This window comes from Tenebrionibacter intestinalis, from assembly GCF_016632365.1.
Taxonomy (GTDB): Bacteria; Pseudomonadota; Gammaproteobacteria; order Enterobacterales; family Enterobacteriaceae; genus Tenebrionibacter; species Tenebrionibacter intestinalis.
Genome location: NZ_JAEPBH010000019.1, coordinates 1 through 57,671 on the forward strand (window position 1 = coordinate 1; position 57,671 = coordinate 57,671).

Consider the following 57,671-nt stretch of genomic DNA (forward strand, 5'->3'; position numbering starts at 1 on the left):
CCTGCACGAAATTGCAGGGCTTTTTGCTGTCCGGCGTCGAACGGCAGGGATGGGCGCTCGCTTAGCTTTTTACCGGCTAAATGGGCTACTAACCGTTAACTGCACATGATATGTGCCTTCCAGAGTATTAATCTTATCGCTCCCCTGCTTCCTGCCTGTTCATTGTTGCAGCAGACGACAGCAAATCATTATTGTTTCTGTTGCTGCTGCAACCACTCAGAAATAAAGAGCATAATCTGCTCTGGCTGATTAAGGTCCAGTACCGGTACGGTGGCTGCGATGGCAACATCGCTGGCAAGCGCGATAACATACTTATCTATTGTTAGCTCGCTAATATTACGCCCGCAGCGATCCCGAAAGAGTAATATTTTGGGTACAGTTTCATGCTTAAAGCCTTCCACCAGAATCAGATCTAACGTAGCTGCATTCATACGGCTTGCCAGCCAGAACAAGTCTGGCTCAGATGTATCCGGCGTTTCTGTCATGAGCGCCCAGCGCTTATTGCTGGCAACCAGCGTTTGTCTCGCGCCTGCTTTGCGTAATTCATAACTATCCTTGCCTGGTTTATCAACTTCCATATCATGGTGGGTATGTTTGATAAGCCCTGTACGAATGCCTTTCGTGTGCAATAGCGGGATAAGCCGCTTTAAAAGCGTGGTTTTACCTGTGCCGCTCCATGCGGCAAATGCGAGTAATGGCACCGCCGGATATTTTTGCCAGCGTTGTAAATCGTCTGGTGTATTTACGTTTACGAAACTGTTGGGATCGTTAACTGTCCAGGGTTTACCGCCATGTTGGCGTAAAAAAACCATTACCCGGCGTTCTCCCTTTGCCAGATACTTTTCCAGCGCCGGAATTAGCTGGCGATGCACGAGCGCAATTGTGGGATGGTCGCGCTCACCGTCATTAACCCATACGGCAGGCGAATTGCCGCGCGCTTGCCAGAGGAGCTCAGCAATGTTTTCAGGGATTTTGGGCGTATCGCAGGGACAGAACAGAAACCATTCGCTGTTTATTGCCTGCATAATGCTGAGCATACCTGCCAGCGGGCCGGGAAAATCCGCCAGATTGTCAGGAATAACAGGTATATCGTTGTACTTATAGGCATCCAGATTACGGTTAGCGCTGATCGCCATTTGCCCAACCTGTGGCGCAAGTAAGTGATATATATGTTTCCAGAGCGGCTGACCGTTAAGCATCAGCAGGCCTTTATCCCGGCCACCCATACGCGTAGCCCGCCCACCTGCCAGAATTACACCGCAAACCGGCATTAGCTTTGTCATGAGTATCGCCTCTTTTCATGTGGGTTTGAGCCTGCTAACGTGTCGCTTTCAGGATTTAAGGAGCACAATCATGAAATGCAAACGTCTTAATGAAGTGATCGAACTGCTTCAACCTGCCTGGCAGAAGGAGCCGGAACTTAATTTGATGCAATTTTTGCAGAAACTGGCAAAAGAGTCAGGTTTTACCGGTGAATTGACGGATCTCACCGACGATATACTGATCTATCACCTTAAAATGCGCGATGCCGCCAAAGATGAAGCGATTCCCGGCCTGAAAAAGGACTATGAAGAGGATTTCAAAACGGCATTGCTTAAGGCGCGTGGTGTCATTAAAGAGTAAAAGCTTGTAAGCGAATCAACCGAAAAGCGTATGAAATGTTATTCTGCCCGCTGGAAAAACTTTCGGACACTGGAATGACGGCCAGCGCTTTTCATTTTCAAACTCTAAACCCGGATACTATCCTTGATGCCCTGTTTGAACAGGGTATTCGTATTGATTCAGGTTTAACGGCGCTTAACAGCTATGAGAACCGCGTTTATCAGTTTACAGATGAAGAACGCCGGCGCTACGTTGTAAAATTTTATCGCCCCGGACGCTGGAACGCGGCACAAATTGAAGAAGAGCATCAGTTTGCTCAGGAGCTTGCTGCTGATGACGTTCCGCTTGCAGTCCCTGTTACGATCGGCGGTAAAACGTTATTTGAGCATCAGGGCTTTCTGTTTGCGTTATTTCCAAGCCTTGGCGGCCGACAGTATGAAACTGATAATCTCCAGCAAATGGAGTGGGTGGGGCGCTACCTTGGGCGTATTCATCAGACAGGTCGTCGGCGACACTTTATGCATCGTCCCTGCTTCGGATTGCAGGAATATCTGCTGGATCCCCGAGCGTTGTTTGAATCCTCCTTACTAATTCCGGCTGCGCTTAAGCCCGCATTTTTGCACAGCGTTGATGCGCTTATTGCCGCCGTGACGCCGCGCTGGGATGAAAACGTTACAATGCTTCGTCTGCACGGCGACTGCCATCCGGGCAACATTCTGTGGCGAGATGGACCACTCTTTGTCGATCTGGACGATGCACGAAATGGTCCGGCGGTTCAGGATGTGTGGATGTTGCTCAATGGTGACAGAAAGGAGCAACGTATCCAGCTTGAAACGATCGTTGAAGCCTATGAAGAGTTCTCCTCGTTTGAGGTTAAAGAACTTACCCTTATTGAACCCCTGCGTGCGATGCGAATGGTCTGGTATCTTGCCTGGATCGTGCGACGTTGGGATGATCCCGCTTTTCCAGGAAGCTTCCCCTGGCTACAGGATGAGGATTTCTGGCGAGGACAGACTGCCACTTTTAATGAGCAGGTCAGGGTTCTGAATGAACCCCCGTTACAACTCACGCCGATGTATTAAAAAGACGTTCAGGAGAAAAAGTAAGATGAAAAAGTTTTGGTTGGCACTGGCAGGCATGGTACTGGCGTTCAGCGCCTGCGCGGCCCAGATAACAGATGGTAAGCAATATACAACGCTGGCAAATCCTGTTCAGGGCGAGCCGCAGGTGCTGGAGTTCTTTTCCTTTTACTGCCCGCACTGCTACCAGTTTGAGCATGTGCTGCATGTTTCCGACAATGTGAAGAAAAAGCTGCCGGAAGGCGTCAAAATGACCAAATATCACGTTGAATTTCTGGGGCCGCTGGGCAAGCAGTTATCTCAGGCGTGGGCGGTGGCGATAGCGCTGGGCGTGGAAGAGAAAATTTCTTCGCCAATGTTTGATGCCGTTCAGAAAACTCAGACAATCAATAATGTTGACGATATTCGCAAAGTCTTTATTGATGCAGGCGTGAAGCCGGAAGAGTACGATGCGGCCTGGAATAGCTTTGTCGTAAAATCACTGGTTGCTCAGCAGGAAAAAGCCGCAGCCGATTTACAGCTACAGGGTGTGCCGGCAATGTTTGTTAATGGCAAATACCAACTGAATCCGCAGGGAATGGACACCAGTAATATGGATACCTTTATCCAGGAGTATGCCAATACGGTAAATTTCCTGGTTGAGAAAAAATAATACCGCCAGAAAAGCATGCAAAAAGCCGGTCAGTAACCGGCTTTTTTATAGCGTTTTTTTATTGCTTCAAGCCTGTCATCTTTCTGCGACCATAGCGTATTCAGCCATAGCTGGAAGCGACGCTTAAAGTTTTTGTCGTTGGTATAATCACCATGCAGATCTTCTGCAATCGGTATCAGGTTTACTTGCACGACGACATGCGTTAGCCGGCCGCACAGCATGTCGTAAAAGGGGCTATGCGTATTTTGCGGATAGCAGAGCGTTACATCGAGTAACTTATCAAACTGACTGCCCAGCACGTTGAGCGCCATAGCGATGCCCGCAGCCTTTGGCGCGAGCAGGTTGCGAAACGGCGAGCGGGTTTGCAGGCGTTTTTCCTCCGTAAGCCTTGAACCTTCAACAAAATTTACGATAGTGGTTGGCCAGGCGCGAAATTTTTCGCAGGAACGCCGCGTGGTTTCCACATCTTTACCGCGTTTTTCCGGATGGCGAATCAGATAACTGCGGGAATAGCGTTTCATGAACGGCATATCAAGCGCCCAGCATGCCAGGCCAATAAACGGTACCCAAGCCAGTTGCTGCTTGAGAAAATATTTGTTAACCGGGATATGTTTGCGAAACAGTACGCAGAGAATAACAATATCCGCCCAGCTTTGATGATTGCAGATAAGTAAATACCAATTCTTTTTGCTCAATCCCTCCAGGCCTTCTGTGTTCCACTTCAGACGGGGGTTCAGATATAGCAGCAGCGCCAGCCCTTCACACCAGCAGTACATCATAAAATTGCAGAAGCGGGAGATTGAACGCCAGATAACAGGTACTGGCAGCAAAAGCTTAAGTAAACCGGCCAGTATAATTGGCACTGAACAAGCAACCGTCACCAGAATGGTGAGCGGAATGCTCAAAAATAATGTGAGTGTGGCGAGCAATCTCGTCATAATATTTTTTCAGTTTTTTAACAAATAATGTGTGCTGGAAATCCCTTATCAGGGCGCAAATCTTAGCAGAAAACGTAAGTGGATGATGATACTTAGCGTCGCTGACGCCATCATGACAACGTGATGTTTTTGCCGACGTATCATAACGTCTTTTAATATCCACATGAACCTCTACTTGTTTAGGTAATATTTTTTTATCTATGATTTATTTAATTTCCTGAAAAACATGAATTAAATATGTGAACGGGTTGTTTTTTTCAATAGAGATGGACAACTGAGAATATTTTGTGCACAAAGTTATCCACAGCATAAGGGATTCCGGATCCGCCAGAAATGGTATAACTTTTGCCGTTTGCGGGTGGAGTATTTCATGTTTTTAGCCTGTCTGTGGCATTCTTTAGGGACAGACTGATAAACCAGGCGCGGAATACTATGGCCCAGATCGCACAAAACCCTCTTATCCTTGTTGATGGCTCCTCCTATCTTTATCGGGCATATCATGCCTTTCCGCCACTGACTAATAAAGCTGGTGAGCCGACAGGGGCGATGTATGGCGTGCTTAATATGCTTCGCAGCCTGCTGATGCAGTACCAGCCTACTCACGCCGCTGTGGTGTTTGATGCGAAGGGCAAAACATTCCGTGACGAATTGTTTGAAAGCTATAAATCGCATCGTCCGCCAATGCCGGACGATCTGCGCGCTCAGATTGATCCATTGCATAAAATGGTTAAAGCAATGGGGCTTTCGCTGCTGGCGATTTCCGGTGTGGAAGCCGATGATGTTATTGGTACGCTTGCGCAGGAAGCCGAACGCGCCGGGCGCCATGTGCTTATCAGTACTGGCGATAAAGATATGGCGCAACTTGTCACGCCGTCTATTACGCTCATCAATACGATGAATAACACCATTCTCGGCCCGGAGGAGGTGAAAACGAAATATGGCGTACCGCCTGAGTTGATTATTGATTTTCTGGCGCTGATGGGGGATTCCTCTGACAACATACCCGGCGTGCCGGGGGTGGGGGAAAAGACGGCGCTGGCGCTGCTTCAGGGGCTGGGCGGCCTGGATGCGCTGTATGCGCATCCTGAAAAAATTGCCGATCTCAACTTTCGTGGCGCTAAAACTATGGCGGCGAAGTTACAGCAGCATCAAGAGATGGCACGGCTTTCTTTCCAACTGGCAACCATCAAAACCGATGTTGAGCTGGCGTTGACCTGCGAGCAGTTGGAAATTCAGCCGCCTCATACTGAGGCGCTTGTGGATATGTTCCGCCATTATGATTTCAAACGCTGGACTGCCGATGTGGAAACCGGAACCTGGCTAAAGCCGAAGGGCGCAAAATCGGTTAGCGCGTCTAAAGCCACAATTCAGGTGGTGGAGGATGCACAAACGTCGGGCTGCGCGCTGTCCCGGGAGCATTACGTGACTATCCTTGACGAAGCTACGCTGAAATCATGGATTGAGCGCCTTAAAAAAGCGCCGGTTATTGCGTTTGATACAGAAACCGATAGCCTGGATAACCATACGGCGAATCTGGTTGGCCTTTCTTTTGCCATTGAGCCAGGTCAGGCGGCATATGTGCCGGTGGCGCATGATTACCTTGATGCGCCGGAACAACTTGATCTGAATACGGTTCTTGCATTGCTTAAGCCGCTGTTAGAAGACGAAAAAATACGTAAGGTTGGTCAAAACCTGAAATTTGATCGCGGTATACTTGATAATTATGGTATTGAATTGCGTGGTATTGCTTTTGATACCATGCTGGAGTCTTACATTCTGGATAGCGTGGCTGGCCGTCACGATATGGACAGCCTGGCGAACCGCTGGCTAAAACATAAAACCATTTCTTTTGAAGAGATTGCCGGGAAAGGCAAAAAACAGCTTACCTTTAATCAAATCGATCTGGAAACGGCTGGCTGCTATGCGGCTGAAGATGCGGACGTTACGTTACAGTTACACCTGAAAATGTGGCCGTTGCTGGAGAAAGAAAAAGGGCCGCGGCAAGTGTTTGAGCACATTGAAATGCCGCTGGTGCCGGTGCTGTCACGCATTGAGCGCAATGGCGTAAAAATCGATCCGGCGGTGCTTCATGCTCATTCTGATGAACTGGCGAAGCGGTTGATGGAACTGGAACAACAGGCGCATATGCTGGCAGACGAGCCGTTTAACCTTTCATCACCGAAGCAGTTGCAAACTATCTTGTTTGAAAAACAGGGCATTAAGCCGTTAAAGAAAACGCCGGGCGGCGCGCCATCCACTTCTGAAGAGGTGCTTGAAGAACTGGCGCTGGATTATCCGCTGGCGAAGGTCATCCTGGAGTATCGCGGGCTGGCAAAGCTAAAAACGACCTATACCGATAAGCTGCCGTTGATGATCAACCCAAAAACTGGTCGTGTGCACACTTCTTATCATCAGGCGATTACGGCAACCGGGCGTCTGTCATCAACCGATCCTAATCTACAAAATATCCCGGTGCGTAATGAAGAGGGGCGTCGTATTCGCCAGGCGTTCATCGCCCCGGAGGGGTATACTATTGTCGCTGCGGATTACTCTCAAATTGAATTGCGTATTATGGCGCATCTGTCGCGGGATAAAGGGTTGTTGCAGGCGTTTGCGCAGGGGAAAGATATTCACCGCGCAACGGCTGCTGAAGTGTTCGGTTTACCTCTGGAGAGCGTCAGTAATGAGCAACGCCGTAGCGCTAAGGCTATTAACTTCGGTCTTATTTATGGCATGAGCGCATTCGGATTGTCGCGCCAGCTTAATATTTCGCGTAAAGAATCGCAGCGTTATATGGATCTCTATTTCGAACGCTATCCGGGCGTGCTGGAATATATGGAGCGCACCCGCCTGCAGGCTAAAGAACAGGGATATGTTGAAACGCTGGATGGCCGCCGCCTGTGGCTTGCGGATATCAATGCCAGCAACGGCGCGCGGCGCGCGGCGGCAGAGCGTGCAGCGATCAACGCCCCGATGCAGGGGACTGCGGCAGATATCATTAAGCGGGCAATGATTGCCGTGGATGACTGGCTTGAGCAGGAAAAACCCAGAGTGAAAATGATAATGCAAGTACACGATGAACTGGTGTTTGAAGTGCATAAAGATGACGTGGAAGCTGCCTCAGAGAAAATTCATGAACTGATGGAAGGCAGTATGAAGCTTGACGTACCGCTGCTGGTGGAAGTGGGCAGCGGTAAAAACTGGGGGGAAGCGCATTAATGCAGCCCTCTGTTGTGAAAGCTTTTTTTCGTAATTAAGCAACATAAAAGCCGTTAATTTGTGATGTTCGTCCAATTTCATTCGTCAAAAAGTGAAAAAAAACTACGAAAGGGACTTTTTCTGTAGCAAAAAAAAAGGTAGAGTTAGCGGTGTAGGGTACAGAGGTAAGATGTTCTATCTTTCAGACCTTTTACTTCACGTAATCGGATTTGGCTGAATATTTAGCCGCCCCGGCCATCGCTGGTCGGGGCGTTTTTTTGTGTGGCTTTTACCGCAGTGGCACGTACAATTTGTACGTGTTCATCCCTTAAGGCTGTGAAGATGCCTGCTCATCCTCAATGGCGGGCAGGTCATTAAACCAGCTATCCAGCTTCTGGCGAAGTTTATCCACGCCTAATTTTTTCAGTGATGAAAACGCGTCTACCTGCACATCTCCGTTAAATGCCATTACGGCTTCACGCACCATATTAAGCTGCGCTTTGCGCGCGCCTGAAGCAAGCTTGTCGGCTTTTGTCAGTAGTACCAGTACCGGGATATTGCAGTCTACCGCCCATTCTATCATCTGTTGATCCAGATCTTTCAGAGGATGACGTATATCCATTAATACTACCAGGCCCTGTAGACAATGGCGCATCTGTAGGTATTCACCCAGCGCCCGCTGCCATTTGCGCTTCATTTCTTCCGGTACTTCGGCGTAACCGTAACCGGGTAAATCCACCAGACGTTTTCCATCGGCGACCTGAAACAGATTGATAAGCTGCGTTCGGCCTGGGGTTTTACTGGTGCGCGCCAGATTTTTTTGATTAGTCAGCGTATTTAGCGCGCTGGATTTTCCCGCATTTGAGCGCCCGGCAAACGCAATTTCAATTCCAGTGTCGGCAGGCAAATGGCGGATGTCCGGCGCACTGGTGACAAAGTGCGTAAGCTGATAGTTCCAGTTAGTCAAAATGGTTGTCTCCACAGGGATGAGGCGTTGACGAGGATTATACCTGAATGGCGCTAAAAGACGGCGTTTAGTGAAGTCTGCTTATGTAGGAAGTCTGCCCCGATAGTTTGTGAGACATTGGCTATAACATTGTGAGGAAATTGTAGCTTTGTGTAGTAACATAAAAAAATAAATCATTATGAAACATATTGTTATTTGTTACGGGTCTGTTTCATTGCCGCTTCGCTTACTGACAATGCCTTGTGAAGGAAAGGGATTAAGATAAAGTATATTCCAGAAGCAAGGGCGCTTCTGGTAGTAAGCTCAGGGATGACAGGATGTCATAAGAGCAGGGAGTAAAGCCAGGATGGCGAACGTCTGGAGACGTATAAAAAGGAAATGGACACAGACAGTGGACGTTAGCTGCTAAAGGAAAAACAGGGTTGTTGTTAGCAGACAAGGAATGTATGACTCCGTTATTTAGAGTCGAATGGGCGGCAGAGCAATCTGCCGCCTTTTTTCTTTGCTAACTTTCTGCCAGAATCCACGGCAATTCTATACTCATAATATCCGCTCAGGGCGTTAAATCATGAAGCAACCCACCACTTCACACGGCAAAAAGCCCGCAAAATCCCGTCGCGTAAACCGCGAAGAGCTTGATCAAAACGCGCGCGCGCGCAAACGCCAGAAAAAACGCCGTGGCAAAGCGCCAGGCAGTCGTTTTGGCGCAACGCAGCAGAATACTGCGGGGGATAAAAGCGCTGGCGTAAGAGATCCACGCACAGGCAGTAAAAAACCCGTGGCACTGGGCAGTAAAAGCGTACCGGTTGCTGCGCAGGCTGCATCGGTGAAAAAAGCGGCGCTGTCGCCGCGTGAAGAACTGGAAAAACTGGAGAGCGACGAACGCCTGGACGGGCTGCTTGAACGCGTGGAAAACGGCGAAACGCTCACTGTTGCTGAGCAAAACTGGGTGGATGCCCAGCTCGATCGTATTGACGAACTTATGCAGCAACTCGGCCTTTCTTATGATGACGAAGAAGAAGCTGAAGACGTGCAGGATGATATGATGCGTCTGCTACGTGGTGATAAGTAACGTTTTTACACTATGGGCCTGCCAGTTCTGCTCCTCATTCTGCCAGCAGTGTGTTATCTGGGGTGGTTATTCGCTAAACTACACCGGTTATCGCATCGCCAGCGCTGGCTTCGCAGCCGCCTTTCTTCCCGTTACTGCGGGAATACGGTGCAGACTGGGCGCGGGCGTTTGCGGCAACGTCGGAAGGAGTGAGTATGTCTGAGCAAACAATCGACTGGGATCTGGCCCTGATCCAGAAATATAACTATTCGGGGCCGCGTTACACCTCTTACCCCACTGCGCTCGAATTTTCAGAAACTTTCGGCGATGCGCAATTTGCACAGGCGGCTGCGCGCTACCCGTCGCGCCCGCTGTCGCTGTATATCCACATCCCGTTTTGCCATAAGCTGTGCTATTTTTGCGGTTGCAACAAAATTGTGACCCGCCAGCAGCACAAGGCCGATCAATACCTTGATGTGCTGGAACAGGAAATTATCCACCGTGCGCCGCTGTTCACGGGACGCCACGTTAGCCAGATGCACTGGGGCGGCGGTACGCCGACCTACCTGAGTCAGGCGCAAATCAGCCGTCTGATGACGCTACTGCGTACGCATTTCCACTTTGACGGCGATGCTGAGCTATCTATTGAAGTCGATCCGCGTGAAATTGAGCTGGATGTGTTGGATCATCTGCGCCATGAGGGTTTTACACGCCTGAGCATGGGCGTACAGGATTTCAATAAGGAAGTGCAGCGGTTGGTGAACCGCGAACAGGACGAAGAGTTCATCTTCGCTTTGATACGCCGCGCCCGCGAACTGGGCTTTACCTCAACCAATATCGACCTTATTTACGGCTTGCCGAAGCAGACGCCTGAAAGTTTTGCTTTTACGCTGGGTAAGGTTGCTGCGTTAAGCCCGGATCGCCTGAGCGTGTTTAACTATGCGCATCTGCCGACGCTTTTTGCCGCACAGCGTAAAATCAAAGACGCCGATTTGCCGACGCCGCAGCAAAAGCTTGATATTTTGCAGCAAACTATCGCTTCGTTGACCGGCGCCGGTTATCAGTTTATCGGTATGGATCACTTTGCTCGCCCGGATGACGAACTGGCGGTGGCGCAGCGTAACGGTGTGTTGCACCGTAATTTCCAGGGCTATACCACACAGGGCGATACCGATTTGCTGGGTATGGGCGTATCGGCTATTAGTATGCTTGGTGACTGTTATGCTCAAAACCAGAAGGATCTGAAGGCTTACTATCAGCAGGTGAATGCAAAAGGCGATGCGCTATGGCGAGGCCTGGCGCTAACGCGTGACGATTGTATCCGCCGCGATGTTATCAAAGCGCTTATTTGTAATTTCCGCCTTAATTTTGCCGATATCGAACGGGAATGGCAGCTTAGCTTCGGGGATTATTTTGCCGACGATTTGGCGTTGCTGTCGCCGCTGGCGCAGGATGGGCTGGTGGAGTTAAGCGATAAGGGAATTCAGGTAACGGCCAGAGGCAGGCTGCTTATTCGTAATATTTGTATGTGTTTTGATAGCTATTTGCGACAAAAAGCGAAGCTACAGAAATTTTCCCGGGTTATCTGACGGTAAGAAAAAGCGGGGTTTACCCGCTTTTTCTTAACTAAGGAAATTCATCAGCGCTGCGCACAGCAGTACTGACAACGCTGTCAGAGGTGACTGAGCGGCGCCAGCCTCCACGCCGTGAGTGACCAGTTGTATTAATGATTCCAGCATGACTGTTTCTCCTGCATAACGGGTCGGATCATACCAGGCGAGGGGCCGGAGTCAATGCGCATAAATACAACAATTTTCGCTTTGTGTTGAAAATTCCGGGAGCCTTACTCTATTCCCAACTCTTTTAACTTACGCGTCAGTGTATTACGTCCCCAGCCCAGCAGGCGCGCGGCGTCCTGTTTGTGTCCCTGGGTATAACGCAGCGCAGAGCAGAGCAGCGCGCGCTCCATTTCCGGTTGTGCCTCAGAAAGCAAATTTTGATGACCGGCGCGCAGCGCGCGGTCAGCCCATTGCGCCAGTAGTGTGGCCCAGTTGTCTGTTGGCATCGGTTGCCTGGGGTCGTCCGGCGTCGTTGCTTCAAACAATTCGCCGGGCAGATCCTGAATCAGCACCTCCTGCCCGGCGGCCATGACTGTGAGCCAGCGGCAGGTATTTTCCAGTTGGCGGACGTTCCCAGGCCAGGCCAGGCGCGTTAATGCGGCCTGGGTTTCCGGGTGTAACTGCTTGGTTTCCACACCCAGCTCATGCGCGGCGATTTGCAGAAAATGTTGCGCCAGTTTGGGAATATCTTCCCGGCGCTCACGCAGCGGCGGCAGATGAATGCGAATGACATTCAGACGATGGAACAGATCCTCGCGGAATTTTCCTTCCTGTACCCGCCTGTTCAGGTTCTGGTGTGTGGCGGCAATAATTCGCACATCAACCTTTACGGGGGCGTAACCGCCGACGCGGTAAAACTGCCCGTCGGCCAGTACGCGCAACAGCCGGGTCTGAACGTCCAGCGGCATATCACCGATTTCATCCAGGAATAACGTACCGCCATCGGCTTGTTCAAAGCGCCCCTGGCGAATCTGGTTGGCGCCGGTAAATGCCCCCTTTTCATGGCCGAACAGCTCGGATTCGATCAGCTCTTTTGGAATCGCCGCCATATTGAGCGCGATAAACGGCGCTCTGGCTCGCGGGCTGTGGCGGTGTAGCGCGTGGGCGACAAGCTCTTTACCGGTACCGGATTCGCCATTGATCAGAACACTCATTGATGAACGCGACAGGCGGCCAATAATGCGAAACACATCCTGCATAGATGGGGCTTCGCCGATAATATCGGCGGTTGGGCCGGCCGCCGGGATATTGCGCGGCAGTTGTTGTTCCTGATAATGGCTAATGGCGCGATCCACCAGCGCCACGGCTTCATCAATATCAAACGGTTTAGGGAGGTAGTCAAACGCGCCTTGCTGATAGGCGCTGACTGCGGCATCCAGATCTGAATGGGCCGTCATTATGATGACCGGTAGCATGGGATAGCGTTGCTTAACCTGGCGCAGTAATTTGAGGCCGTCCAGGCCAGGCATACGGATATCGCAAAGCAGCACGTCCGGGGTGCGGGCGGTGAGGGCATCTATTACCTCGCTCGCATTCTCAAATGTGGCGCAGGCCAGGCCTGCGCCGGTCAGCGCGCGCTCCAGTACCCAACGAATGGAACTGTCGTCATCGACTATCCAGGCTAGCCCTTGTTGCATAAAGACCTCGACTTGCAAATTGGCAGGTAGACCGAGAATTCGGTATGCCCTGGCCAGCTATTGAATTCAATTTTCCCGGCGTGGCGATCGATCAGACTACGGGCAATGGATAACCCCAGCCCGTTGCCGCCTTCCCGGCCGCTGACCATTGGATAAAAGAGCGTGTCCTGCAAATGTGCCGGTACGCCTGGCCCGTTGTCTTCTACGTCAATACGCGCGCACAGACGATGGCGCACGCCGTGCAGAGTAAGCTGAAATGCCGTACGGGTACGCAGCGTAATCCTACCGCCCTGGTGGCCGAGCGCCTGTAGCGCATTACGCACAATATTAAGCAGCGCCTGCTCAATCTGCTCGGGGTCGTGTTCCAGGTCTGGCAGGCTGGGATCGTAATCGCGAACCAGCGTCACGTTATCAGGCAACTCCAGAGAGACCAGGCTTACTACGCGCTCGGCTACTTTATGAATACTGTCAGTGACCTGCGTACCGGGTAATTGAGGGCCGAGCAGCCTGTCGACCAGATTGCGCAATCTGTCCGCCTGTTCAATGATGACGCGAGTATATTCCAGCAGCGCCGGATCGGGCAGTGCGCGGCTGAGTAGCTGTGCTGCCCCACGAAGGCCGCCAAGCGGATTTTTGATTTCATGCGCCAGCCCGCGTACCAGTTCGCGCGCGGCCGCCTGTTGCGCATGCTGTAATTGCTCCTGGCTGAGGCGACGCTGGTTATCCATTGGCGCTATTTCCAACAAAATAAGGCCATCGGACATGCGCTGTGCGGTTAGCGAAAGAATATGCGCACGGCCATCGATTACCAGCGTGACTTCATTGTCGGTGAAACCCTGGCCTGTACGCAGACTATCGTGCATCAGCGTTACATTCAGTGAAAAATAGCTCAGCAGTTCCGGCAGCGGCGTGCCGTAAAGTTTGCGTGAACTTTGCGCCAGTAATTGCTGTGCGGCAGGGTTTGCGTAGCGCACCGCCAGATTATCGTCCACCAGCAGAATGCTGCTAATTAGCGAGTTCAGAATTTGCCCGGTATCGGGCAGCACGCCGGTTGCCATGGGCAGCCTCCCGTGATTTGCACTAAATGAGTGCATTATAGGTTCTCAACGGATCAAGGCTATGTTTTACCTGAAGCATGCCGTTTGCGCGGTGGAGAAAAAAGCCCATCCTTGAGATTGGCTCAAATTGTTGACAAAGAAGGAAAAAACGAAGTTTTTCCTTCTTTGTGGTAAGCAGGCGAAAATCAACGGATTGATTTTCCTTATTTTTTATTGTGTTTTATCCATCCTGTCTGCGACAGGATGGGGTTTGTTAGCAGTCTCAGCCCATCCTTGAGATGGGCTAAATATGTCCACGACAACAAAACGGTTAAAATAGCGCTTCGCAGGTATTAAACGCTGTAGTACAGCTCAAACTCTACCGGATGCGGCGTCATACGCACGCGGTCGTCTTCTTCACGGCGTAGTGCGATATAAGCGTCGATAGCTTCATTAGTGAATACGCCGCCTGCGGTCAGGAATTCGCGATCCTGATCCAGCGCGTTGAGCGCTTCTTCCAGTGAGCCGGCCACCTGTGGAATTTCTTTTGCTTCTTCCGGCGGCAGGTCGTAGAGATTTTTGTCCATAGCTTCGCCTGGGTGGATACGGTTTTTAATACCGTCCAGACCGGCCATCAGCAGTGCGGCAAAGCACAGGTACGGGTTTGCCGCCGGGTCAGGGAAGCGCACTTCAATACGGCGGCCTTTCGGTGATGCCACAACGGGAATACGGATAGAGGCGGAGCGGTTAGCTGCGGAGTAGGCCAGCATAACCGGCGCTTCATAACCCGGAACCAGACGCTTATAGGAGTTGGTGGTTGGGTTCGCCAGGGCATTAATGGCTTTTGCGTGTTTGATAACGCCGCCGATATAAAACAGCGCCTGCTCTGACAGCCCGGCGTATTTGTCGCCCGCAAACAGGTTAGTGCCGTTTTTGGACAGCGACATATGGCAATGCATACCAGAGCCGTTATCACCAAACATCGGCTTTGGCATAAAGGTCGCGGTTTTACCGAAGCGGTGCGCTACGTTGTGAACCACGTATTTGTAGATCTGAATTTCGTCCGCTTTTTTGGTCATGGTGTTAAAGCGGGTGGCCACTTCGTTCTGGCCAGCGGTAGCGACTTCGTGGTGGTGCGCTTCAACCACCAGGCCCATCTCTTCCATCACCAGACACATGGTCGAACGCAGGTCCTGTGAGGAGTCTACCGGCGGCACCGGAAAATAGCCGCCTTTTACGGCCGGCCGGTGGCCTTTGTTGCCGCCTTCGTATTGGGTAGCGGTGTTCCATGCGCCTTCGATATCGTCAATGGCGACGTGGGAGCCGGAGATGGATGAACCGAAACGAATGTCGTCAAACAGGAAGAATTCAGGCTCCGGCCCGAACAGCACCGTATCGGCGATGCCGGTGGCGCGCAGGTAATCTTCAGCACGCTTGGCGATAGAGCGCGGATCGCGATCGTAGCCCTGCATGGTGCCCGGTTCGAGGATGTCGCAGCGGAGAATCAGCGTTGGTTCTTTATAAAACGGATCAATGACTGCGGTGGATGCGTCTGGCATCAGCACCATATCGGATTCGTTAATGCCCTTCCAGCCGCCGATAGAGGAACCGTCGAACATTTTGCCTTCCTCAAAGAAGTCGGCGTCAACCTGGTGAGACGGAATGGTAACGTGCTGCTCTTTACCTTTGGTATCGGTAAAGCGCAGGTCAATAAACTTAACGTTATGTTCATTTATCAGCGTCAGTACATGCTCAGCGGACATAGGTAACTCTCCCGAATGTGTCATTATCGTCGTGGTACAAAGGTGGCTGGAACGCTTTTTTAATGGCTGTTTGCCTGACGGAGTAAAAGCGAAAAATATGCCAACTTTTAAATAGCCCTAAAAAAGCGCTATTATGCGCGCCATAGTGCAAGCGGGCTGCACCACAATAGCAAAAATGCACCGTTATAGTGCATTTAAGCGTTCGAAAGGCACTATGGTAGTGCATTTTTTGTCAGCGCCCCCTTTATCTACTCCGTGAAACCGATCACAAACGCCGCCACTTCAACTTGTTGGTAAAGGTTTCTTGTGATCTGTTCAGTCCTTCGATTAATACGTGTACAATAGCGCGCTATTTCTAATGCCTGAGGCAAAGTTGTGATCGAAAATCTGCGTAACATCGCCATCATTGCGCACGTTGACCATGGTAAAACGACCCTGGTTGATAAGCTGCTGCAACAGTCTGGCACCTTCGGTGAGCGTAATGAGCTGACCGAACGCGTCATGGACTCTAACGACCTGGAAAAAGAGCGTGGGATTACCATCCTCGCCAAAAATACGGCCATTAACTGGCGTGACTATCGCATCAATATCGTTGATACCCCAGGGCACGCCGACTTCGGTGGCGAAGTGGAACGCGTGATGTCAATGGTTGACTCCGTTTTGCTGCTTGTCGATGCAATGGACGGCCCGATGCCGCAGACTCGCTTTGTTACGCAGAAGGCCTTTGCTAACGGGCTGAAACCCATTGTCGTCATTAACAAAGTTGACCGTCCTGGCGCGCGCCCGGACTGGGTTGTGGATCAAGTGTTCGATCTGTTCGTGAACCTGGGCGCAACCGATGAACAACTGGACTTCCCGATTGTTTACGCTTCCGCGCTCAACGGTATCGCCGGTCTTGATCATGAAGACATGGCTGAAGATATGACTCCGCTGTTCGAAACCATCGTCAAACAGGTGGAAGCGCCGAATGTGGATCTCAACGGCCCGTTCCAGATGCAAATCTCCCAGTTGGACTACAACAACTACGTTGGCGTTATCGGAATCGGGCGTATCAAGCGCGGTGTGGTGAAACCGAACCAGCAAATCACCATTATTGATGCCGAAGGTAAGCGCCGTAACGGTAAAGTCAGCCAGGTGCTGGGCCATATGGGCCTGCAGCGTATCGAAACCGCTTCTGCAGAAGCGGGCGATATCATCGCTATTACCGGCCTGGGCGAACTGAATATCTCTGATACGCTATGCGATCCGGCAACGGTAGAAGCGCTGCCGCCGCTATCGGTGGATGAGCCGACCGTTTCTATGTACTTCTGCGTTAACACTTCGCCGTTCTGCGGTAAAGAAGGTAAGTACGTCACCTCGCGCCAGATTCTGGAGCGCCTGAACAAAGAGCTGGTTCACAACGTGGCGCTGCGTGTGGAAGAAACGGAAGATCCGGACGCGTTCCGCGTCTCAGGCCGTGGCGAGCTGCATCTGTCGGTATTGATTGAAAATATGCGTCGTGAAGGTTTCGAACTGGCTGTTTCACGCCCGAAAGTTATCTTCCGTGAAATCGACGGGCGCCGCCAGGAGCCGTTTGAGCAGGTCACGCTGGACATTGAAGAGCAGCATCAGGGTTCCGTAATGGAAGCGTTGGGCCTGCGTAAAGGCGATATGCGCGATATGATGCCGGACGGCAAAGGCCGCGTGCGTCTTGATTACATCATCCCAAGCCGTGGTCTGATTGGCTTTCGTACCGAATTTATGACCATGACCTCCGGCACCGGACTGCTGTACTCTACCTTCAGCCATTACGACGATGTGCGCGCGGGCGAAATCGGCCAGCGTCAGAACGGCGTGCTTATCTCTAACGGCCAGGGCAAAGCGGTAGCCTATGCGCTTTACAGCCTTCAGGATCGCGGTAAGCTGTTCCTGGGCCACGGCGCGGAAGTGTATGAGGGGCAGATTATCGGTATTCACAGCCGTTCAAACGATCTGACCGTTAACTGCCTGACCGGTAAAAAGCTGACTAACATGCGTGCTTCCGGTACAGATGAAGCCACCACGCTGTCTCCGCCGATCAAAATGACGCTGGAGCAGGCGCTGGAATTCATCGACGATGATGAACTGGTTGAAGTGACGCCGAACTCTGTTCGTCTGCGTAAGCGCCATCTGACGGAAAACGACCGTCGTCGCGCTAACCGTGGTCCAAAAGAGTAATTGCGCGTTTATTCGCCTGTTAACCCCCGCTTGCGATTAAGGTAAAGCGGCTGTTCCGTTCACCTGAAGTCCGGTTATCGGTGAACGGACAAAGAGGGCCGCCCTGGCCCTCTTTGCAAACGCCCGCGGATCCGTAAACAATCATCGCTTCGCGGGGGGCTTGCTTACGGCCATCCTGCGGCCGGTTCGACGCCCTGTTTCGTTTCGCCTCAGCCCGCCATCCCGGGGATCTGTCCTTGCCTTCGCCTGCGCTTTCACCACGCTAAAACATTAGTTCGCCGTTTAAATCGAAAGTTAATGGCCGCAAATCTCGCTTTAGAATATCTTCACCGAAGAAACAGTGGGGGAATGGTTATTCAGATTCTGGCCGGCGCAATTCTGGTTACCGATGGTGCGAACGGCATAAGCAAAGCAATTACGCGCTACGCAATAGATAGCAAAACCCGAAAGTTTTGGTCTGTACCCCAAAAGTTGGCTACCCCGCTGGCCGGCATTACCGCTTGCGCGGGGTTGGTTTATCCTTCAGGCGGGGAACTGGCCTTCAGCGCCGTTGGCGCGTAGCCGAACTTTTGTTTAAAGGCTTTGCTGAAGTGGAAGGTATCGAAGAAGTTGAGCATGTCTGCAACCTGGCTTACGCCGTGGCGCTCCTGGCGCAGCAGAGACTGCGCCAGCGTAAGCCGTGCGTCGAGATGATACTCCTTCGGCGTTTTGCCTGTGTGGCGCAGAAACAGGCGGCGCAGATACTGTTCGCTGCACTGCATCCACTGCGCCATTTCACGCACTGTCCAGCGCTTTCGCAAATCGGCATGCAGCGCCGAGAGCAGGCTTTCTAAACGAATAAGCCGTCGCTCGCGGGTGCCGTTGCGGGCTATCAGGCATATCCACTGGTAAATCATGCGGGTAAGTGAGGCCACCGCCAGGTTGTTCTCCACGGGGAGCGCGCTTTGTATTAGCTGCTCAACCTGCTTCAGTTCTTGATTAAATTGCGCGCCGTTGTAAATAACCACCGGCTGCGATAGCGGTATTTCCATAAACCCGGTAGGCACAAATTCCATCCAGTATTGTTCCCACAGCAGGCCATCACAATAATAGGAGGCTATTTCCGTGGGCTTCAAAAAAATAGCGCAGTTGCCGTTAAGCGTTATTACCGATCCCTCTTTAAGTATGATTTTTCCTCCGCCCTGAACGGTATAAATCGCCACCCAGGAATTTGCTATTAATGGTTTCTTTTTATCACGAGGCCAGATGACGTGATAGCGATCGTCAGCGCGGGTGTGCCAGAGTGAAATAAGCGCAATGCCGCTTGAGATCACACTTTCATCAAGAACCAGCGGAATATTGTAGGTGGTTTCGTTTTTTACATCCAAAAATACGGTTTTTCCATTCATTTCATACACCGTCCGAAGAATGATGCAGCTAACCCAAAAGTACCCTCAGAACGAATCGGTATTCTTATGGGGATACAGAATTGCGTTATCAGATTTATACAGCCTGTTGCCCGATACCTCTGCTATTTACCTCGGGTCATAACGATAAATAAAGGCAAATCCGATGAATACTCTACAAATAGTGAGCTTTATTGCATTTACGCTGCTGGTGGCGGTAGTGACATGGTGGAAATTGCGTAAAACAGATACCCAGTCACAGCAGTCTTACTTTCTTGCCGGCCGGTCGCTTAAGGCGCCCGTTATTGCCGCGTCGCTGATGTTGACCAACCTCTCTACGGAGCAGTTGGTGGGGCTGAGCGGCCAGGCCTACCAGAGCGGCATGTCGGTGATGGCCTGGGAGGTTATCTCTGCTATTCCTCTGATTTTCCTGGCGTTAATCTTTTTACCGAAATATTTACAACGCGGCATCGCCACCATTCCCGATTTTATTGAGGAACGTTACGATAAAACCACGCGTATTGCAGTGGATTGCTGCTTTCTCATCGCTACTGGTATCTGTTTTCTGCCTATCGTGCTGTATTCCGGCGCGCTGGCGCTTAACAGCCTGTTTAGCGTAGGAGATTCGCTGGGCATTAGCGAGGGCGCCGCTATCTGGCTGATGGTTATCCTGCTGGGCTTTGCCGGGTTAATGTATGCGGTCATAGGCGGGTTGCGGGCTATTGCTGTAGCTGATGTGGTTAACGGTATCGGGTTGGTGATTGGCGGCCTGTTGGTACCGGTTTTTGGTCTGATGGCGATGGGAGGCGGCAGTTTCTTTCAGGGAATAGAGCGCCTGACCACGGTACACAGTGAAAAACTTAACTCCATCGGCACCAGCAGCGACCCGGTGCCCATTGGCGCAGCGCTCACAGGCCTGATACTGGTTAACACCTTTTACTGGTGCACCAATCAGGGCATTGTACAGCGTACGCTGGCTTCCCGCAGTCTGGCGGAAGGCCAGAAGGGCGCGCTGCTTACCGCCGTATTGAAAATGCTCGACCCGCTTATTCTGGTGCTGCCGGGCCTCATCGCCTTCCATCTGTTCCAGGATTTGCCCAAAGCGGACATGGCGTATCCGGCGCTGGTGAACGCCGTTATGCCGACCGCGCTGGTTGGGTTCTTCGGCGCGGTGCTGTTCGGCGCCATTATCAGTACCTTCAACGGCTTCCTGAACAGCGCCAGCACGCTCTTTAGCCTTGGCCTGTATAGCCGCCTTATTAATCCGAAGGCGTCGGCGCACAAACAGGTGAGCGTTGGCCGCTGGTTTGGCCTGGCGCTGGCGCTGGTTTCCGTTCTGGTGGCGCCGTGGATTGCCAACGCGCCTGAAGGGCTTTATTCGTGGATGAAGCAGCTTAACGGTATCTATAACGTGCCGTTGGTGACAATCGTGATTATGGGCTTCTTCTTTCCGCGTATCCCGGCGGTAGCGGCGAAAGCGGCGCTACTGTTCGGTATCTGTAGCTATATCGTTATCAACTACCTTGTGGATCTCAAATTCCACTTTTTGTATGTCCTGTTTTTCACCTTCTGCATCAACGTCGTTTTGATGTTAATCATCGGCTGGCTTAAGCCGCGCGCCACGCCTTTTCGTTTTCAGGATGCTTTTGCGGTGGATATGCAGCCCTGGCGCCATACGAAACTGGCGGCCCTGGGCGTGCTGCTTGCCATGATTGGCGTCTACTCTGGCCTGGCGCAGTTTGGCGGTTATTCCACCCATATCCTGACTGTCTTCTGCTACGCAGCAGTAGCGGTCATTGTGGCTTATCTGGTTTATAGCGGCTGGCGCGCAAAGCGTGCCGCGCCGATGGTTTACGCTTCAGACGTTAAGGAGAAATAATGGCTCGCCCTAACTTTCTGTTTATTATGACCGATACCCAGGCCACCAATATGGTGGGCTGTTACAGCGGCAGGCCGCTTAATACTCAACATATCGATGCGCTGGCAAATGAGGGGATACGCTTTAATTCCGCCTATACCTGCACGCCGGTATGTACGCCGGCGCGCGCGGGATTGTTTACCGGCATTTATGCCAACCAGTCCGGCCCGTGGACGAACAACGTTGCGCCGGGAAAAAACATTTCAACGATGGGGCGATATTTTAAAGATGCCGGTTATCACACCTGCTATATCGGCAAATGGCATCTTGATGGCCATGATTACTTCGGAACCGGTATTTGCCCGCCGGAATGGGACGAGGAGTTCTGGTATGACGGCGCAAACTACCTGGCGGAGCTGAGCGAGCATGAAATCGGCCTGTGGCGTAACGGGCTCAACACGCTGGACGATCTGCGCGACAACCGTATCGACGCCAGCTTTACCTGGGCGCATCGCATCAGTAACCGGGCGCAGGATTTCTTAACGCGCCCGGAGCGGGATGAGGAGCCGTTCCTGTTGGTTATTTCCTACGATGAACCGCACCATCCTTTTACCTGCCCGCCAGAATATCTGGAGAAATATCAGGACTTCCGCTACGACCTGGGCGTTAAAGGGCAGGACGACCTGGCGAATAAGCCTGAGCATCATCGCCTGTGGGCACAGGCCATGCCGTCGCCGGTCGGAGAGGATGGGCAGTATCATCACCCGCTCTATTTTGCCTGCAATGATTTTGTGGATGACGAAATTGGCCGCGTGGTGGCAACGCTTACGCCGGCGCAGCGTGAAAATACCTGGGTTATCTACACCTCCGATCACGGCGAGATGATGGGCGCGCACCGCCTTATTAGTAAGGGGGCGGCGATGTATGACGATATTACCCGTATTCCGCTTATTTTTTGCCCGCCTGCCGGGCAGCAGGCGCCACGGCAGGTGGATACGCCGGTCAGCCATATTGACGTATTGCCGACAATGATGCGGCTGGCGGGGATTAGCAAGCCGGCTATCCTGCCAGGCGATGATATTATCCAGGCGCAGGGCGACCGTGGCGTTATGGTGGAGTTTAACCGCTACGAGATAGAGCACGACAGCTTTGGCGGTTTTATCCCGGTGCGCTGTTGGGTGACGGACGGCTTTAAGCTGGTGCTTAACCTGTTTACCAGTGATGAATTATACGATCGTCATAATGACCCGCAGGAGATGCATAATCTTATTGACGATCCGCGCTATGCCGGGCAGCGTAACAGGTTGCACGATGCGCTACTCGACTATATGGAGCGTATACGCGATCCTTTTCGCTCTTATCAGTGGTCATGTCGCCCGTGGCGTCCTGATGCGACGCCGCGCTGGATGGGGGCGTTTCGCCCAAGGCCGGAAGACGGCTACTCGCCGGTGGTGCGCGATTACGACACAGGGCTACCCACGCAGGGCGTAAAAGTGGAAGATAAGAAGCAAAAGTTTTAGCCTCAGCGCAGAAAACGCGCTGAATCTGAATAAAGAGGAGCAGGCATGAAGATTTCCCGGCTTGGTGAAGCGCCGGACTACCGTTTTTCACTGGCTAATGAGCGCACATTTCTGGCGTGGATTCGTACCGCGCTGGGGTTTCTGGCTGCAGGCGTAGGGTTGGATCAGCTTGCGCCCGATCTGGCGACGCCGCTGGTGCGGGAAACTATCGCGTTATTGCTGTGTGTTTTTGCAGGGCTATTGGCCATATGGGGCTATCTGCGCTGGCTGCATAATGAAAAAGCGATGCGCCTGAAGCAGGATCTGCCCTATACGCCAGCGCTGCTGGTTATCAGCGGCGTTATGGCGCTGGCGGTGCTGACGGTAATTTCATTGGTGGTCTATGCCGGGTAATCGACGTGCGCGTCGCCTCAGCGATCCGGGGCTTCAGCCGGAACGCACCTCACTGGCCTGGTTTCGTACTTTGCTGGGCTATGGCGCGCTGATGGCGCTGGCATTGCGACATGCCTGGTATCAGGCGGGAATACTGTTCTGGACCTCGTTGGCTATTGTGGCGGTGGTGGCGCTGTTGGTATATGGCTATGCCCGGCAGCGCAACCTGATGGATATCGCCATAGAGGATTTTGCGCAGCCGGGCGCAGTACGCGCCCGGCTGCTGATTGCCCTGGGCGTGTTGCTGTTGGCTATTTTGTTTGCGGTGTCTCATGTGCGCCAGGTCATGCTGCTGTGGGGATAATGCCATGCCGGCTGGCGCGTAGAGACGTAGAGACATTGTTTGCCCCGCTTTGCTCAACGCCGGGTTCCATATAGCGAGCTTATTACTGAACGTCGCGCTGAGATAAGCCTTACAATTGCTATCCTTGCCCGGTCTGGCTGGACACCCGAGCCGTAAGCCGGGCTTTACTGTTGTGGGCTTTTACTTCTGGCGTAAAAAATAAGGCGGTATCTGCCGGTCAGCGCGGAAAAATATGTAGCAAAGGGAAGCGAGAAGGAGAGTGTTGGTATAGCAAACACTAATACAATCACCCTTTCTACCGTAAAACCGGGGGCGATCTCTTCACACGTGTACAACAATAACGCTGCTTTACCATGAAACGCCAGCCTTGCCTGCGAGGCATACACGCATACCATGTTTTTATTTTATATGATTGATTTATCTGTTCTTTTTAATTTTATCTGTTAAAAAACTCAGTTGTGCATTTAATCACGCTGAGAAAATGCCTGTTAATGTTAATAACATTAAGCAGCGCCCGGATAACCTGGTCTGTTTACACTTAGCCGGGATATTCATTAATTTCATGGGATTATATACTTATTTTGTGTTATTTCCGGGTGTAATGTTTTGTTATTCTCCTGACTGGCTCAGATGAAATAAGCCATTTCTGGTATTGATATATGCCCTGGTTGCCTTATTATAGCGGGCAGAGAAAATAAGGCTAAGTTAGCCGCTATTTCATATACAGGTAGATGGATTTACCATGTTTAAGCTATTTGTCCCCGTCACTATCCTTGGTATATACGGGGGAAGTTCGATTATTGATTTATATACCGTAAGGTTAACAATGGCGTTAGCCGTTGTTCTTACAGGCTTTTGTTTAATCTGGTTGTTAAAACAAGTTTGTACTAACGTGCTCCTGTCGCTTACTGAAGAGAAAACCGGTATGGCATGGGGGTTAGCGGTAGGCGTCCTGGTTGTGTTTTTTTCCCTGGCGCTTACGGTACCTTAGCCGCGTTAACAACCGGTCGTCCCGGGAAGCAGGCGCATAATGCCTTACCGCTTTATTTGCCTGAATGATGCAGTAACCTTTCCAGATACCGTAAACGGTATACCCGCCAGCCACGCTTTCTGAGCCTCGCGTATCAAACACAGATAACATGTTTAGTTTTATCTCCCGTAAAAATGGCGGCGGGCTGTCGCGCTAAACGTGTCAGGGTGGCCGCCTGCTGGCGGTTATTCTCAAATTGCGCGTAGCAAGCGGCGCCTTTACGGTGATGTCGCCTGTTTTTCAGGCTAAATCATTTTACTGCTTAACCCGTTTCGCTTTTTTAAAAACAGGTTGGGTATAGCGCCATTGCATTACGCTGTCCAACATATCGTCACGCTGAGCGGCGGTAAAGCCGCGCATTAACCAACCGCCACTATTCCTGGTGGCATGAAAATATGCCCTGAAAAACTGACGAATACTGGATTTTTTCATTGCTAATCTCCCCCGGCTATTGCGTTGAGGTAAGTATTGCGATGAATGCGGAACAGATAAATTGACAGGTTTGCGTTTTTTCAGCCTCTTTTTGGGCGCAGTGGTGCGCTTTAGCAGAGCGTTTGCCGGTAATCGGGCTGAGATATGAAGGTTATTGCAGGCAGTAAGGCGGGAAGTGGCGTTGTGTTCGACGATTAACATGCTGCGGGTCGCCAGAACATATCCTCTTTCAGGATACGGGCGCCCGCAGCAGGCAGGCGCTTTATTTTGAGGTCAGTGTGACTTTCATCGGCGTTAGCGGGAATACGCCGTCTGGCATAGCGCCAGAAGCGTAGATATCGCCTGCCAGTCCATAGACTTCCATTGAGCCGCCTTTTTTACCCAGACGGAAAGCTTCGTAGAATACGTACGGCAGCTTATCGCTGAAGGTCAGTACGCCGCTGTTTTCCTGGTTAAGCACTTTACCGTTAAGCAAGGCCTCGGTCAGCGTGAAGTTGATGCTTTCGCCTTCTTTAAAGCTGTTATTGCCGGCCTTAGCCTGGATGAAGAACAGATTATTATTCTGCTTAAGCACTTTCTTTTTCGTTGTTGCTGAGCGCAACTGTTTGAAAGCTTTATCGAATTTCTGTTTTTCAAGCTTACTCAGCGAATCCATCAGGCTACGATGGTTTTTCATCAATGAGCCTTCATCAAGACGGGAACGGTTCGATACGCCATCAGCGATGCCTTCAAGTATGGCCGGCACGTCAACTTTCACGCCCAGATATTCCTGCTCGCTGATATTTTTCTTCAGCATGCGGGAGAATACTACGCCGTTGGTGTAAGAGCGTTTAGCGTCCTCGCTCTTAAGGGCGACGCTACCGGTAGCCGGCAGGCCTTTCGCCAGGGTTTTCGTGTTGGTCAGATCGGCGTTGAGTTTAGTCAGTTCTGCAACCTTTGCGTTCAACTGAGCTATCTGATCGTCACGCTGGCGTAAGGTGTCGCTGGATTTGGTCAGATCGGCATTGGTTTTGGTCAGCTCCGCGACTTTTGCATTCAACTGGGCGATCTGGTCGTCACGCTGGCGCAGTATGTCGCTGCTTTTACTCAACTCCGCGCTGGATTTTGTGAGATCGGCATTGGTTTTTGTCAGTGCGGCAATCTTCTCGTTTAACTGTTCAATCTGAGAGACTTGTTCGCCGGCGGCCTTCTCTTTCGCGCTCAGTTTTTCAGTGATTTGTTTAATATCTTTCGCCGCCGTAGCGCGCAATTCGAGCAGCGCTTTCTCCAGTTGGGCTACTTTATCGGCAGAGGCCTGCCCTGCTTTTTTCTGCTCGTCGAGCTGTTTGTTTAACAGGCGGATCGTATCAGCGCTTTTACCGCCGGATTCGGCAAGCGTTTTTTCCAACATGGCGGCTTTTTCACTGGCGCTTTGCGCCAGCTTTCTTTGCTCTTCAAGTTGGATAGTCAGTTGTTTTACATCTCCAGCCGACTTTGACGTATCTGTTAACGATTTTTCCAGCAGCGCAACGCGGCCGCCGGCGTTCTGGCTAAGTTTTTTCTCTTCTTCCAGTTTCGCAGACAGCAGGTTGATTTTCTCCTGCGCCTTATTTCTGGATTCCGCCAGCGCTTTCTCAAGCGTGGCAACGCGGTTTTCAGCGTCCTGGCCAAGTTTTTTCTGCTCTGCGAGGCTGGCGGCCAGTAGGTTAATTTTATCAAGCGCTTTTTTGCCTGAATCCGCCAGCGATTTTTCCATTATCGCAACGCGCTCTTCAGCGCTCTGGCTGAGTTTTTTCTGTTCTTCAAGCTGCGCCTGTAGCTTGCTCTGGTTATCCGTCGCTTTCTTTTGCGAGTCAGCCAGCGCTTTTTCCAACTCGGCTGTTTTGCTGGCGGCAGTTTGCGAGATCTTCTTCTGCTCATCCAGTTGAACTGTCAGCTTTTTAATAACGTCGGCGTTTTTACCACCGGACTCTGCAAGCGTTTTTTCCAGCAGAGCGATTTTACTGTCGGAATCCTGGCCCGACTTTTTCTGCTGCTCAAGCTGAGCGCTCAGGGCTTTGATCTGCTCGGCTGCTTTTTTATTCGATTCTGCGAGCGCTTTTTCCATTTCCGCCGCTTTACTCGTCGCACCTGCGCTGAGGTTTTTTTGCTGCTCAAGTTCAGTAGTCAGTTGCGCAATTTCATCGCCGGATTTAGTACGTGATTCAGCCAGCATTTTTATTAGCTTACTGATTTCCGCTTTCGCTACGTCGTTAAGTTTTTTCTGCTCTTCAAGCTGGGCGGCCAACTGTTTTGCGTTGTCGGCGGCTTTTCCGGTTTCGGTGAGAGATTTTTCCAGCAGAGCCACTTTCCCGCCGGAAGTCTGGCTAAGTGATTTTTGTTCATCCAGCTTCGCGTTGAGATTTTTGATATCCGCATCGGCTTTACTACGCGTATCGACCAGCGTTTTTTCAAGCTGCGAGATTTGTTGGTTAGCGGCCAGCGTCAGCTTTTTCTGTTCATCAAGCTGGGCCGTCAGGCGTTTAACGTCGTCGGCGGCTTTGCGAGAGTCGGAAAGGGATTTTTCCAGTTCAGCTAATTTGCCGCCAGAGGCTTGTATGATCGCTTTCTGGTCGTTGAGCTGCGCGGTCAGCGCTTTTACTTCGTTGGCGGATTTTGCGCGTGAATCATTTAATTCTTTTTCAAGCTGCGCCGCTTTATCGCTGGCGGCTTTGGTTAGCTTTTGCTGCTCGGCCAGTTGTTCGTTGAGGCTATTGACGTTGCTTGCGGTCTTTTGCGAAGAGGCAAGGGACTGCTCCAGCAGCGCCACTTTGCCGCCGGCATTTTCGCTGAGGCTTTTTTGTTCGTTAAGTCGCGCGGTCAGTTTTTTAATTTCGTCGTCAGATTTTACGCGCGATTCGGCCAGCATTTTTTCCAGCTTGCTGATTTGCTCGTTGGCAGACTGGGTTTGTTTCTGCTGCTCGGCAAGCTGTGCGCTGAGACGCTTAACTTCCTCTGCGGCCTGGTGGGATGCGGTAAGCGATTTTTCCAGCTCGGCCACTTTGCCGCCGGAAGCCTGCATAGCTGCTTTTTGAGCGTTGAGCTGGGCGGTGAGCGTCTTGATCTCTTCTGCGGCCTGGCTGCGTGAATCCGCCAACTCTTTTTCAAGCTTTGTCGCTTTATCAGCGGACGTCCGGGCCTGTTTTTGCTGCTCTGCAAGCTGCGTAGTCAGGCGTTTAACCTCTTCTTCCGCTTTGCGAGAGGCGGCCAGAGATTTTTCCAACAGCGCAACTTTATCGTCGGAGTCATGGCTAAGTGACTTCTGTGCGTCAAGCTGCGAAGCCAACTGATTAATCCGGGTGCTGGAATTATTTTTAGATTCCGCCAGCGCTTTTTCCATTTGCGCAACTTTATCGCTGAACGCCTGGCTGCGTTTTTTCTGCTCTTCAAGTTGAGCCGTTAACGTTTTAGCCTCGTCAGCAGATTTTTGCGCTGTTGCGAGAGATTGCGTCAGCAGTGCAATTTTTTCTTCTGATTTTTTATTAAGCTGTTGTTGCTCATTAAGCTGTGCGGCAAGCGCCTTAATAGATTTGTTGCCTTCGCTTTCATAGGCGGAATATTCCTGTAACAGCTTAGATTTATCTTCAGCCAGATTATTAATTGCCAGTTTTAACGCTGCATTTTCTTTTTGTAACACAACATATTGCTGGCTGTTGGCATTGTTCTCCGGTTTTGGCGATGCACTTGCCTGGCTTAACTGTTTTTTTAAGTTCTCAAGCTCCTGAGCCAGCTTTTTATTTTTTAGCTGCAATGATTCATTTGAGGATGCCAGGTGTTTTAATTGTTTATTTTGTGAGTAAGCAGGCTGATTTTGTGTTGTTTGTGATCGGGATTTAGACTGTGTGTTTTCTTTTTTTATTCTGTTTGTATACGGCCCGGGCGAATAGGCGTTATTGGGAGATAACAGTGAGTTCAGCTCGGCATCATCAATTGCCTGAATGGCTGAAAAAAAATCTTTGCCTTTCGTATTCGCATTGGCCCAGGGAAAAGATAGGCTCTGAAAAACCATCAGTCCTATCACTGTCCTTGTGAATTTTTTCATTATTTTAATGACCTACCGAGTTAAGCTGTTACTTTACAAATCGCCCTTTTTCAGCTCAGAGAGCAGGGACTGGGAGATGGTGTTACAGGTATCGTTAATTTTGTACTGATACAGCGGGGTGATAGTGTCCTGCGTGTTGCCGGACAGTTGCCCTGCGATGCCAGCGTAGTATTTGGTAGCGGCAATGCTGCGTTGAAGCGAACCTATCAGGTTGTTGTATGAACCTTTGCCAATGCGGGCCAACTGCCGCGCTTCTGCAAGGCAGGTCTGAAGCCGTTGGCTGGTGATGCTTCTTTCCGAATTCATCACTTCTACCGTCTGCGGCGCGCCGTTTGCGGCGGTGCTCCAGGCTGTAGTGGGCGTAGGCTGGGCAGGTTGAACGGGCTGAGCCTGAACCTGAGAGGATGCCGCAGAACTATTGCCTGCGCTGTAACTGCGGGTAGGTGTGTTATCTAACGTACAACCGCTGATTGCGCCAGCCAGCAGCACAACCCCAAAAAGAGCACGCTTATTTTTAACCATCATCTCCGTTCCCTGATACCCTGAAACTATCACAAAATTCAAAAAATTATATAAGTAGGCAAGCAGGAGTGTCAACTGCCCCTTTCTGAAAGAAAGTGATAAAAACATTAGTTAATGTATGATGCAACTCTCAAACTCAAAACATAACAGGCGTTTATTTCTGAAAAGATATTGTTGCGCCGAATATGACGTCAACGTTATACGATCTTTTCGTTGCATTTAATAACATACATGCAACGGAGCGGATAGCGTTACACTTAATTAAATTGCATATTGGCATTTTTTTCGCAAAAAATGATTCATCCCGGACACATTTTAGTTGTCACGGTATTCATATGTGGCGTTCTGCGCTTTCTCCTGCCCGGGAAGCATTCGCTTATGGTCGGCGTTGCCCCGATATTTTTCTGAAATCCGGCTAAAGTTTTTTACTGCGCGTCCGATAAGCCTGGCCGCCAGGGCCTGGTCACAGGGCTGTCGCAGCGGGTGTGCGTACAGGGCGTAGCCGTACGCAAGCTCTGGCAGAAAGTATAAAGTTAGCGAGCTATACCGGGGCGTAAGCGTTATCAGACGGCGTGTTTATTAATTAAAGTAAAAATGAAATTTGTTAACTTCTCTTAAAAATGGCAAGGCTTTTTTAAGGAGATACTATTTTTTATCGAATATACTGCCGTACGATCCTTTCTGAGGTAATCAATAAGCGATATACGCTACATTGTTTATTGGGCGGTTATTATTGATTTTGCCATTAGCCAATGAGCGCGTTTTAACCTCAGCATGAATTAACGTTCCATATTTGAAACGGGGCTGGTTGATATAATAGCAAATTTAAATAAGGGCGTTTTATTGCACAGGTGAAACGGCGCGGCTTATTGCTATTGAAATAAATAAACCGGTGCGAAGCTTGATCATTTTGTTTTAAGGCAAGGACGGATACATAAACTAACCGGTTTTTTCTGCGTCTGACTTTTGGCGCGGCGCCGCGCTGGTCGCTGACGGCGCGCTTAACGCCACGGGCTGGTCCAACGCTTTATCGCCGGGGAGCGAAAGGGCGCTTTCGTAACAATGTAAATAGAGGGTATTCCTTCTGGCAGAAGCCGCGCAGCACAAAATTTCAGGGATGTCAAAACACATTAAGGGCGAAAAACAGGCGTTTTTACCAAAAAAGATAAGCGGGCATGTCGCATAGAATATCACCATACCTTCCATTTCCTTATCCTGAGTGAAAACGACCTGCCTATGAACACAACCCGCCCTGTGATTTACCTTTTGCCGCGAGCCTCTGCGCTCTCAGGAGCGTGCTGAGGTGGCACGTGTCTTATTACGCAGCGGATTTCTTAACGATTTCCAGGCTGTAGGGAATAACGGGCAGGCGGTGTTTGAATCCGCCTTGCAGATACGCGAGGCGTTAAGGCTGCGCGGTATGGATCGGGCCGCCAGCATCCTGGCCATACCACAGATTGACGAAGCCGGACAGCGTGTGGACTGGTACGCGCCTGCGGGCGGGCGCGTAGTGTCGTGGATCGGCGCTGACAACGATACCCGCCGCCGGGCGTTGAAACATCTGGAGCGCTGTCTGGATGATATTACGACGCTCAGTGAGCGTAGCCTGCGGGCCGATAAACCCGCGATTCGACGTTTTGGTTTGCTGCTGGCGCGCGCGTTTATGTTTCCGGGCGCCAATCATGTGTTTCTGGTTGACGGGCGGCCCGTTATCACGTTTTGGGGCTTTATCGCGCATCACCAGAAAGCGCCGGACGATGCGCTAATTGCGTTGCGTGGCGTGGCGGAGCCTGAAGCTGAATCCGGGAACGGCCCTGTGTCTGAGGAGGCGCCTGAGGCGCAGCCCGCGCTCCCGGCTGAGCCGATTAATACGCAGGCTGCGCTTGCCACATCGCTATACGCCGTGACCTCCGCCGTGCCGGATGCGCCTGAAGATGAAGCCAGGCCGCTGGTTCCGGCAAAGAAAAAGCGCTCGCCTGTCGCTGTCGTCGCGCTTTGCATGCTAATGGCGCTGCCGGTTGCGGCGATAGCCTGGTATGCCTGGGACAGGATGCATATAAAAGAAGACGTTGTGCTTGCCGCCGCGAAGCCGCAGCAGCCGGAAGCGCCCACGAAGCCCGCGCTGCCGTTACTGAAAATGACGCTGCCGCTTCAGCTTGCCACCGTACCGGAACCGCCGCCGCCGCCCGGGGCGCTGGCGCTGCCTGCCGATGCGTTAAAAATCGGATCGACCCGCTTTCTGAACGGCAACTGGCAGCTTGACGGCATTTTGGATACGCCGGTGGCGCGGCCAGATAAACTGCCGGCGCTGCGTTCGGTTACGTTAATGATAAAAGATAATGCAGGTACCGCTACGCTGATCCTCGACGGCAACCTGAGCTGTACGGCAGATATTTTTTCCGGGCTGATGCCGTCCGGCGCGCTAATGGTAAAAGGACGCGCCCGCGCTCGCTGTAGCGATGGTTCGCGCTACCCGATGCCGGAAATCGCCTGCCGCCAGGGCGATACAGAGGCAGCGCGCTGTGATGCACGCTATGGTGAAGCAGAGGCTATGCCGATAACGTTTAAGAAGGTGGGCAAATAAAGCATGCTGGTAAACCTGTACCCTTACCGCCACAACGTCTCGCTGGTGCGTGACAGCGGCATTCAGTTTCTGGATTTTGGCGTAACGCCGGTTGATAACGCTTCGCGCGGCTGTTTTGTGCGTAAAACGGCCAACGGCCCGCTATTGCGACTTGCCTGGGATGATGCGAGGCAAAAATTTACCTTACCCGCGCATGACGGCGACGCGCCTGAAGTGGTGGAGCCGGAAAACCGCGCGGCGCTCAGTCAGTCGTTGTCGCTGCTTCATGGCGAATGGCTGCCGTTGCCGGTGCTGCGCGTTAGCGCTCGCCGTCGCTTTGCTCAGGGGCCATGTAACTGGGCGCGCTTTCAGATTCGCAAGCTGGCCGAGCCCGATGAAACGGGCCATACCCATCGCCTGACGCTGGCGCTGGATACCCGCATCATGCCTGATGAAGAGGGCGCAGAGCTCCTGGCGCCTGTTGAGAGCGACATTACCTTCGGCACCCGTTTCGCGCTGGCGTGGCACGATGACGAACTGGCGGATTTTATCGACCAGGCGTGGGTGGATGGCTGGCTGCGCGAAAGTTTTTCCGCCGCTGCGGATGAGCGCGAGTCGCGTTCACTGGGCGAAATACAGCAGGCGTTGAAAAAATTTGAATATCAGGCCCACTGGCTGAACCTGCTGGAGCTGTTTGGCCGCGAACTGGCGATACCGGAATTACGCATTGTGGAAACCCATGCCCAGGCGTCGGCTATACCGGTCGATCTGGTGCTGGATGTGGGTAACACCCATACCTGCGGTATTCTGATTGAAGATCACGGCATTGGCGAAAGCGGATTGTGCCACACGGCTGAACTGCGCGTGCGTTCTCCCGATGCGCCGCAATACGTTAGCCCGTCATTTTTCTCCAGCCGTCTGACTTTTGCCCGGGCCGATTTTGGCCGCCGCTTCTATTCGGTAGAAAGCGGCCGCGACGATGCTTTTATCTGGCCTTCTCTGGCGCGTACCGGCGATGAAGCGAGCTGGCTTGCCGCCCAGCGTCATGCCAGCATCGGCGCCTGTAGCCTGTCCAGCCCGCGCCGCTACCTCTGGGACTGCGCGCCGGCATTAAGGCCCTGGCGCTTCAGCAAAAGCGGCGCCAGCGCGCAAGCAGAGGCGATTGCGCAACCGTTAATGATGCTGATGAATGACGAAGGCGTTCCGCTTGCTGAACTGCCTGAAGTTGAACGTCTGCCGGTATTTTGTGCGCAATACAGCCGAAGCGCGCTGATGACTCAACTGTTATGCGAACTGTTGGCCCAGGCGCTGAGCCAGATTAATAGCGTGGACAACCGCCTGAATATGGGACAACCGGACGTGCCGCGCCAGTTACGTACGCTTATCCTGACCCTGCCGACGGGTATGCCGATACGCGAGCGCAACATTTTTCGCCAGCGCATGGAGGAGGCGACGGGTATGGTCTGGCGCGCAATGGGCTGGCATCCGGATGATGCAGCGCCCTCGCGCCGCGTGCCGCTACCTGTTGTGGAGGCTGAATGGGATGAAGCCAGTTGCGGCCAGATGTTCTGGCTTTATAACGAAATCCAGCAGAACTACGCCGGGCGCGCCGATTCGCTGTTCCGCGCGCTGGCGCGCGCAGGAAGCGGCGGCGATCGTCCCGCGCTGCGCATTGCCTCTATTGATATTGGCGGCGGTACCACCGATATGGCGGTGACGGAATATAGCCTTCAGGAAGATGACAGCCGTAGCGCGCGTATTACGCCGCGCCTTTTGTTCCGCGAAGGCTTTCGCGTGGCCGGGGACGATATTCTACTGGACGTCATTCGCCATTGCGTGCTGCCCGCTCTGTCAAACTGGCTGCGTCGCTGCGGCGTGCGCGAGGTGGACAGTCTGATGAACTATCTGGCGGGGGATGCCGCGCAACCTGAGTCTGGCGAGATGCTGCGCCGGCAAATGACGTTGCAATACTTTATTCCGCTGGGCAACGCCATTCTGGCGAGCTGGGAGCGCTGCCGCCCGGACGATCGCCTGTCAGGCCTCGACAGGCTGGCAGGCGAGATGCTCACGCAGCCGCTCAGCGCGGATCTGTGCGACGAGGTGGCGAAACGGGTACAACCGGCGCTGCCGGATGACGCTGCGCCGTTTGATCTGATGGCCGTGCCGGTACAGGTGAACTTCACCGAATTACAGCAGGCGATGTTGGAGCGACGTTTCGCCATTGCCGGGCCGCTGCATGCGCTGTGCGAAGCGGTATCGTTTTACGATTGCGATGTGGTTTTACTGACCGGGCGGCCGATCAGTTTGCCTGGCGTACAGGCGTTGTTGCGCTATTTACAGCCGGTGCCGGTAAATCGCATGGTGATGATGAACGATTATCCTGTGCATGAGTGGTATCCCTTTAACGGCCATCCGAAATCCACCGCGGCGGTCGGCGCGATGTTGTTCAGCCTGTCGCAGTCGCTGCGGCTGCCGGGCTTTTTATTTCAGCCTTCGGGTATTCAGACTTATTCCACGATCCGCTATCTTGGCGTGCTGGACGGGCAGAACCGCCTGATGGATGAGAATATCTGGTATCGCGATATCGATCTCGATAACCCGGGCACGAAGCTGGATGGCGAAAAAATGTTTGCCATTCGCGGTAACGTGCGCCTCGGATTTCGCCAGTTGGATAATGAACGCTGGCCCGCGACGCCGCTTTATACGCTGGCGATCGTTGATCCGACCCTGACGGCGGCTATTGCCAGCCAGGGGCCGCTGTATGTCCGCCTGGCGTTGCGTCAGAACGCCGGGCGCGATGGCGAAGCCTTTATGCTCGGCGAGGCGCGGCTGGCCGGCGGTGAAAACGTATCGCCGGACAGGCTGAGTCTGACGCTGAACACCCTGAGCGACTCGCGTGGCAATGTGTCTGACTACTGGATTGACAGCGGGAGCCTGATTAAAAAATGAGTGTAACCCTTTCACTGAATGCTGCCATATTCGACGCGTTGGGGCATTGGGTATCAGCAACGCGCCAGCAGGCGCCGCTGCTGGATGATGTGGCCGACGGCATTCAACTACGCCTGTTGCAGCTACAGCGCCGCTACAACGCCTGTGATGCGGCGGCATCTCAGCTACCGACGGTAGGGCTGTGGGGCCATTGCGCCCACGGTAAGGCGCACCTGCGCAATCTGATGTTTAACGGCATGCCGGACGCGGCGGAGTTTCTTACTACGCTTGCCGGTACAGGCCGCCAGGCGCAAATAGCCGTAAGTATCGGTCCGCGTAGCTGGCCGGAGCAGGAGAGTTACCCGCTTTGTCTGATGTTATTTAATGAAGGCGAGCTGGCGCAGATCTTTATGCGTCACTACCTTGCAAGCGGCGGTTCGCTGACGTTTGACGAAGCGGAAATGCGCCGCCGCCTTGATGATGCGCGTCATAGCTATGACAGTGGGGAGATGTCCGGCATCGACGCCAGTCAGGTGGCGCAACTGGCAGCGGAGTATCGCCGCCTTGCAGGCGGCACTGCCAGCGTGACCGAATCAGAAACCTGGTACCGCATGGCCTGCCAGTTGCCGCAGTTAAGCGTGGCTCAGCGTGCGCGCTGCTTTGCGCTGTTGTGGGGCGATACCAGCGCGCTGACCCGCCGCTGGCTTTCGCTTGCGATGCTGTTGCAACAGTTAGGTAACGCGCGCTATGTGCTGGCATCCGGACTGCTGGCAGCCGATCGCTTTCACCAGCCTGCGGCGGATTTTCTGGCGCCTGACAGCGCCATGCCCGACGAGATGGCCCAGGTAACCAGCGTTTGCCCGCTGTTGGAAAATGACATACAGGCGCCTGTGATTGTGACGCGCGCGCTGCTCTCCATGCTGTGTGCCGAAATGAAGATAGGCGCCGCGCCGGATGCGGCGCTGCATGTGCTGGATATACCCGGTTATCGCCACGACGCCGGGCGCGAGTGGTGTTTGACGAAAAGCAACTTTCTCAGTGAACTGTATCGCCAGCGCTGCCGCCCTGAACGGCTGATTATCTGCCAGGCGATGCAGGAGCGAAAAGACAATCAGGCCGTAGCGGCGCGGCTTATCGACTGGATGCCGGTTAGCGCTGACAACCCGCGCGCGGTATGGGCTGTTACGCCGTTTGACGCGCGTTTTGCAGCCGATGCCAGCGTGGAAAACACAGACAGCGCGGTGCAAAGCCTGCTTGATAGCGCGCAGTATCCCTGGGGCGTGTTTCAGGCGCTTACCGATAGCGATGCCCGCCGACTGACGCGCTGGTTGAGTGATACGCTAAGTGATAAAAACAGGCAGACTGATGCGCAGCGCTGTCGCGATGCGCTGGCAAAACAGGTAGGTGAGCTACTGTGCCGTTGGCTGACGCCTCCAGGCGTCTACGGCGAGCAGTGGCGTCAGCCGCTGGAGGATATGCTGCGTACATTACAGCAGAACGCATCAGAGCACGGCGCGTTGCTGACCGCGCTGCTGCCATCGCGTGGCGCGTTGCAAAATCTGTGGCGTCAATATCCGCCGATGCAGAAGGCAAGCGTTGGGGTGTTTGATATTTCTATCGATTTGTTTTCTGAACAGGCGCCGTCCGCACCGGGCATGGAGGCCTGCACGGCAGATTTTGAACATGCGGTACAGCGCCTGTGGGTAAACCATCTGCGTCAGTGGGCGGAAAAAGAAAACGATGGGCTGCCGCTGCCGGCCAGCCAGCGCCGTACGCTATGCGATATCCTGATAACGATGAGCTATCGGCTGGAACTGCCCGGCATGTTCAGCCATGTACTGGCAGGGGGGGAACGCAGCGCGCTGGCGGACAGCACGCGCGTGATGTCTGAATTAAGCGATTTCATCACCTGGCTGGGCTATGCGGGGCAGAATGCCGCCACGCGACCGGCCAGCCGCTGGAATCCAGGACAGCCCATCTTCGCCCCCGGCGCCCGCCCGGGCAGCGATACGCGTCTGACAAAGCTGGGCGCCAGTCCGGTGCATGCGGCTACACACTATGTTTACGACTGGCTGGTGGCGCTGTGGACGCGCGCGGTGGAAAATGTGAACTATCGTCACCCGCTGGATATCAGTATTGAAGCGGGAGAAGCCCTGCGAGCGCTGCTTGACGTTCGATAAACGCAAGCCCGGGCTGGCGCCCGTTATGCGTGGCTGCGCTAACTGCGAGGTTAATGGGCGCGACGTGCGTTTGCATCAACCGCAGCGGCGCTGTCAGGTTATCCGTAAAAACGTTAACCTGTTGATATTTCTGTGTTACAAATAGGGCGTGGGAAAACGGTTTTGACGCCGGTAGGATGCTGTTATAACTATCTGGTCAGGACAACGTTATTCCGCTTGTGTTCACTGCCGTATAGTCAGCTTAGAAAAGCCGCGGCGTGGCCTGTCGTCAGCTGAAAGCATCAACAGCCCTGTAGACGGCCAGATAAGCAGCGGTGGCTCGATCCCTGAAGAACAACCGTTCACTGCCGTATAGACAGCTAACAAAGCAGTAAGCCGCCGAAGGGGCAATTTATGTTGTTCACTGCCGTACAGGCAGCCAGGAGAAGACGATTATCGCTTATGTGTAACGGCGATTCTGCCCGGGCTGATAGCGCCGCCTTTTTTACTTTTTTCAGCGTGGCGCAATAAAAATCCAGGCGGGGGCTATCCCGCCTGGATTTTGTGCTATTTAGGTTGTCGTATCAGAACGTATCCCACTCCTCCTGATAGTCGTTTTTCGCTTCTTTTTCTACAGGTTTTACGGTTTTCACCGGCGCTTCAGCAGGGATACTTTTTGATTCCTGGCGCACGTAGCTGCGCTTCTCGCTCACCTGAAATTTCGATACGCTATCTTTGAGGTTATCAGCCTGGGAAGTCATTGTGGTGGAGACGGCCGCCACCTCTTCTACCAGCGCAGCGTTTTGTTGGGTAACCAGATCCATTTCGTTGATGGCCTGCGCTATCTGGTCGATGCCGGTACTTTGCTCGTCGGTAGCGGAGGTGATTTCATTCATGATATCGCTTACCTGCGCGACGGAGGTCACAATGCCCTGGATGGTTTCGCCTGCTTTTTCGACCAGCCTTGCGCCGTTATTAACGCTTTCCACAGAGTGGGAAATTAATTCGCTGATCTCTTTAGCCGCGTCGGAGCTGCGTTTAGCCAGGTTGCGCACTTCGCTTGCCACCACGGCAAAGCCCCGGCCCTGCTCACCGGCGCGGGCGGCTTCTACCGCAGCGTTTAGCGCCAGAATATTGGTTTGGTTGGCGATGCTGTCGATAACGGAGTTGATGTCGGCGATGCGGCGTGAACTATCGGTGATCTTATTCATTGTCTCAATCACGTTAGTCATCACTTCACCGCCTTTACGCGCAACATCGCTGGCATGTACGGTCAGTTGGCTGGCATGGCGGGCATTATCGGCGTTTTGCTTTACCGTAATACGCAGTTCTTCCATGCTGGCCGCCGTCTCCTGTAGTGCCGCAGCCTGCTGCTCGGTGCGTGAAGAGAGATCGTTATTGCCCACCTGAATTTCACCCGCGCTGGTCGTGAGGCTATAAGAGCCGTCCTGAATTTTGCTGACCATTTCGACGATAGAGGTCTGCATATTTTTCAGGGCAAGCAGCATATCGCCGATTTCGTTGCGTGCGCCGGTGCTGAAGTGATGATAAAGCTCGCCGCGACCAATCGCTACCAGCGTTTCTGAAGCAAAGGCCAGGCGCTGGAACATGTGCTTGCGCATCCAGAAGCTGGCGAAAATGGACAGCAGCGTCATGATGACGATAAAAGCGATCGCCATGATGATTGATAAATTGCGATCGTTTTCCGCAGCCTTATGCGCATGCTCTCTCATTGTTTCGTTAAGCTGCATGTAGTTCTGGACTGCGTCACTGAAGAGGCGCTCGTAAGTGCCGTTATCAAAGCCGGTATTGTTATGTGTCGCCAGTTGTTGGATATTGCCGTCGTAGCGGGCGGCCAGCGTGGTAAAGGCGCTATAAATTTCTTCTGCCATGCGACGCGCTTCGTCAGAGTACTTAGGCTGCTCCTTAAACTTCGTGGCATGTTCTTTTGCCTTTGCCATGAACCCCTGCAATGTCGTGTACTTAAGATCTAACGTTTCGTCAGGTATGTTGGGATCGTTATGCACCCAATTGAGGCCGCTGCGAATATTATTGACTTCGTCTACCAGGCGAGAAACTTCAATCAGATTCTGGTAGGTAATTCCAAACCGTGCTAAAGAGTTACTGGTTTTATTCGCGCCAACGATAGCCGTGAAGTTGGCGAGGAGTGTAAGTGAGCAAAAAATAACCAGCGCACCTTTAATGTACGTGGACAGCCTGAAAGTTTTCATGTCTATCTTCCTGAACAGATGTGTCTTACTCAGGAGTTATCGGCTTTTAAGGAAAAATCTTGCGTACATTTGTACGCCGTTCGCAAAAAGCGCCAGCATTTATAAGTAAAGAGGCTGGCGTTATTTATCTGACAGTGGGATTTAATCAGTGAGGTACAGGCGGGAACGCAGGCGTTTAATGACCTGGCTGTGAAGCTGGCTGACGCGTGGTTCACCGACCCCCAGCACGGCGCCGATTTCTTTCATATTCAGCTCCTGCTGATAGTAAAGATTAAGCAAGAGCTGTTCGCGCTCCGGCAGGCGCTGGATCTCTTCAATGACGCGCTGGCGTAGGCTGCTGGAAAGCAGTTGCTGTAACGGGTTTTGCTGTTCGTGTTGCTCGTCTGCCTGTTCTACGCTGCTGTTTTGCTCTTCCTGCAGTTCATCCAGAGAAAACAGTTGACTGGTGTTGGTATCCATCAGGATTTGCTGATAAGTTTCCAGCGGTATGCCCATCTCTTTTGCCACTTCGGTTTCCGTGGCGGTGCGCCCAAGCCGCTGTTCGACCCGGTGGATGGCTGAGGTGACTTCGCGCGCATTGCTGCGTACGCGGCGCGGTACCCAATCGCGTTCGCGCAGTTCATCCATCATCGCCCAGCGCACGCGCTGTGTTATCCAGGTGCGCATCTGCGTGCCCTGCTGCGGATCGAAGCTGTCAATTGCGCTCAATACCCCGATCATGCCGGCCTGAATAAGATCGTCCAGCTCCACGCTTGCGGGCAGCCGCGCCTGCAAACGTAGGGCCTCATGGCGTACCAGCGGGGCATACTCTGTCCACAGCGTGTTTTTTTCTCTCACAGTCCCTGATGCAGTGTATAAATTATTCACAATCACGCTTATCCGGCAATCTAAACTCGCGCTTATTATCAGCCTTTGGCGCAAAATCAATTGCTGAATAAACCTGCGAAACGGCCCTTTATCCTGCGGATTGCACATACAAAAAAACCCCACCGCGGCGCGATGGGGTTAACGTTATGCCTTTGTTTGCGAATTAACGCAGCAGAGACAGTACGTTCTGCGGAACCTGGTTGGCCTGCGCCAGTACCGTGGTGCCAGCCTGCTGCAGGATCTGCGCGCGGCTCATGTTAGACACTTCGGTCGCGTAGTCCGCATCCAGAATACGGGAGCGAGAAGCAGACAGGTTGTTAACCGTGCTGTTCAGGTTGTTGATAACAGAATCGAAACGGTTCTGTACCGCACCCAGTCCGGAACGCATCTGGTCAACTTCAGCCAGCGCGGCGTCGATTTTCTTCAGCGGATCGTCGGTTGCCGGCTCGGTGCTAACGGCGGTGCCGGTGTCGGTTGCAGTTGCGGTGCCGTCAGCGTTAATGGTAACGGTAGCTTCAGTCAGCTTGCCGTCTGCATCTTTGATGTAGTAATTACCGTTGTCGTCAGCCTGCAGCGTACCGGTGATGCTGCCCATATCCACGTTAACTTCTTTAGTAATTGCTTTGCCGTCAACGGAGGTCAGTTCTGTTGCCGTGATGGTCGTGTTTTTATCTGAAGTTGAATTAAAGGACACATCACCCGTGTTGGCATCAACGGTAGCGTCGTAGAAATTGCCATCGCTGCCCTTAATGAAGGTGTTGCCGTCTTCATCCTGCATAATATCGGCTGCGGTAATGGAACCGCCGCCATCGGTTACTGCGGCTTTATTAAATTTGTAGTCAGTCGCAACGCTTACGGTAGTGGTATTCTTCAGGGAGCTGGCATCCACGCCGTTGCTGACGGTGAAACCGGTCATGCCCAGGGTTTCAGCGTTCATCTGGTTTAGCTGAATGTCGATGGTCTGGCCGTCGTTAGAGCCAACCTGGATGCTCAGTTGCTGATCTTTGCTCAGCACTTTTACGCCGTTGAACTCAGTCTGTTCAGAGATACGGTTGATCTCTTCCAGACGCTGGTTAATTTCGTCCTGGATGGACTGACGGTCAGAGGCAGAGTTGGTGCCGTTTTGCGCCTGTACGGCCAGGCGGCGGATGTTCTGCAGGTTGTCGTTGATTTCGTTCAGCGCGCCTTCGGTGGTCTGCGCGATGGAGATACCGTCGTTGGCGTTACGGGACGCCTGAGTCAGACCGTTGATGTTTGCAGTGAAGCGGTTAGAGATAGCCTGGCCAGCCGCATCGTCTTTAGCGCTGTTGATACGCAGACCAGAAGACAGACGCTCAATCGCGGTGCCCAGCGCAGACTGAGAGCGGTTCATGTTGTTCTGAGCGGTCAGAGACAGAGTATTGGTATTGATAACCTGTGCCATAATTTTTCCTTTATTTCCTTCACTGTGGGGTCACAGCGATGTGAATTCATTTGCGGTTTCCCGTTTGCACTAACAGTTATCGGAAACTATTTTTTTGACTTTAGATCTTTTTTTAAAAAAATTAAAAACATTGTTTATCAATGGGTTAAATTAATCTTTAACGTTGGTGACTCGCCTTTATCGGCTAATAACGGCGACAGGGGAAGCCGTTTTCTTTTCCTTTATATACCTCCTGTTTCGGACTTATCAGCCCTCCTTATTTGTTTAACGGCGAATATAACGCAACTTTTTACGTTTACTCTCGCTATTGGGAATATCGAAAAGCATTAAACTTTCCCCGCAAGGTGCCGATAGGTATGGCTGAAGAACATAAGCTTTCTCAGCAAAAGAAAAAGGGTAAACGTTATGGCAACCATTAGTTCATTAGGCGTCGGCGCTGGCTTCGATACGGCAACTATTGTGGCGCAACTGGCCGCAGCAGAGCAGACGCGCTTAACGCCCTATACCAATCGACAGGGCAGTTTCCAGGGTAAAATTTCCGCCTGGGGGCAGATTAGCGACGCAATGAATACGCTTAGAAGCACCGTTGAAAAACTGAGCGGCGAAGCGTTCACAACCCAGAAAATCAGCGCCAACGAAGCCTTTACCGCTACGGCAGGTTCCGGCGCGTTGTCCGGCACGCATCAGGTGGTGGTAACGCAACTGGCTTCGGCGCACTCGCTTGCGACCGCAGGGCTAAAAGACGCCGACGCGCGCCTGGGCAGCCAGAACGGGGGCACCCGTACCGTAGTCATTAAGCAGGGGCCTGAGCCTAAGGAAGGCGAAGAGGATACGCGCAAAGAAATTCGCGTTGAGCTGAAAGACGATGAAACCTCCCTTAACCAGATAGCCAAAGAGATCAACAAGCAGGGCGGCGACGTTAGCGCGCGCGTCGTCAGCAGCGATAACGGCTACCAGCTAATTTTGACCTCAAAGAAAACAGGCGAAGTTGGCAAGATGTCGGTCTCCGTTGAAGGGGATGATGCGCTTAACGGCGTGCTTAATTCCGATCCTTCCACAATGAAGGAAATCGGCAAGGCGCAGGACGCGCAGCTAAAAGTGGACGGCGTTCCCTATACGCGCTCAAGCAATAATATTACCGATATTATCTCCGGCGTAACGCTTAACCTGAGCAAAGTTTCAAAAGATCAGGAAGCCGGCGAGCAACTGACGTTGTCGCAGGATACCAGCGCGGCTAAAACGGCGATTCAGGAGTTCGTTAAGAACTATAACGCGATGCTCAGCCTCACCAGCAAAGCCAGTAAGTGGGTGCCGAATGACACCTCCGGGCTGGAGACGGATGAGGTCGCTACCCAGAACAGCCAGAACGGCGCGTTGATGGGCGATTCAATGCTGCGCGGCATGGTCAGCGAATTTCGCGGGTTGGCGAACGGAACCTACAGTGATTCCGAAGCCGATATTCGCGCGCTGGCGGATATCGGTATCAAAATTGATTCCGCTACCGGCCAGATGACGCTGGATAATAAAAAACTCGATAAAGCGCTGGCAGACAACCCGGAGCAGGTACAACAGATGTTTGTCGGTACCGATGAAGCTCCCGGGCTGGCGTCGCAGATGAAAGATACCATCACGCTCTATGCGGGAGATGAAGACGGCAAGGTTGACGGGCTCATTAAAGAAGCAAAAGACGGCCTTGATGAACAGCTAAAGCTGGTGAAAACGCAGATAGACAAAACGCAGACCTTGATTGATGCGCAGGTAGAACGCTACCGGACACAGTTCCAGAATCTGGACTCCGTTATGTCGCAGCTAACCAGCACCAGTAACTCGCTGACGGCAATGCTGGCGCAGTTCTCATCATAACGGTAGGCACCCTGCACGGCGTCGGCGAGACGCCGGCTGCAGGGAAGGAGATAAAATATGTACGGTAGTCAGGGCGTTCAGGCTTATGCGCAGGTTGATTTGCAAAGCCGCGTGCAGTCCGCCAGCCCGCATCAGCTTATTACGATGCTGTTTGACGGCGCGCACAGCGCGCTGGTTCGTGCCCGCATTCTGATGGAAAACGGTGATATTGCCGGGCGCGGGCAGGCGATCACGAAAGCGATAAACATTATTGATAACGGGTTGCGTGCTTCGCTCGACCATGAGAAGGGCGGTGAAATATCGCTCGATCTGGAGCAGTTATACAATTATATGACTCGTCGTTTGATGCAGGCCAACTTACACAACGAGATTGATACTCTCCTGCACGTTGATGAGCTACTGATGGGCATCTCGGACGCGTGGAAACAAATTGCGCCAAACTAAAGGTTAATACTGAATGGCTAACCCTGCACCCCAGGCCGAACTGGCCCTTACTGCTCAGAAATATCAGCATGCTCTGCAGTTGAGCTTTGAAATGCTTGAAACCGCGAAACAGGGCAACTGGGATAATTTCATTGAACTGAATACTAACTACATTTTTGCGCTGCAAAATGTGCTGGAAGAGCAAGGAAGCATCACCCACGAAGATGAAGAGCAGGTTTGCAGCTCGCTGTCGCATTTATTGAATAATGAAAATGAAATCCGACAGTTGCTTAAAGATCGTCTGGATATACTGAGCGGTAAGATAGATTCTATTCGCCAGAATCAAAAGTGCAGCAACGCTTATTCCTCTCAGCTATTCTCGCCTTACCGATAAACGCCGGCGGGGGTATTCCCCGCCCGCTCTAAGCCCTTTGTTTGTTCAGAGGGCTTTTACGCCTGCTAAGTTAACTTTATTCAATTAAGCCAGCCCGCCGGGCGCTTTATGCTACGGAAAATAACGCGTCCCGATTAAAAAATGTATTAATGAGCAATCGCTATAAGTAAGGTTTAGTACTGTATTATAAATACAAAGGGTGAAGATTACGGGCATTAGCTTATATTTTTAAAAGGTATTTTAAAAGATAAAAAACTATAAAAAAGATATAAAGATGCAAGCTTACCTTTTATATTATGTATCGCAACCGTTAATAAATTAAAAAACGCCAGGTCTCATACTGGAAAAGGCGAAAGTTACGGTTATTATTTCCTGTCAGTGCCCGAATGGAGTGGATAGACAATACACTAATGAATTTACCCCGCAACTGTGGCAACAACGGATAAATTACCGTCTACAGCGCGACAACTGGCAGATATGTTAGTGGTTTTCCTTATCGCAGCCAAAGCGGTGTGAATGGGCTATCGTCCTGTTATTGACGGGGTGAGAATAGCATTAAGCTGTGATAAAACAGATTGACCGCCAGCATTCTGATCCATAGTTCAGCTTTGTGGGCCGAATCCAGCGGTCTGATTATTGATATCCTTCCCAGCCTGGAGTGAATCTTTTAAGACGAGCCATCAGGTTCATTACTTTCCGGAGGCCTGCGGTGATTATTCTTCACCGCTTTCCTGGTAAGAAAAGCCAAACTGGTTATGCCAGTCAGCGCGATAAGCGTACTCATTCCCACAAAAGCAATCATTAAACCACCGACGGCAAAAAGCCCGGAAATAAGTCCTGAAAGCGCTTCGGCTGTATTCGCCAGCGTGGAAAATGTACCAAATGTCTTACCAATGTTCTCAGCCGGAGAGCAAGACTGTATGGCTGTTATAAGTGAGATATCAACAAATGCACCGCTAACGCCAAGAACAAACGCGAATGGTAGAAGTAATTTCAATGAATAAAAAACTGAGAAGGACATTAATAACAGCAGCAAGCCGTAAATAAACCAGTGTTGCATCACCTTTTCTGGAGACGTTGACCGCACAAATCTCCCGTAAAGCAACCCACCGGTGATTGTGCCAGCAGCCATAAGTAAAAAAATCCAGCTAGTAAACACCTCACTCTGACCGTGACTGACCATCGTGGCAGGAATAATAAAACGGATAACCGAACCGGTGAACAGAATGCAGACGCAGGAGCCTAATATGACAACGTACAAGTAGCGAGTGTTCCAGTATAGCTGCTTAATGCCGTATAAGGTTTCCTGATATACATTTTTAATCCGAAAAGGCGTTTCTTTTGCCGCCTTTGTTTCAGAAAAGGTTGCGAGAATCATTATCGATACGGCATACGTCACTGAATTGAATAAGAACACCCATGGTTTATCCGAGAATAACAGAATAAGAGAACAAAAGAGGGGACCGACCACTGAGGCAGTCTCTTCAGCTACCTGAGAAATGCCGTTAGCGGCGGTAAGTCTGTCAGTGTCCACGGTTCCGGGTACGGCTGTTTGGTAGCTCGGCTGGAAAATACTGCGGCCAATGGTTGTCAGAATGGACGCTACAATAAGTATGGTAATGTTGACTGCGCCGCTCAGGCTGGTGATAAAAAGAAGCAGCGACACTGCCAGACGCAACCATTCACTGATTAACAGATTATTTTTAAGTCGATAATTATCTGCCATCCAGCCACCAACAGGGCCGAAGAACAGAAAAGGAATAAACCGGAAAAAATAAACGAAGCCAGTCAGGAGATAGTTATTATGCGTGCTTTCCAGCACAATAAATACGAAAATCACCTCATAGGCATAATCACCGGACTTTGAGATAAAAAGAGATGAGAGAAGTGTACGAAAATTTTTAATTTTCAACCAGTTCATTACTGTTCATTTCCATGCTGAAATGCGATGCTCCCAGCGCCGATACGCCTTCTGCAAGGCTGATTATGTTGACGTTCCTGATTGTACCGCGCGCGTAGATGTTGGTGATAAAGGATGAAGCAAAGTTGAGAGCAATTCCCATACCGATGCACATATGCATACCTGCCCCGAAGGAAAGTGGTTTTACTTTCCGGCCCGGAATAAATCGGAACGGCTCATCAAACACTTCGGGATCGAAATTGGCCAGGCCAGTATAAAACATCACCCTGTCTCCCGTTTTCAGTCTCTGTCCTCTGAAAATGAGATCCTGTGAAATAACTCTGCCTACAGACAGTACGGGGCTGTATAAGCGTGAAGCCTCAATAATTACATCTCGTGTATTCTCTACACCAACTTTCAGACTGAAATGTGTTATAGCCCAGAGCGCAGCCACAATAAGTTGCATGGTTGTCTGATGGGCCGCAATATAGGCTATGGCTCTGTCAGATACCTGGATATCACTACAGGGAGCACCATCTGCGTCCAGATTTCTGCAGGCATCAAATATGGTAAGGAAAGAATGCGCTATTTCAACAAAATGTTCTTTTCCTTTAACTCTTCCATCGAAAAGCATTCCCACATTGTGGGCATGAACCGCCAGCTTGTCGGATGGTTCTAATCCGATCAGCTTGGCTGCAAGTATATTATTGAGAGAAATGAGATCATGCTCATTAAGGCATTTATTCTGTTTGAATAATGACAAGGTGCTGTTAATCAGCTCATTGCGGGGGATGTTTTTAAAATTCTGATGGATTATGCTAATGACATCGCTGTTACATTCGTCCCGAAAAATCAGCGACTGGTTAATGAGAGAGATAAATTGTTCAACTAATTTTTTTTCCCTATTAAACATATTTAGAGGAATAAAAAACCTTTTCTTTGTGACGTACTGACTGTTGAGCAACTGTGAACATGACTGATAATCATAAATAATCCAGTGTTTTTTGTCGGGATGATAATATATACCTGTGCGTTCATTATCACCGTGAACAACTTCATCATACCGCTGTTTATACGCCTCAGAGAGCGACAGAGATGATTCAAACATACAGAAGCTCCTTTTTAGCAATGAATTTACCGGGAATTTCCAACTGTTCTGTAATGAACCTTTTCATTGCAGTTTGATCGGCTTCTGGCATGAGCCAGAACATAATGTTGGTATACCAGTACCAGCCAAGTTTAGTAAGATATAATTTTTCAGTATCCTCCGTGACAAGTTGATTTTCTTTCAGCTCGGAAATTTTTTCCTGTAACGCAAAAGGAATTTGTAACATACTCACTTTAGATTTTTCTATTTCACCATGATAGGGTAGCCGAAGTATCAATGGTTTCGTTTCATCCAGAATACCGGGATGCCGACTAATAGTTGACGGAACAGTATTTTTCTCGTGTACTGAGGTAATATACTTCTGACGACTCGATGTATTAGTAATAACATGACCGCGTAGGGACGATACAGCATTAACGCCAAAACCATGCAAATCAAGATCGGCATATCCGTATATGTGCTCATGATATACGAAACTGTAATCCTGACTCACTACAGAGCTATCGACATTATCCGTTCTGACGTAACCATGACCGTTATGTGGCATAAAACCTTTACTTCGCATGTAAGCGTCAATCAGCATATTCATAGTGAATTTCCGGGTTGCGGATGCCACTGGCATTCCCTTATCCTGAATAGATTTATGCAGTTTTGACTGTGTCATGACATTATCAATAGGATAAATATCTATATTTGTAGTTTCGAGGGAAACTGCCTGCTCCAGATCCCTTATAATGTCTTCCTTATCCTGTCCGTTCATCCCGTAAAGTATATCGAAAAGTACAGTGCTGAAATTACGATTGAGTATATCTGCGGCAAATTTTATATGATCAATTGTCGAGGTCAGATTGAACAGCTTACGCCACACCGGATTGAACGTTTGTAACCCAAAACGGGGATGCGTTACTCCCATCTCCTTCATTACAGAAACTTTTTCTTCATTAAGGCTCTTTATTTCAATTTCAAACGAAAACTCACAATCTGGTGAAACAGAAAAATATTTATGTATTGCTGAACCGATCTGAGCTATATTTTCTGGTGAGAGTAGCGAGGGGGTTCCTCCGCCGAAGAATATCGATCTCACCGGAACAGCATGATAATCATTAAATTCTGCCTTTATTTCTATTTCCCTGATTAATGCTCGGGTATACTGATCAACAAGACCACTATCTCTATAGGCTCCTCGCGTAAAAGGGCAGAAGGTGCAAATGGTTTCACAGAATGGGATATGGAAATAAAGAGCTCTGGATGAAATTCTGGAGTTACTGTGACACAGTACATCAGACAGTTTTTCAGTTGACAGACTTTTCCCCTGATTAGGGAAGAAAAAGTTATACACCGGAAACTGGTAATCAAATTTGAATAAACCGTTGTCTTTGATGTTCATCTCAGTTCACCTTTTCAGCCGTTACGCTAGCTCTATTAAACTGGGGAGCATTTATATGGCTGCCACGCTCAATATAACGAACAACTAACTTGGTAACCGGACTAAGGCTGGCTTCGATTTCCCGTATGGCCGAAAAACATTTCTCTCCACAAGTATATAGATCTATGCTGAGATAATTACTTTCAGGATAGGTATGGTAAGAAAGATGGGACTCGCTTAATAAAAAAATGCCAGTCACTCCCTCTCCTCCTGAAGCAAACTTGTGAGACAGGGATCCGATTACTTTAAACCTTGTTTTACTCAAAATTTTCTGAAAGTAAACCTGTAGGCGATGCTCGTTAATAAGAAAAGATTTATCATCTAAAACGATATCCAGAATATAATGATGGCCCAAATTTTCCATTTACGCCTCCCGGGATTATGCGTTGCTTAACTGAGAAAGGGCAGTTTCACTGCCCTTTACAGGCTATTACCAGGCTACGCTGTTAAAATCGTAGTTATCCACAGATGATTCAGTTGCGAACAGTTCAATTGCACTTTCCATAATAAATCCTCATATTGATGAATATAATGGGTTATATTTCAATTAAGATCTGTCTTGCAGGACATAAACACCTGCCGCTTTTTTTTATAGTAAAAATGAGGGACGTAGTTAAGTGTTATGTAAATTATTTGTGATTATTTTCACAAATAATTTACATTTGAGCGATTGTTAATAGTAAACAGCTATCAAGCTAATTATTTAGCTGACCTATTATATGGTAAAAATAATATAAGTATTAGCTGGATAGTGGCAGCACTCCTTTCTGGCCCGTGCCGCATGGCTGGTATACGCCGCCGGGTAAAGACAGGGTACGTGTGCGTAAAATGGAGTGGGGCAGTGGCCGGAAGGCGTATATGTTCACCACGGAAAAAGGCTTTTAACTTTTCAGAACACTGCATGAAATGTGGAAAAACACGGTAAAAGGGTTGTCGGAATATAACTGTGAACGCCCGCATGAATCACTGAACAATATGACGCCGGAGGGATACCCGACAACGCCATTATCTGGCCGGGAACTCAAAAATGCATGGAACTCAACGGGTTTATTTACAACGGGTAAACCCGTGGTATTTCAGCTTGCGCAACGTAAATTCAGCCTTTACTCCCATTCCATACTGGCCCCAAAGGAACGGTGGGAATGGGGACGTGTACAGGCATTTGCGCGACTGCGCCCTGAACGACGGTTTGGGTTACGCCCGCCACTGCGCCAGCGGCCATACCAGGAAACCCTCCCGTAATGCCAAAGGCAGCGCCCCATCCTGCGTTAATCATCATTTGCCTGATTAAATCAGAATTGCGATCTGTGAGAGGATCGCCTGCGCCTCCGACTGAAATCATTCCCTTGATGTTTAATTTTCTCATGGCGAACTCTTGTAATAGAAAAAGTAAACGGCGAGATTTGCCAGCACGGCTAACAGCGAAGTGAGAAAGCAGAAAAGCACAAAATTATCGAAATATTGATAATTGATGTTAAGCGCGGTATTGCCAAATGGGTAGGCAAAACAAATGATGATTGATGTCATCAAAATAACCAGTACGTGTTTTTTCTTCTTCAGGACTTTATTGCGCGCTTTTCGTAAAAAAAAACAGTACGCCATGACTGAGAAAAACAGAGGTGGAAAAGAGAAATTAAAAAAATCCATAATGGCCTCATCATGGTGTTTATTTAAATGTGAATGATAATTATTATCTTTTGCTTGTCTGTGACCTGTAACACATTCCATAAAATCAACAGGCTGCGATATGGATCGTCACGATACCGCTGGTTTGCGTGACCGAACGCCTTTTCAGGCCGCGCTTTTACAGACGTCAGGCATACCCGTCGTTGTAACCAACCCCTCTCCCCGGCGCGGGGAGGTGTTACTGTCTTTTTTAGTTAAAAAACAGGTTAATTTGGGCGTTTTGCGAAAATGGAGGCGGCCTTATATATCACGCGGAGAAACACACCAGGCAGCCGCGAAAAGCGGTTACGTTTAGTCGGTTTCAGGCGCATAAAGCGGCGGCGTGCGGGTTTTGTCTGTGAGTTGCTTCGCATTGCGCCTTTACGCACTTGCGTTGCGCGCTCACCGTTGCTGGAGAAAATTGCGGCTGGCGTTATCGGGGGGATTTATCCACGTGGTTTCGGCTGATAACCATAAAGGGAAAAACACGCTGTTTCCCACTTTACCGTTACTCTCAGCCTGCCTGGCGGCAGGCTGATTGTGTTTCGTTTATCGCACCATGTTAAACAGCGACATACTTTGCATGGACTGGAACACCATCATCGAGGCGCTCAGTGAGAACTGGGACATCTGTGAGGCGGCCACCATCGTAATCAACGTATCTGAATCAGAGCCTACGGTCTGTTGCAGGCGGGTCTGAAGCGCAATATCCTGCGTATCGGCGCTGAAGCCCAGGGTTTCGAGCTGTTGCAGGTTGGTGCCCACTTCAGCCTGAACGCGGCCAAGGTTATCAATGCCTTTTTTAATGGAAACGTTCGTGCTGTCCAGTACGTCCTGAAGGGCTTTGCGATCTTCATCGCTTTCAACCGGCTTGCGCAGGGCTTCAATCGCCTTGTCAAGCTGCGCGAAAATATCATCGTCAGTGCCGCTCATGAAAACGTCGTCGCCGGTGTGGCCCACTTTCATTTCCGTGCTGTCAGCGACGTTCTGGGACATTGCAGTATCGCCGCCCTGATAGCTGCCGTCTTTATTGAACGGCTGGGTATCGGTTTTATAGCCGGAAAAAATATAGCGCCCGTTGCTGTCTTTGGTATTGGCAATATCCAGCATATTGTCACGAATGCCTTCAAGTTCGGTGGCCAGCGCTTCCCGGTCGGCGTCGGAATAGGCGCCGTTGCCGCCGGCGACGATTTTTTCCGCCAGATTTTTAGTCATCAGGTTGGAAAGGCTGCTCAGGGCGTTATCTTCCTGGCCCAGTTTGTCCTGTGCGAACATGCGCGCGGTGGCGTACTGGTCGGAGCGGGCGATGCTGTTTTGCAGCGCGATCGCCAGTGAGGCCGCAGCCGGGTCATCCGATGGCGTCAGCAGCGTTTTGCCTGCCGCCAGGCGGGTGTAGATATCGTTGCCTTTTATCATCGCATTCGACAGGCTATCGATATTGCTCTGATACATAAAGTGGGTGCTAAGACGCATAATTCATACTCCTGTAACGCCTGAAGGCCCGATATCTACCGGGCCGCCGGTATTATCGAATGCTAAGGATGGTGTCGAAGATATTGACTGCGGTTTGCAGAACCTGTGCGTTCGCCTGGTAGTACTGCTGAAACATTTGCAGGTTTACGTACTCTTCATAGACATCAACGCCTGCGACGGACTGCTGCTGTGTTTGCACGGCCTTAACCACTTTCGCGCTGGTTTCCAGGTTGCTTTTCAGCGCGTTTACGGAGGAGCCGACGTCGCTGACCAGGCTTGCGTAGGATTCAGTCAGCGTGGCGTTGCCGATCAGGCGCTCGTCGCGAATGCCAATCAGCGCCTTAATATTTTCGTTATTGCTCTCATCGCTCGGATCGTCTGATTTAGACGCGGCAATTTGGTCGCCGCTGGTGATAGCGACCTTCAGGCTGCCGGAGACGTTTTCTACCGGGTTTATGCGGAAGCTGTCGCCCGGCTGCGCAGCGCCGCCCGGCATCATGGAAATACCGTCAAACTGCAGCTCGCCGTTGTCGCCAATGGTTGGCGTCACTTTGCTGCCGTCGGCGCGCGTTACTTCCCAGTCGCTCTGGCCCGGCCCTTTAAAGGTAAGGGTGTAGTCCTGCGCCTGCACATCTTTGATACTGGTGTACGTCACATCAAAAGAGCCGTCGCCCACGTTATTGCGGTTAGCCTGCGCGGTTGGGTTATTGAAGCTGAATAAATCTCCGCCGGTATCGCCTTTAAGATCGTGGCCTTCGCCGTTGACTTCGTTAAAGCGGTTCGCCATTTGCAGCGCAATCATATTCAACTGATTGCGCGCATCCACCAGGTCTTCGTTACGGAACTTAAACAGGCCGCCGAGATTGCCCCCCGTGAGTTTCTCTTCATCCAGGCGCAGGCTGTTGCCGGAAGCATCCACGTAAGAGACGATATTTTGCGACGGGTTTTCCGGCGAGGTGCTGGTTTGCAGCTTGTAGGAGCGCTCGCCGTTAACCAGCGGCAGGCCGTTGGCCATAGAGACAGAGACAACGCCAGTGCTGGTGTTCTCGTCCACGCGGATATCAACCTGCTCGCTTAGCTGGTTGAGCAGCACGTCGCGCTGGTCAAGCAGATCGGACGGTACGCCGCCGGTCTGAGCCTGAATTTTGGCGATTTCTTTGTTGATGTTCGCCAACTGTTCGGTGGCGTTGTTGATATCTTTAACGGACTGATCAATCAGCGTATTGGTGCTTTTTTCCAGCCCGGTCAGAGTGCTGTTATAGCTGTTGTACTGATAGGCCAGGGACTGCATATTAGAAAGCACTTCCTGACGTGCGGCGGAGCTGACCGGTTCGCTGCTGACCTTTTCCATTGCGCTGAAGATATTGTTCAGCGAAGCCGAGACGTTGGATGCGTCGTCGCCCAGCATATTGTCAATCTGGGTGAGTTGCGTATGGCGGCCATACAGTGACATAAAACTGGTGGTGGCGCTGCGCAACTGGTTGTTAATAAAACCATCATAGGCGCGCTGAACGCCGTCTACCTGGGCGCCGTAGCCGAAAAAGCCGTGATTAGTGGTTTTACCGCCAGCCTGGCCCAGGACGATGCTCTGGCGGCTGTAGCCTACTGTGTACGCGTTGTTCAGGTTGTTGCCCACAACGTTCAGCGCCGCCTGGGCTGAACTCAGGCCGCTTTGGGCCAGATACATCAAATTAGACATAGCTATTCTCGTTTTATCTTTTAAAGCCAGCGCAACCGCAGGCAGACAAATCTTCTGTCATTGTTATCGGCTGGCCCGGAAAAAACTTCTGTTTTTATTTTTAGAAAATTGAACTCAAATCGGTCTGGTAGGCCTTCACGGCCTGGTTCAGGCTGCCTTTCACATTCTGAATAATCGAAATCAATTTTTGGGCGTATTTGGGGTCGGTGGCGTAACCCGCAGCCTGCAGCGCTTTAGCCGCATGCTCTGGCGTTTGCGCGTCAACCACTTTTTGATAACGCGGGTTTTTCGTCAGCAGCGTGGCATAGTCAGAAAGCGCGTGCGCGTAGGAGTCATACACGCGAAATTTCGCCTTCACTTTCTGCGCGATGCCGTTTACGTACTCGGTAGTGGTGATTTCAGTGGTGCGCCCTTTCCAGTTTCCTGTGGCCTTCACGCCGAACAGGTTATGGCTTGGGCCGCCGTCTTCGGTTCTGATTTCACGTTTGCCCCAGCCGGACTCCAGCGCCGCCTGCGCCATAATCAACTGTACAGGCAGGCCGCTTTTACGCGCAGCCTGCTGCGCTGGCGCAGACAGGCGCGAGATAAAGTTAGCGTTGTTCAGTACCGGGCCAGTCGGCCGCTCGGGCAGCGCCTCCTGCTCCAGAGACGGTATCGCGCGCCGCACCGCCTGGCGCAGCGCCTGTTGCGGCATGTTATTGATGGCTTCCTGGCTTAGCGTCAGCGGCGTTTCAGGCGTCGTACCGGCGCTTTGCGCCGGTACGGGGGCCGTTTCGCCGGCAAACTGTTTTACCATGATATCCGCCAGCCCCAGGCCGCGTGCGGCGATCTCTTGCGAGATCTGCTGGTCATACATTGAGGTGAACATACGCGACTGGCTGCTGTCGAGCAGCCCATCCTGCGGCGTGGCGTCGCGCATGCTTTTAAGCATCATCTGCACAAACAGCCCTTCCATCTGCCGGGCCGCCGCCTGTAGCGCGCCGCCGGTTGATGCGCGGGCCTCGCGTTTAAGCGCGGCCAGCGACTGGATATCAAACGCGGTTGTCCCTTTCATTAATTAATCTCCAGTTTTGCGCGCAGGCAGCCTGCATTTTGCATCGCCTGCAAAATGGCCATGAGATCGTTCGGGGTTGCGCCAAGGCTGTTGAGCGCGCGTACTACGCTGTTGAGGTTGGCGCTCGATTTCACCTGCTGTAGCGAACCGCCCTGCTCACGCATCGAAATATCGGTATTCGGCGTGACGGTGGTCTGGCCGCCGCCTAATGGCGTATCCGGCTGGCTTACATCGTATGAGCGATTCACTTCCACAGTCAGATCGCCCTGAGCGATAGCGCACGAGTCAAGTACGACATTACGGTTCATCACGACGGTGCCGGTGCGTGAGTTTACAATTACGCGCGCGTCGCCGACCGGCGAGCGAATAGGGATATTTTGCATATCGGCCAGGAAACGCACCTTGCCGGCGCCGTCGCGCGGTACATAAACGCGTACGCTGCGGCCATCTTCCGGCACGGCGGTGCCGCCGCCGAAGCGGCGGTTAATTTCATCGCTGATAAGCTGCGCCAGGGTAAAGTCATCCTCGTTAAGCTGTAAATTCAGGGTGTTGCCGCTGGCGAAATCAACCGGCACTTCGCGCTCAATTATCGCGCCATTGGTAATACGCCCGCTATTGAGGTGGTTGACCTGCACGCGGTTGCCGCCTCCCTGTGCGCCGGAGCCGGAAATCAACAGGTTGCCCTGCGCCAGCGCATAAACCTGATTATCCACCCCTTTAAGCGGCGTCATCAGCAGCGTGCCGCCGCGCAGGCTTTTGGCGTTGCCCAGCGAGGAGACGACGACATCCACCTTCTGCCCGGCGCGGGAGAAGGGGGGAAGCTGGGCGGTCACCACGACGGCCGCGACATTTTTCAACTGCATATTGGTGCCTGCCGGTACGGTAATACCGAGCTGGGACAGCATGTTATTCAGGCTTTGAGTGGTAAACGGCGTTTGCATGGTCTGGTCGCCGGTGCCGTCCAGGCCCACCACCAGGCCGTAGCCGATAAGGGCGTTGCTGCGCACGCCCTGTACGGTGGCTAAATCGCGAATGCGCTCAGCCATTGCGACAGGCGCTGAAAACAGGCCCGCCGCAGCAAGGAACAGACAAAGGCACCAGCCAGGAACGGAATTCTTCATCATCACATACTCAGAATGGTGAAATATTAAGGAAGAAGCGCTGGAGCCAGCCCATTTGCTGCGCTTCATTAATGTAACCGTTGCCTACGTATTCGATACGCGCGTCCGCCACCTGGGTGGAGATAACGGTATTGCTGCCGCTGATCGTGCGTGGGTTCACGACGCCGGAAAAGCGGATAAATTCAGTTCCCTGATTGATAGCTATCTGTTTTTCACCCACAACCTGAAGGTTGCCGTTCGCCAGCACCTGATGCACCGTCACGGTAATCGTGCCGCTGAAGGTATTTTTCGCCGCCGCGCCGCCGCCGCCTTTAAAGGCGTTGTCGCCGCTAACGGAAACGTCGGCGCGGCCGTTGCCAAACAGCCCGCTCATAAAGCGGGGTATAGCGTCCACCGTTAGCCCGCCAGAGCCGTTGCGCGACGCGTTTGCCGAGGAGCTTTTGCTGGCGCTGACGTTCTCCTGCAGCACAATGGTCAGGGTATCGCCGATATTGCGCGGGCGGCGGTCTTCAAACATCGGCTGATAGCCATAATTCATCGCCTGTCCTGTCTGAAAAATGGCGCCGCTTGCGGCATTCGGCGTAACCTGGACGGGCTGCGCGGTCGTTGGGCCGTCGATCATCGGCTTTTGCGGAATATAGGCGCAGCCGGCCAGCAGCAGGCTCAGCCCCAGCGCGGCAAGGGCGCTGAACCGGCGACGAAGCGTTGTATGGCCGCCGGCGGCGGTATTTTCAGTACAGGTTTGGGTCATGTGTTTATTCACTGCGGTTACGGCTCCGCCTTCAGGCGGAGCACGGTGTGACTGGCGGCATCAGAGCTGGCTCAGGCGCTGGAGCATCTGGTCAGACGTTGATACGGCTTTACTGTTAATTTCGTAGGCGCGCTGGGTCTGGATCATGTTGACCAGTTCTTCAGCGACGTTAACGTTTGACGTTTCCACGTAATTCTGCTTTAGCGTGCCGGCGCCGTTCAGGCCTGGCGTGCTTTCGTTAGGCGCGCCGGAGGCCTGCGTTTCGCGATACAGGTTTTCGCCCAGGCTTTCCAGGCCGGAATCGTTGATGAACGTCGCAAGCGTCAGTTGGCCAACCTGCTGCGGATCGGTCTGCCCGGCGATAGTGACGCTGACGATACCGTCTTTACCGATGGTGATAGACTTTGCGTCCTGCGGCACGGTAATGGCCGGTTGGATCTGATAACCGCTGGCGGTCACCAGTTGTCCGTTCTGGTCAATCTGAAAGGAACCGTCGCGGGTATAGCCGGTGGTGCCGTCCGGCATCAGTACCTGGATAAAGCCGCTGCCGTCGATTGCTACGTCTTTACTGTTGTTGGTCTGCGTCAGGCTGCCCTGGCTGTGTATGCGTTCGGTGGCGACCGGGCGCACGCCGGTACCCAACTGTAAGCCGGAGGGAATGGTGGTCTGCTCGGATGACTGCGCGCCTGGCTGGCGCAGGGTTTGATAGAGCAGGTCTTCAAAAACGGCGCGCTGGCGCTTAAAGCCGTTAGTGCTGACGTTGGCCAGGTTGTTGGAAATAACGTCCATGTTGGTCTGCTGCGCTTCCAGCCCGGTTTTGGCAATCCATAAAGAACGGATCATTGTGCTACTCCTTGTGCCCGGCGTTAGCCAAGGCTCAGTAATTGGTTGGCGCGTTTGGCGTTGTCGTCGATATTGGTGATGGTTTTCATCTGCATATCGAAGCTGCGCGCGTTGCTAATCATGTCCACCATCGATTTCACCGGGCTGACGTTGCTGTCTTCAAGCGCGCCGGGTATCAGGGTTAGCGCCTGATCCTGCGGCAGTACGGCGCCACGCGCGGCGGCCGTGGCGGCGCTGACGTGAAACAGGCCGTCGTCGCCGTGGCTCAGTTCGTTGGTATCGGCGCTGACCATTTTCAGGCGGCCGACCTGCGCAATGGCGGTGGCTTCATCGCCCGCGCCCAGCGCCGAGACGGTGCCGTCTGGCGCAATAGTGATTTCCGCCTGCGGCGGTACGGTCATCGGGCCGCCGTCGCCCAGCAGCGGATAGCCGCGCACGCTGAGCGCGCCCTGGGCGTCGATCTGGATGGCGCCATTGCGCGTATAGCCTTCAGTGCCG

The 57,671-nt window shown here is 51.9% G+C and carries 45 protein-coding genes and 2 pseudogenes (1 of these 47 running past the window's edge); 19 read left to right on the forward strand and 28 right to left on the reverse strand.

Going from position 1 to position 57,671, the window contains the following annotated elements; all coding sequences use genetic code 11:
• Positions 1 to 188 precede the first annotated feature (188 nt).
• Entirely contained in the window at positions 189 to 701 is a 513-nt protein-coding gene (mobB, locus tag JJB97_RS08680; RefSeq protein WP_238713694.1) for a molybdopterin-guanine dinucleotide biosynthesis protein MobB, read from the reverse strand.
• A 9-nt stretch (positions 702 to 710) separates the two neighbouring features.
• Positions 711 to 1,283 (reverse strand): annotated as a pseudogene (gene mobA, locus JJB97_RS08685) (molybdenum cofactor guanylyltransferase MobA); the annotation flags it as partial.
• A 70-nt stretch (positions 1,284 to 1,353) separates the two neighbouring features.
• Between mobA and JJB97_RS08690 the strand changes: the two are divergent.
• From JJB97_RS08690 to dsbA, 3 genes are all read left to right on the forward strand, one after another.
• The gene (locus JJB97_RS08690; protein ID WP_238713634.1) at positions 1,354 to 1,623 is read left to right on the forward strand and encodes a YihD family protein; all 270 of its coding nucleotides are present in this window, start codon (positions 1,354 to 1,356) and stop codon (positions 1,621 to 1,623) included.
• 74 nt (positions 1,624 to 1,697) lie between these two features.
• Entirely contained in the window at positions 1,698 to 2,684 is a 987-nt protein-coding gene (locus tag JJB97_RS08695; RefSeq protein WP_238713635.1) for a serine/threonine protein kinase, read from the forward strand.
• Positions 2,685 to 2,709: 25 nt separating this feature from the next.
• Positions 2,710 to 3,333, forward strand: coding sequence for a thiol:disulfide interchange protein DsbA (gene dsbA / locus JJB97_RS08700; protein WP_238713636.1), 624 nt, complete (start codon positions 2,710 to 2,712; stop codon positions 3,331 to 3,333).
• A gap of 29 nt (positions 3,334 to 3,362) precedes the next feature.
• On the opposite strand, the gene JJB97_RS08705 is transcribed toward dsbA, so the two are convergent.
• Positions 3,363 to 4,271 carry an acyltransferase gene (locus JJB97_RS08705; RefSeq protein WP_238713637.1) on the reverse strand — a complete coding sequence of 303 codons (909 nt, stop codon included), beginning with the start codon at positions 4,269 to 4,271 and terminating at the stop codon, positions 3,363 to 3,365.
• Between the two features lie 432 nt (positions 4,272 to 4,703).
• Between JJB97_RS08705 and polA the strand changes: the two genes are divergently transcribed.
• Positions 4,704 to 7,490, forward strand: coding sequence for a DNA polymerase I (gene polA / locus JJB97_RS08710; protein ID WP_238713638.1), 2,787 nt, complete (start codon positions 4,704 to 4,706; stop codon positions 7,488 to 7,490).
• A gap of 169 nt (positions 7,491 to 7,659) precedes the next feature.
• Positions 7,660 to 7,707 (forward strand): spot 42 RNA, inhibition of DNA synthesis, encoded by a 48-nt coding sequence (locus JJB97_RS18845; protein WP_071892919.1) that lies wholly within the window; start codon positions 7,660 to 7,662, stop codon positions 7,705 to 7,707.
• A gap of 90 nt (positions 7,708 to 7,797) precedes the next feature.
• On the opposite strand, the gene yihA is transcribed toward JJB97_RS18845, so the two are convergent.
• Entirely contained in the window at positions 7,798 to 8,436 is a 639-nt protein-coding gene (gene yihA, locus JJB97_RS08715; RefSeq protein ID WP_238713639.1) for a ribosome biogenesis GTP-binding protein YihA/YsxC, read from the reverse strand.
• A 568-nt stretch (positions 8,437 to 9,004) separates the two neighbouring features.
• Here yihA and yihI point away from each other — a divergent pair.
• Together yihI and hemN are read left to right on the forward strand one after the other, a co-directional pair.
• Positions 9,005 to 9,508, forward strand: coding sequence for a Der GTPase-activating protein YihI (gene yihI / locus JJB97_RS08720; RefSeq protein WP_238713640.1), 504 nt, complete (start codon positions 9,005 to 9,007; stop codon positions 9,506 to 9,508).
• A 194-nt stretch (positions 9,509 to 9,702) separates the two neighbouring features.
• Positions 9,703 to 11,076: an oxygen-independent coproporphyrinogen III oxidase gene (hemN, locus tag JJB97_RS08725; protein WP_238713641.1), complete on the forward strand. Its 1,374-nt coding sequence runs from the start codon at positions 9,703 to 9,705 to the stop codon at positions 11,074 to 11,076.
• Positions 11,077 to 11,109: 33 nt separating this feature from the next.
• Here hemN and JJB97_RS08730 read toward each other — a convergent pair whose 3' ends face one another.
• The 4 genes from JJB97_RS08730 to glnA all read right to left on the reverse strand — a co-directional run bounded on the left by JJB97_RS08730 (position 11,110) and on the right by glnA (position 15,543).
• On the reverse strand, positions 11,110 to 11,226 hold the full coding sequence (locus JJB97_RS08730; protein WP_238713642.1) for a YshB family small membrane protein: 117 nt from the start codon (positions 11,224 to 11,226) through the stop codon (positions 11,110 to 11,112).
• A 104-nt stretch (positions 11,227 to 11,330) separates the two neighbouring features.
• Complete coding sequence (gene glnG, locus JJB97_RS08735; protein ID WP_238713643.1) at positions 11,331 to 12,743, reverse strand: nitrogen regulation protein NR(I); 1,413 nt, start codon at positions 12,741 to 12,743, stop codon at positions 11,331 to 11,333.
• Positions 12,728 to 13,801: a nitrogen regulation protein NR(II) gene (gene glnL / locus JJB97_RS08740; RefSeq protein WP_238713644.1), complete on the reverse strand. Its 1,074-nt coding sequence runs from the start codon at positions 13,799 to 13,801 to the stop codon at positions 12,728 to 12,730. The genes glnG and glnL overlap by 16 nt, the downstream gene beginning before the upstream one ends.
• A gap of 332 nt (positions 13,802 to 14,133) precedes the next feature.
• Positions 14,134 to 15,543: a glutamate--ammonia ligase gene (glnA, locus tag JJB97_RS08745; protein ID WP_238713645.1), complete on the reverse strand. Its 1,410-nt coding sequence runs from the start codon at positions 15,541 to 15,543 to the stop codon at positions 14,134 to 14,136.
• Positions 15,544 to 15,918: 375 nt separating this feature from the next.
• Here glnA and typA point away from each other — a divergent pair, with 375 nt between their 5' ends.
• Complete coding sequence (gene typA / locus JJB97_RS08750) at positions 15,919 to 17,739, forward strand: ribosome-dependent GTPase TypA (protein ID WP_238713646.1); 1,821 nt, start codon at positions 15,919 to 15,921, stop codon at positions 17,737 to 17,739.
• Positions 17,740 to 18,254: 515 nt separating this feature from the next.
• On the opposite strand, the gene JJB97_RS08755 is transcribed toward typA, so the two are convergent.
• A complete protein-coding gene (locus JJB97_RS08755; protein WP_238713647.1) occupies positions 18,255 to 19,127 on the reverse strand; it encodes a helix-turn-helix domain-containing protein in 873 nt (290 codons plus the stop codon).
• A 163-nt stretch (positions 19,128 to 19,290) separates the two neighbouring features.
• On the opposite strand from JJB97_RS08755, the gene JJB97_RS08760 reads away from it, so the two are divergent.
• From JJB97_RS08760 to JJB97_RS08775, 4 genes are read left to right on the forward strand one after another with little or no spacing between them, the layout of a single operon-like run.
• Complete coding sequence (locus JJB97_RS08760; RefSeq protein WP_238713648.1) at positions 19,291 to 21,003, forward strand: solute:sodium symporter family transporter; 1,713 nt, start codon at positions 19,291 to 19,293, stop codon at positions 21,001 to 21,003.
• Entirely contained in the window at positions 21,003 to 22,502 is a 1,500-nt protein-coding gene (locus JJB97_RS08765; RefSeq protein ID WP_238713649.1) for a sulfatase-like hydrolase/transferase, read from the forward strand. Before JJB97_RS08760 ends, JJB97_RS08765 begins: the two co-directional genes overlap by 1 nt.
• A 45-nt stretch (positions 22,503 to 22,547) precedes the next feature.
• On the forward strand, positions 22,548 to 22,895 hold the full coding sequence (locus JJB97_RS08770) for a YidH family protein (RefSeq protein ID WP_238713650.1): 348 nt from the start codon (positions 22,548 to 22,550) through the stop codon (positions 22,893 to 22,895).
• The gene (locus JJB97_RS08775) at positions 22,885 to 23,238 is read left to right on the forward strand and encodes a DUF202 domain-containing protein (protein ID WP_238713651.1); all 354 of its coding nucleotides are present in this window, start codon (positions 22,885 to 22,887) and stop codon (positions 23,236 to 23,238) included. The genes JJB97_RS08770 and JJB97_RS08775 overlap by 11 nt, the downstream gene beginning before the upstream one ends.
• Positions 23,239 to 24,523: 1,285 nt before the next feature.
• Here the strand turns inward: JJB97_RS08775 and JJB97_RS08780 are convergent.
• The 3 genes from JJB97_RS08780 to JJB97_RS08790 all read right to left on the reverse strand — a co-directional run bounded on the left by JJB97_RS08780 (position 24,524) and on the right by JJB97_RS08790 (position 29,285).
• Positions 24,524 to 24,700 (reverse strand): glucose uptake inhibitor SgrT, encoded by a 177-nt coding sequence (locus JJB97_RS08780; RefSeq protein WP_238713652.1) that lies wholly within the window; start codon positions 24,698 to 24,700, stop codon positions 24,524 to 24,526.
• Between the two features lie 262 nt (positions 24,701 to 24,962).
• A complete protein-coding gene (locus tag JJB97_RS08785) occupies positions 24,963 to 28,469 on the reverse strand; it encodes a coiled-coil domain-containing protein (protein ID WP_238713653.1) in 3,507 nt (1,168 codons plus the stop codon).
• 324 nt (positions 28,470 to 28,793) lie between these two features.
• Positions 28,794 to 29,285, reverse strand: coding sequence for a hypothetical protein (locus tag JJB97_RS08790; protein WP_238713654.1), 492 nt, complete (start codon positions 29,283 to 29,285; stop codon positions 28,794 to 28,796).
• 1,300 nt (positions 29,286 to 30,585) lie between these two features.
• On the opposite strand from JJB97_RS08790, the gene JJB97_RS08795 reads away from it, so the two are divergent.
• From JJB97_RS08795 to JJB97_RS08805, 3 genes are read left to right on the forward strand one after another with little or no spacing between them, the layout of a single operon-like run.
• The gene (locus JJB97_RS08795) at positions 30,586 to 31,866 is read left to right on the forward strand and encodes an SrfA family protein (RefSeq protein ID WP_238713655.1); all 1,281 of its coding nucleotides are present in this window, start codon (positions 30,586 to 30,588) and stop codon (positions 31,864 to 31,866) included.
• 3 nt (positions 31,867 to 31,869) lie between these two features.
• Complete coding sequence (locus JJB97_RS08800; protein ID WP_238713656.1) at positions 31,870 to 34,794, forward strand: virulence factor SrfB; 2,925 nt, start codon at positions 31,870 to 31,872, stop codon at positions 34,792 to 34,794.
• Positions 34,791 to 36,953 (forward strand): virulence factor SrfC family protein, encoded by a 2,163-nt coding sequence (locus tag JJB97_RS08805; RefSeq protein WP_238713657.1) that lies wholly within the window; start codon positions 34,791 to 34,793, stop codon positions 36,951 to 36,953. Before JJB97_RS08800 ends, JJB97_RS08805 begins: the two co-directional genes overlap by 4 nt.
• A 563-nt stretch (positions 36,954 to 37,516) precedes the next feature.
• Here the strand turns inward: JJB97_RS08805 and JJB97_RS08810 are convergent.
• The 3 genes from JJB97_RS08810 to JJB97_RS08820 form a co-directional block, all read right to left on the reverse strand.
• Positions 37,517 to 39,163 (reverse strand): methyl-accepting chemotaxis protein, encoded by a 1,647-nt coding sequence (locus tag JJB97_RS08810; protein WP_238713658.1) that lies wholly within the window; start codon positions 39,161 to 39,163, stop codon positions 37,517 to 37,519.
• Between the two features lie 141 nt (positions 39,164 to 39,304).
• Positions 39,305 to 40,030 (reverse strand): RNA polymerase sigma factor FliA, encoded by a 726-nt coding sequence (locus JJB97_RS08815; protein ID WP_238713659.1) that lies wholly within the window; start codon positions 40,028 to 40,030, stop codon positions 39,305 to 39,307.
• A 163-nt stretch (positions 40,031 to 40,193) separates the two neighbouring features.
• Complete coding sequence (locus JJB97_RS08820) at positions 40,194 to 41,453, reverse strand: FliC/FljB family flagellin (RefSeq protein ID WP_238713660.1); 1,260 nt, start codon at positions 41,451 to 41,453, stop codon at positions 40,194 to 40,196.
• Positions 41,454 to 41,858: 405 nt separating this feature from the next.
• Here JJB97_RS08820 and fliD point away from each other — a divergent pair, with 405 nt between their 5' ends.
• Genes fliD through fliT form a run of 3 tightly spaced genes read left to right on the forward strand, consistent with a single transcriptional unit; the run spans position 41,859 to position 44,133 of the window.
• Positions 41,859 to 43,316 carry a flagellar filament capping protein FliD gene (gene fliD / locus JJB97_RS08825; protein WP_238713661.1) on the forward strand — a complete coding sequence of 486 codons (1,458 nt, stop codon included), beginning with the start codon at positions 41,859 to 41,861 and terminating at the stop codon, positions 43,314 to 43,316.
• A 57-nt stretch (positions 43,317 to 43,373) separates the two neighbouring features.
• Positions 43,374 to 43,760 (forward strand): flagellar export chaperone FliS, encoded by a 387-nt coding sequence (gene fliS, locus JJB97_RS08830; RefSeq protein WP_238713662.1) that lies wholly within the window; start codon positions 43,374 to 43,376, stop codon positions 43,758 to 43,760.
• 13 nt (positions 43,761 to 43,773) lie between these two features.
• Positions 43,774 to 44,133 carry a flagellar protein FliT gene (gene fliT, locus JJB97_RS08835; RefSeq protein WP_238713663.1) on the forward strand — a complete coding sequence of 120 codons (360 nt, stop codon included), beginning with the start codon at positions 43,774 to 43,776 and terminating at the stop codon, positions 44,131 to 44,133.
• Between the two features lie 667 nt (positions 44,134 to 44,800).
• Here fliT and JJB97_RS08840 read toward each other — a convergent pair.
• Genes JJB97_RS08840 through speD form a run of 4 tightly spaced genes read right to left on the reverse strand, consistent with a single transcriptional unit; the run spans position 44,801 to position 48,931 of the window.
• On the reverse strand, positions 44,801 to 46,054 hold the full coding sequence (locus tag JJB97_RS08840) for an MFS transporter (RefSeq protein ID WP_238713664.1): 1,254 nt from the start codon (positions 46,052 to 46,054) through the stop codon (positions 44,801 to 44,803).
• Positions 46,035 to 47,141, reverse strand: coding sequence for a cytochrome P450 (locus tag JJB97_RS08845; RefSeq protein WP_238713665.1), 1,107 nt, complete (start codon positions 47,139 to 47,141; stop codon positions 46,035 to 46,037). Before JJB97_RS08845 ends, JJB97_RS08840 begins: the two co-directional genes overlap by 20 nt.
• Positions 47,134 to 48,528, reverse strand: a complete 1,395-nt coding sequence (locus JJB97_RS08850; RefSeq protein ID WP_238713666.1) for a coproporphyrinogen-III oxidase family protein — start codon at positions 48,526 to 48,528, stop codon at positions 47,134 to 47,136. The genes JJB97_RS08845 and JJB97_RS08850 overlap by 8 nt, the downstream gene beginning before the upstream one ends.
• Position 48,529: 1 nt before the next feature.
• Complete coding sequence (gene speD / locus JJB97_RS08855; protein WP_238713667.1) at positions 48,530 to 48,931, reverse strand: adenosylmethionine decarboxylase; 402 nt, start codon at positions 48,929 to 48,931, stop codon at positions 48,530 to 48,532.
• Between the two features lie 521 nt (positions 48,932 to 49,452).
• Here speD and JJB97_RS08860 point away from each other — a divergent pair.
• Positions 49,453 to 49,594, forward strand: a pseudogene (locus JJB97_RS08860) (integrase core domain-containing protein); the annotation flags it as partial.
• A gap of 69 nt (positions 49,595 to 49,663) precedes the next feature.
• Here the strand turns inward: JJB97_RS08860 and JJB97_RS08865 are convergent.
• The 9 genes from JJB97_RS08865 to JJB97_RS08905 form a co-directional block, all read right to left on the reverse strand.
• Complete coding sequence (locus JJB97_RS08865) at positions 49,664 to 49,933, reverse strand: E492 group microcin (RefSeq protein WP_238713697.1); 270 nt, start codon at positions 49,931 to 49,933, stop codon at positions 49,664 to 49,666.
• A complete protein-coding gene (locus tag JJB97_RS08870; protein WP_238713668.1) occupies positions 49,930 to 50,214 on the reverse strand; it encodes a hypothetical protein in 285 nt (94 codons plus the stop codon). Before JJB97_RS08870 ends, JJB97_RS08865 begins: the two co-directional genes overlap by 4 nt.
• Before the next feature lie 567 nt (positions 50,215 to 50,781).
• Positions 50,782 to 51,705, reverse strand: a complete 924-nt coding sequence (gene flgL, locus JJB97_RS08875) for a flagellar hook-associated protein FlgL (protein ID WP_238713669.1) — start codon at positions 51,703 to 51,705, stop codon at positions 50,782 to 50,784.
• A gap of 52 nt (positions 51,706 to 51,757) precedes the next feature.
• Positions 51,758 to 53,404: a flagellar hook-associated protein FlgK gene (gene flgK / locus JJB97_RS08880; RefSeq protein ID WP_238713670.1), complete on the reverse strand. Its 1,647-nt coding sequence runs from the start codon at positions 53,402 to 53,404 to the stop codon at positions 51,758 to 51,760.
• 100 nt (positions 53,405 to 53,504) lie between these two features.
• Positions 53,505 to 54,458 (reverse strand): flagellar assembly peptidoglycan hydrolase FlgJ, encoded by a 954-nt coding sequence (flgJ, locus tag JJB97_RS08885; protein ID WP_238713671.1) that lies wholly within the window; start codon positions 54,456 to 54,458, stop codon positions 53,505 to 53,507.
• Positions 54,458 to 55,504 (reverse strand): flagellar basal body P-ring protein FlgI, encoded by a 1,047-nt coding sequence (locus JJB97_RS08890; RefSeq protein ID WP_238713695.1) that lies wholly within the window; start codon positions 55,502 to 55,504, stop codon positions 54,458 to 54,460. Before JJB97_RS08890 ends, flgJ begins: the two co-directional genes overlap by 1 nt.
• An 85-nt stretch (positions 55,505 to 55,589) precedes the next feature.
• A complete protein-coding gene (locus JJB97_RS08895; RefSeq protein WP_238713696.1) occupies positions 55,590 to 56,330 on the reverse strand; it encodes a flagellar basal body L-ring protein FlgH in 741 nt (246 codons plus the stop codon).
• A gap of 60 nt (positions 56,331 to 56,390) precedes the next feature.
• Positions 56,391 to 57,173 (reverse strand): flagellar basal-body rod protein FlgG, encoded by a 783-nt coding sequence (flgG, locus tag JJB97_RS08900; RefSeq protein WP_238713672.1) that lies wholly within the window; start codon positions 57,171 to 57,173, stop codon positions 56,391 to 56,393.
• 23 nt (positions 57,174 to 57,196) lie between these two features.
• On the reverse strand, positions 57,197 to 57,671 hold the 3' portion of the coding sequence (locus JJB97_RS08905; RefSeq protein WP_238713673.1) for a flagellar basal body rod protein FlgF. 281 nt of this gene lie beyond the right edge of the window; only the last 475 of its 756 coding nucleotides appear in the window; the start codon falls outside the window, past its right edge; the stop codon is at positions 57,197 to 57,199.

Coding starts and splice junctions, on each gene's coding strand:
- JJB97_RS08690 (WP_238713634.1), top strand. CDS start 1,354: ATGAAATGCAAACGTCTTAATGAAGTGATCGAACTGCTTCAACCTGCC.
- JJB97_RS08695 (WP_238713635.1), top strand. CDS start 1,698: ATGACGGCCAGCGCTTTTCATTTTCAAACTCTAAACCCGGATACTATC.
- dsbA (WP_238713636.1), top strand. CDS start 2,710: ATGAAAAAGTTTTGGTTGGCACTGGCAGGCATGGTACTGGCGTTCAGC.
- JJB97_RS08705 (WP_238713637.1), bottom strand. CDS start 4,271: ATGACGAGATTGCTCGCCACACTCACATTATTTTTGAGCATTCCGCTC.
- polA (WP_238713638.1), top strand. CDS start 4,704: ATGGCCCAGATCGCACAAAACCCTCTTATCCTTGTTGATGGCTCCTCC.
- yihI (WP_238713640.1), top strand. CDS start 9,005: ATGAAGCAACCCACCACTTCACACGGCAAAAAGCCCGCAAAATCCCGT.
- hemN (WP_238713641.1), top strand. CDS start 9,703: ATGTCTGAGCAAACAATCGACTGGGATCTGGCCCTGATCCAGAAATAT.
- JJB97_RS08730 (WP_238713642.1), bottom strand. CDS start 11,226: ATGCTGGAATCATTAATACAACTGGTCACTCACGGCGTGGAGGCTGGC.
- glnG (WP_238713643.1), bottom strand. CDS start 12,743: ATGCAACAAGGGCTAGCCTGGATAGTCGATGACGACAGTTCCATTCGT.
- glnL (WP_238713644.1), bottom strand. CDS start 13,801: ATGGCAACCGGCGTGCTGCCCGATACCGGGCAAATTCTGAACTCGCTA.
- glnA (WP_238713645.1), bottom strand. CDS start 15,543: ATGTCCGCTGAGCATGTACTGACGCTGATAAATGAACATAACGTTAAG.
- JJB97_RS08755 (WP_238713647.1), bottom strand. CDS start 19,127: ATGAATGGAAAAACCGTATTTTTGGATGTAAAAAACGAAACCACCTAC.
- JJB97_RS08760 (WP_238713648.1), top strand. CDS start 19,291: ATGAATACTCTACAAATAGTGAGCTTTATTGCATTTACGCTGCTGGTG.
- JJB97_RS08765 (WP_238713649.1), top strand. CDS start 21,003: ATGGCTCGCCCTAACTTTCTGTTTATTATGACCGATACCCAGGCCACC.
- JJB97_RS08770 (WP_238713650.1), top strand. CDS start 22,548: ATGAAGATTTCCCGGCTTGGTGAAGCGCCGGACTACCGTTTTTCACTG.
- JJB97_RS08775 (WP_238713651.1), top strand. CDS start 22,885: ATGCCGGGTAATCGACGTGCGCGTCGCCTCAGCGATCCGGGGCTTCAG.
- JJB97_RS08780 (WP_238713652.1), bottom strand. CDS start 24,700: ATGAAAAAATCCAGTATTCGTCAGTTTTTCAGGGCATATTTTCATGCC.
- JJB97_RS08790 (WP_238713654.1), bottom strand. CDS start 29,285: ATGATGGTTAAAAATAAGCGTGCTCTTTTTGGGGTTGTGCTGCTGGCT.
- JJB97_RS08800 (WP_238713656.1), top strand. CDS start 31,870: ATGCTGGTAAACCTGTACCCTTACCGCCACAACGTCTCGCTGGTGCGT.
- JJB97_RS08805 (WP_238713657.1), top strand. CDS start 34,791: ATGAGTGTAACCCTTTCACTGAATGCTGCCATATTCGACGCGTTGGGG.
- JJB97_RS08810 (WP_238713658.1), bottom strand. CDS start 39,163: ATGAAAACTTTCAGGCTGTCCACGTACATTAAAGGTGCGCTGGTTATT.
- JJB97_RS08820 (WP_238713660.1), bottom strand. CDS start 41,453: ATGGCACAGGTTATCAATACCAATACTCTGTCTCTGACCGCTCAGAAC.
- fliD (WP_238713661.1), top strand. CDS start 41,859: ATGGCAACCATTAGTTCATTAGGCGTCGGCGCTGGCTTCGATACGGCA.
- fliS (WP_238713662.1), top strand. CDS start 43,374: ATGTACGGTAGTCAGGGCGTTCAGGCTTATGCGCAGGTTGATTTGCAA.
- fliT (WP_238713663.1), top strand. CDS start 43,774: ATGGCTAACCCTGCACCCCAGGCCGAACTGGCCCTTACTGCTCAGAAA.
- JJB97_RS08840 (WP_238713664.1), bottom strand. CDS start 46,054: ATGAACTGGTTGAAAATTAAAAATTTTCGTACACTTCTCTCATCTCTT.
- JJB97_RS08845 (WP_238713665.1), bottom strand. CDS start 47,141: ATGTTTGAATCATCTCTGTCGCTCTCTGAGGCGTATAAACAGCGGTAT.
- JJB97_RS08850 (WP_238713666.1), bottom strand. CDS start 48,528: ATGAACATCAAAGACAACGGTTTATTCAAATTTGATTACCAGTTTCCG.
- speD (WP_238713667.1), bottom strand. CDS start 48,931: ATGGAAAATTTGGGCCATCATTATATTCTGGATATCGTTTTAGATGAT.
- JJB97_RS08865 (WP_238713697.1), bottom strand. CDS start 49,933: ATGAGAAAATTAAACATCAAGGGAATGATTTCAGTCGGAGGCGCAGGC.
- JJB97_RS08870 (WP_238713668.1), bottom strand. CDS start 50,214: ATGGATTTTTTTAATTTCTCTTTTCCACCTCTGTTTTTCTCAGTCATG.
- flgL (WP_238713669.1), bottom strand. CDS start 51,705: ATGCGTCTTAGCACCCACTTTATGTATCAGAGCAATATCGATAGCCTG.
- flgK (WP_238713670.1), bottom strand. CDS start 53,404: ATGTCTAATTTGATGTATCTGGCCCAAAGCGGCCTGAGTTCAGCCCAG.
- flgJ (WP_238713671.1), bottom strand. CDS start 54,458: ATGAAAGGGACAACCGCGTTTGATATCCAGTCGCTGGCCGCGCTTAAA.
- JJB97_RS08890 (WP_238713695.1), bottom strand. CDS start 55,504: ATGGCTGAGCGCATTCGCGATTTAGCCACCGTACAGGGCGTGCGCAGC.
- JJB97_RS08895 (WP_238713696.1), bottom strand. CDS start 56,330: ATGACCCAAACCTGTACTGAAAATACCGCCGCCGGCGGCCATACAACG.
- flgG (WP_238713672.1), bottom strand. CDS start 57,173: ATGATCCGTTCTTTATGGATTGCCAAAACCGGGCTGGAAGCGCAGCAG.